At 53.7% G+C, this 57,671-nt stretch carries 54 protein-coding genes and 5 tRNA genes (1 of these 59 running past the window's edge); 12 read left to right on the forward strand and 47 right to left on the reverse strand.

The annotated features are described in order from the left end of the window. Positions 1 to 69 precede the first annotated feature (69 nt). Together OEZ10_12565 and OEZ10_12570 are read right to left on the reverse strand one after the other, a co-directional pair. Positions 70 to 157 (reverse strand) — tRNA-Ser (locus tag OEZ10_12565). Positions 158 to 243: 86 nt separating this feature from the next. After that, entirely contained in the window at positions 244 to 1,305 is a 1,062-nt protein-coding gene (locus OEZ10_12570; GenBank protein MDH5633813.1) for a cyclic nucleotide-binding domain-containing protein, read from the reverse strand. A gap of 172 nt (positions 1,306 to 1,477) precedes the next feature. Here OEZ10_12570 and mltF point away from each other — a divergent pair, with 172 nt between their 5' ends. Continuing rightward, positions 1,478 to 2,872 carry a membrane-bound lytic murein transglycosylase MltF gene (gene mltF / locus OEZ10_12575; protein MDH5633814.1) on the forward strand — a complete coding sequence of 465 codons (1,395 nt, stop codon included), beginning with the start codon at positions 1,478 to 1,480 and terminating at the stop codon, positions 2,870 to 2,872. A gap of 21 nt (positions 2,873 to 2,893) precedes the next feature. On the opposite strand, the gene tadA is transcribed toward mltF, so the two are convergent. The 3 genes from tadA to guaB all read right to left on the reverse strand — a co-directional run bounded on the left by tadA (position 2,894) and on the right by guaB (position 6,530). After that, a complete protein-coding gene (gene tadA / locus OEZ10_12580) occupies positions 2,894 to 3,355 on the reverse strand; it encodes a tRNA adenosine(34) deaminase TadA (GenBank protein ID MDH5633815.1) in 462 nt (153 codons plus the stop codon). 12 nt (positions 3,356 to 3,367) lie between these two features. Further along, positions 3,368 to 4,942, reverse strand: coding sequence for a glutamine-hydrolyzing GMP synthase (guaA, locus tag OEZ10_12585; protein MDH5633816.1), 1,575 nt, complete (start codon positions 4,940 to 4,942; stop codon positions 3,368 to 3,370). Positions 4,943 to 5,072: 130 nt separating this feature from the next. After that, positions 5,073 to 6,530: an IMP dehydrogenase gene (guaB, locus tag OEZ10_12590; protein MDH5633817.1), complete on the reverse strand. Its 1,458-nt coding sequence runs from the start codon at positions 6,528 to 6,530 to the stop codon at positions 5,073 to 5,075. 193 nt (positions 6,531 to 6,723) lie between these two features. On the opposite strand from guaB, the gene OEZ10_12595 reads away from it, so the two are divergent. From OEZ10_12595 to OEZ10_12605, 3 genes are all read left to right on the forward strand, one after another. Then, complete coding sequence (locus tag OEZ10_12595) at positions 6,724 to 7,011, forward strand: SoxXA-binding protein (GenBank protein ID MDH5633818.1); 288 nt, start codon at positions 6,724 to 6,726, stop codon at positions 7,009 to 7,011. Positions 7,012 to 7,133: 122 nt separating this feature from the next. Continuing rightward, entirely contained in the window at positions 7,134 to 8,516 is a 1,383-nt protein-coding gene (xseA, locus tag OEZ10_12600) for an exodeoxyribonuclease VII large subunit (GenBank protein ID MDH5633819.1), read from the forward strand. Then, positions 8,513 to 9,346, forward strand: coding sequence for a peptidoglycan DD-metalloendopeptidase family protein (locus OEZ10_12605; protein MDH5633820.1), 834 nt, complete (start codon positions 8,513 to 8,515; stop codon positions 9,344 to 9,346). The genes xseA and OEZ10_12605 overlap by 4 nt, the downstream gene beginning before the upstream one ends. A 29-nt stretch (positions 9,347 to 9,375) precedes the next feature. Here OEZ10_12605 and OEZ10_12610 read toward each other — a convergent pair whose 3' ends face one another. The 19 genes from OEZ10_12610 to OEZ10_12700 form a co-directional block, all read right to left on the reverse strand. Then, positions 9,376 to 10,608 carry a serine/threonine protein kinase gene (locus OEZ10_12610; GenBank protein MDH5633821.1) on the reverse strand — a complete coding sequence of 411 codons (1,233 nt, stop codon included), beginning with the start codon at positions 10,606 to 10,608 and terminating at the stop codon, positions 9,376 to 9,378. 138 nt (positions 10,609 to 10,746) lie between these two features. After that, positions 10,747 to 12,171, reverse strand: coding sequence for a ribosome biogenesis GTPase Der (der, locus tag OEZ10_12615; GenBank protein MDH5633822.1), 1,425 nt, complete (start codon positions 12,169 to 12,171; stop codon positions 10,747 to 10,749). Positions 12,172 to 12,200: 29 nt separating this feature from the next. After that, positions 12,201 to 13,349 (reverse strand): outer membrane protein assembly factor BamB, encoded by a 1,149-nt coding sequence (bamB, locus tag OEZ10_12620; GenBank protein MDH5633823.1) that lies wholly within the window; start codon positions 13,347 to 13,349, stop codon positions 12,201 to 12,203. A 1-nt stretch (position 13,350) separates the two neighbouring features. Then, positions 13,351 to 13,992, reverse strand: coding sequence for a tetratricopeptide repeat protein (locus OEZ10_12625; protein ID MDH5633824.1), 642 nt, complete (start codon positions 13,990 to 13,992; stop codon positions 13,351 to 13,353). A gap of 15 nt (positions 13,993 to 14,007) precedes the next feature. Beyond that, positions 14,008 to 15,288 carry a histidine--tRNA ligase gene (hisS, locus tag OEZ10_12630; protein ID MDH5633825.1) on the reverse strand — a complete coding sequence of 427 codons (1,281 nt, stop codon included), beginning with the start codon at positions 15,286 to 15,288 and terminating at the stop codon, positions 14,008 to 14,010. 10 nt (positions 15,289 to 15,298) lie between these two features. After that, the gene (gene ispG / locus OEZ10_12635; GenBank protein ID MDH5633826.1) at positions 15,299 to 16,420 is read right to left on the reverse strand and encodes a flavodoxin-dependent (E)-4-hydroxy-3-methylbut-2-enyl-diphosphate synthase; all 1,122 of its coding nucleotides are present in this window, start codon (positions 16,418 to 16,420) and stop codon (positions 15,299 to 15,301) included. A 14-nt stretch (positions 16,421 to 16,434) separates the two neighbouring features. After that, a complete protein-coding gene (locus OEZ10_12640; GenBank protein MDH5633827.1) occupies positions 16,435 to 17,397 on the reverse strand; it encodes a DUF4115 domain-containing protein in 963 nt (320 codons plus the stop codon). Positions 17,398 to 17,465: 68 nt separating this feature from the next. Then, on the reverse strand, positions 17,466 to 18,200 hold the full coding sequence (gene pilW / locus OEZ10_12645; protein ID MDH5633828.1) for a type IV pilus biogenesis/stability protein PilW: 735 nt from the start codon (positions 18,198 to 18,200) through the stop codon (positions 17,466 to 17,468). Between the two features lie 17 nt (positions 18,201 to 18,217). Continuing rightward, positions 18,218 to 19,339 carry a 23S rRNA (adenine(2503)-C(2))-methyltransferase RlmN gene (rlmN, locus tag OEZ10_12650; GenBank protein MDH5633829.1) on the reverse strand — a complete coding sequence of 374 codons (1,122 nt, stop codon included), beginning with the start codon at positions 19,337 to 19,339 and terminating at the stop codon, positions 18,218 to 18,220. Between the two features lie 231 nt (positions 19,340 to 19,570). Next, entirely contained in the window at positions 19,571 to 19,774 is a 204-nt protein-coding gene (gene iscX / locus OEZ10_12655; protein ID MDH5633830.1) for a Fe-S cluster assembly protein IscX, read from the reverse strand. A gap of 42 nt (positions 19,775 to 19,816) precedes the next feature. Beyond that, positions 19,817 to 20,155 carry an ISC system 2Fe-2S type ferredoxin gene (gene fdx, locus OEZ10_12660; protein MDH5633831.1) on the reverse strand — a complete coding sequence of 113 codons (339 nt, stop codon included), beginning with the start codon at positions 20,153 to 20,155 and terminating at the stop codon, positions 19,817 to 19,819. Positions 20,156 to 20,157: 2 nt separating this feature from the next. Next, the gene (gene hscA / locus OEZ10_12665; GenBank protein MDH5633832.1) at positions 20,158 to 22,053 is read right to left on the reverse strand and encodes a Fe-S protein assembly chaperone HscA; all 1,896 of its coding nucleotides are present in this window, start codon (positions 22,051 to 22,053) and stop codon (positions 20,158 to 20,160) included. Positions 22,054 to 22,073: 20 nt separating this feature from the next. Further along, positions 22,074 to 22,610 carry a co-chaperone HscB gene (gene hscB / locus OEZ10_12670; GenBank protein MDH5633833.1) on the reverse strand — a complete coding sequence of 179 codons (537 nt, stop codon included), beginning with the start codon at positions 22,608 to 22,610 and terminating at the stop codon, positions 22,074 to 22,076. A 27-nt stretch (positions 22,611 to 22,637) separates the two neighbouring features. Beyond that, positions 22,638 to 22,961: an iron-sulfur cluster assembly protein IscA gene (gene iscA, locus OEZ10_12675; protein ID MDH5633834.1), complete on the reverse strand. Its 324-nt coding sequence runs from the start codon at positions 22,959 to 22,961 to the stop codon at positions 22,638 to 22,640. A 35-nt stretch (positions 22,962 to 22,996) separates the two neighbouring features. Continuing rightward, positions 22,997 to 23,383, reverse strand: a complete 387-nt coding sequence (gene iscU / locus OEZ10_12680; protein ID MDH5633835.1) for a Fe-S cluster assembly scaffold IscU — start codon at positions 23,381 to 23,383, stop codon at positions 22,997 to 22,999. Between the two features lie 49 nt (positions 23,384 to 23,432). Next, on the reverse strand, positions 23,433 to 24,647 hold the full coding sequence (locus OEZ10_12685) for an IscS subfamily cysteine desulfurase (GenBank protein MDH5633836.1): 1,215 nt from the start codon (positions 24,645 to 24,647) through the stop codon (positions 23,433 to 23,435). Between the two features lie 155 nt (positions 24,648 to 24,802). Further along, the gene (locus OEZ10_12690) at positions 24,803 to 25,267 is read right to left on the reverse strand and encodes a Fe-S cluster assembly transcription factor (protein MDH5633837.1); all 465 of its coding nucleotides are present in this window, start codon (positions 25,265 to 25,267) and stop codon (positions 24,803 to 24,805) included. Between the two features lie 112 nt (positions 25,268 to 25,379). After that, the gene (cysE, locus tag OEZ10_12695; protein ID MDH5633838.1) at positions 25,380 to 26,132 is read right to left on the reverse strand and encodes a serine O-acetyltransferase; all 753 of its coding nucleotides are present in this window, start codon (positions 26,130 to 26,132) and stop codon (positions 25,380 to 25,382) included. Positions 26,133 to 26,177: 45 nt separating this feature from the next. Then, positions 26,178 to 26,906, reverse strand: a complete 729-nt coding sequence (locus OEZ10_12700; protein MDH5633839.1) for an RNA methyltransferase — start codon at positions 26,904 to 26,906, stop codon at positions 26,178 to 26,180. Between the two features lie 125 nt (positions 26,907 to 27,031). On the opposite strand from OEZ10_12700, the gene OEZ10_12705 reads away from it, so the two are divergent. Beyond that, positions 27,032 to 27,817 carry an inositol monophosphatase gene (locus OEZ10_12705; protein ID MDH5633840.1) on the forward strand — a complete coding sequence of 262 codons (786 nt, stop codon included), beginning with the start codon at positions 27,032 to 27,034 and terminating at the stop codon, positions 27,815 to 27,817. Positions 27,818 to 27,848: 31 nt separating this feature from the next. Here the strand turns inward: OEZ10_12705 and OEZ10_12710 are convergent, their stop codons facing one another. Next, entirely contained in the window at positions 27,849 to 29,576 is a 1,728-nt protein-coding gene (locus OEZ10_12710; protein MDH5633841.1) for a hypothetical protein, read from the reverse strand. A 208-nt stretch (positions 29,577 to 29,784) separates the two neighbouring features. On the opposite strand from OEZ10_12710, the gene OEZ10_12715 reads away from it, so the two are divergent. Next, a complete protein-coding gene (locus OEZ10_12715) occupies positions 29,785 to 30,108 on the forward strand; it encodes a ferredoxin family protein (protein MDH5633842.1) in 324 nt (107 codons plus the stop codon). On the opposite strand, the gene OEZ10_12720 is transcribed toward OEZ10_12715, so the two are convergent. From OEZ10_12720 to OEZ10_12750, 7 genes are all read right to left on the reverse strand, one after another. Next, positions 30,105 to 32,042, reverse strand: coding sequence for an ATP-dependent DNA helicase (locus OEZ10_12720; protein ID MDH5633843.1), 1,938 nt, complete (start codon positions 32,040 to 32,042; stop codon positions 30,105 to 30,107). The genes OEZ10_12715 and OEZ10_12720 overlap by 4 nt on opposite strands. A gap of 80 nt (positions 32,043 to 32,122) precedes the next feature. After that, positions 32,123 to 32,527: a response regulator gene (locus tag OEZ10_12725; protein MDH5633844.1), complete on the reverse strand. Its 405-nt coding sequence runs from the start codon at positions 32,525 to 32,527 to the stop codon at positions 32,123 to 32,125. Positions 32,528 to 32,905: 378 nt separating this feature from the next. Beyond that, a complete protein-coding gene (locus tag OEZ10_12730) occupies positions 32,906 to 34,903 on the reverse strand; it encodes a dynamin family protein (GenBank protein ID MDH5633845.1) in 1,998 nt (665 codons plus the stop codon). A 280-nt stretch (positions 34,904 to 35,183) separates the two neighbouring features. Then, positions 35,184 to 35,259 (reverse strand) — tRNA-Glu (locus OEZ10_12735). Between the two features lie 39 nt (positions 35,260 to 35,298). After that, a tRNA-Ala gene (locus tag OEZ10_12740) sits at positions 35,299 to 35,374 on the reverse strand. 176 nt (positions 35,375 to 35,550) lie between these two features. Then, entirely contained in the window at positions 35,551 to 36,966 is a 1,416-nt protein-coding gene (gene gltX / locus OEZ10_12745) for a glutamate--tRNA ligase (GenBank protein MDH5633846.1), read from the reverse strand. A 154-nt stretch (positions 36,967 to 37,120) separates the two neighbouring features. After that, on the reverse strand, positions 37,121 to 37,351 hold the full coding sequence (locus OEZ10_12750; GenBank protein ID MDH5633847.1) for a hypothetical protein: 231 nt from the start codon (positions 37,349 to 37,351) through the stop codon (positions 37,121 to 37,123). Positions 37,352 to 37,474: 123 nt separating this feature from the next. Between OEZ10_12750 and OEZ10_12755 the strand changes: the two genes are divergently transcribed. Further along, the gene (locus OEZ10_12755; GenBank protein MDH5633848.1) at positions 37,475 to 38,374 is read left to right on the forward strand and encodes a hypothetical protein; all 900 of its coding nucleotides are present in this window, start codon (positions 37,475 to 37,477) and stop codon (positions 38,372 to 38,374) included. Positions 38,375 to 38,410: 36 nt separating this feature from the next. Here OEZ10_12755 and OEZ10_12760 read toward each other — a convergent pair whose 3' ends face one another. The 6 genes from OEZ10_12760 to OEZ10_12785 form a co-directional block, all read right to left on the reverse strand. Then, entirely contained in the window at positions 38,411 to 38,827 is a 417-nt protein-coding gene (locus OEZ10_12760; protein ID MDH5633849.1) for a YeeE/YedE family protein, read from the reverse strand. Between the two features lie 10 nt (positions 38,828 to 38,837). Then, entirely contained in the window at positions 38,838 to 40,016 is a 1,179-nt protein-coding gene (locus OEZ10_12765; protein MDH5633850.1) for a YeeE/YedE thiosulfate transporter family protein, read from the reverse strand. A 111-nt stretch (positions 40,017 to 40,127) separates the two neighbouring features. After that, positions 40,128 to 40,913 carry an ACT domain-containing protein gene (locus tag OEZ10_12770; GenBank protein MDH5633851.1) on the reverse strand — a complete coding sequence of 262 codons (786 nt, stop codon included), beginning with the start codon at positions 40,911 to 40,913 and terminating at the stop codon, positions 40,128 to 40,130. A 177-nt stretch (positions 40,914 to 41,090) separates the two neighbouring features. Beyond that, positions 41,091 to 41,822 carry a DNA polymerase III subunit epsilon gene (gene dnaQ, locus OEZ10_12775; protein MDH5633852.1) on the reverse strand — a complete coding sequence of 244 codons (732 nt, stop codon included), beginning with the start codon at positions 41,820 to 41,822 and terminating at the stop codon, positions 41,091 to 41,093. Between the two features lie 78 nt (positions 41,823 to 41,900). Then, positions 41,901 to 42,332, reverse strand: a complete 432-nt coding sequence (gene rnhA / locus OEZ10_12780) for a ribonuclease HI (GenBank protein ID MDH5633853.1) — start codon at positions 42,330 to 42,332, stop codon at positions 41,901 to 41,903. Next, positions 42,329 to 43,183, reverse strand: a complete 855-nt coding sequence (locus OEZ10_12785) for a class I SAM-dependent methyltransferase (protein MDH5633854.1) — start codon at positions 43,181 to 43,183, stop codon at positions 42,329 to 42,331. Before OEZ10_12785 ends, rnhA begins: the two co-directional genes overlap by 4 nt. A gap of 17 nt (positions 43,184 to 43,200) precedes the next feature. On the opposite strand from OEZ10_12785, the gene gloB reads away from it, so the two are divergent. From gloB to OEZ10_12805, 4 genes are all read left to right on the forward strand, one after another. Further along, entirely contained in the window at positions 43,201 to 43,989 is a 789-nt protein-coding gene (gloB, locus tag OEZ10_12790; GenBank protein ID MDH5633855.1) for a hydroxyacylglutathione hydrolase, read from the forward strand. An 88-nt stretch (positions 43,990 to 44,077) separates the two neighbouring features. Further along, on the forward strand, positions 44,078 to 45,481 hold the full coding sequence (locus OEZ10_12795) for a LysM peptidoglycan-binding domain-containing protein (GenBank protein MDH5633856.1): 1,404 nt from the start codon (positions 44,078 to 44,080) through the stop codon (positions 45,479 to 45,481). Between the two features lie 133 nt (positions 45,482 to 45,614). Then, positions 45,615 to 45,875 (forward strand): hypothetical protein, encoded by a 261-nt coding sequence (locus tag OEZ10_12800; protein MDH5633857.1) that lies wholly within the window; start codon positions 45,615 to 45,617, stop codon positions 45,873 to 45,875. A gap of 74 nt (positions 45,876 to 45,949) precedes the next feature. After that, on the forward strand, positions 45,950 to 46,378 hold the full coding sequence (locus OEZ10_12805) for a CBS domain-containing protein (protein ID MDH5633858.1): 429 nt from the start codon (positions 45,950 to 45,952) through the stop codon (positions 46,376 to 46,378). A gap of 24 nt (positions 46,379 to 46,402) precedes the next feature. Here OEZ10_12805 and OEZ10_12810 read toward each other — a convergent pair whose 3' ends face one another. Genes OEZ10_12810 through OEZ10_12830 form a run of 5 tightly spaced genes read right to left on the reverse strand, consistent with a single transcriptional unit; the run spans position 46,403 to position 53,689 of the window. Further along, positions 46,403 to 47,128 carry a pirin family protein gene (locus OEZ10_12810; protein ID MDH5633859.1) on the reverse strand — a complete coding sequence of 242 codons (726 nt, stop codon included), beginning with the start codon at positions 47,126 to 47,128 and terminating at the stop codon, positions 46,403 to 46,405. 41 nt (positions 47,129 to 47,169) lie between these two features. Further along, the gene (locus OEZ10_12815) at positions 47,170 to 49,167 is read right to left on the reverse strand and encodes an ABC transporter ATP-binding protein (GenBank protein ID MDH5633860.1); all 1,998 of its coding nucleotides are present in this window, start codon (positions 49,165 to 49,167) and stop codon (positions 47,170 to 47,172) included. 6 nt (positions 49,168 to 49,173) lie between these two features. Next, positions 49,174 to 50,586, reverse strand: a complete 1,413-nt coding sequence (locus tag OEZ10_12820; GenBank protein ID MDH5633861.1) for an ABC transporter permease — start codon at positions 50,584 to 50,586, stop codon at positions 49,174 to 49,176. Continuing rightward, the gene (locus OEZ10_12825) at positions 50,586 to 51,563 is read right to left on the reverse strand and encodes an ABC transporter permease (GenBank protein ID MDH5633862.1); all 978 of its coding nucleotides are present in this window, start codon (positions 51,561 to 51,563) and stop codon (positions 50,586 to 50,588) included. Before OEZ10_12825 ends, OEZ10_12820 begins: the two co-directional genes overlap by 1 nt. Further along, positions 51,560 to 53,689, reverse strand: coding sequence for an ABC transporter substrate-binding protein (locus OEZ10_12830; GenBank protein MDH5633863.1), 2,130 nt, complete (start codon positions 53,687 to 53,689; stop codon positions 51,560 to 51,562). The genes OEZ10_12825 and OEZ10_12830 overlap by 4 nt, the downstream gene beginning before the upstream one ends. 251 nt (positions 53,690 to 53,940) lie before the next feature. On the opposite strand from OEZ10_12830, the gene OEZ10_12835 reads away from it, so the two are divergent. After that, positions 53,941 to 54,720 (forward strand): enoyl-ACP reductase, encoded by a 780-nt coding sequence (locus OEZ10_12835; protein MDH5633864.1) that lies wholly within the window; start codon positions 53,941 to 53,943, stop codon positions 54,718 to 54,720. A gap of 81 nt (positions 54,721 to 54,801) precedes the next feature. On the opposite strand, the gene OEZ10_12840 is transcribed toward OEZ10_12835, so the two are convergent. The 4 genes from OEZ10_12840 to lon form a co-directional block, all read right to left on the reverse strand. Beyond that, positions 54,802 to 56,676 carry a SurA N-terminal domain-containing protein gene (locus OEZ10_12840; protein ID MDH5633865.1) on the reverse strand — a complete coding sequence of 625 codons (1,875 nt, stop codon included), beginning with the start codon at positions 56,674 to 56,676 and terminating at the stop codon, positions 54,802 to 54,804. A 252-nt stretch (positions 56,677 to 56,928) separates the two neighbouring features. After that, positions 56,929 to 57,005: transfer RNA gene (locus OEZ10_12845), tRNA-Asp, on the reverse strand. A 38-nt stretch (positions 57,006 to 57,043) separates the two neighbouring features. Next, a tRNA-Val gene (locus tag OEZ10_12850) sits at positions 57,044 to 57,119 on the reverse strand. Positions 57,120 to 57,387: 268 nt separating this feature from the next. After that, on the reverse strand, positions 57,388 to 57,671 hold the 3' portion of the coding sequence (gene lon / locus OEZ10_12855; protein MDH5633866.1) for an endopeptidase La. It continues 2,152 nt past the right edge of the window; only the last 284 of its 2,436 coding nucleotides appear in the window; its start codon lies beyond the right edge, outside the window; it ends in the stop codon at positions 57,388 to 57,390.

A 57,671-nucleotide genomic window follows, 5' to 3' on the forward strand; every position in this document is an offset into this window, starting at 1 on the left:
GTTCGAATACCTGCACACATCACCAATCAAATAAAAAAGACCCCGCAAGGGGGTCTTTTTTATTTGGTCTGGCGGAGAGAGAGGGATTCGAACCCTCGATACGTTTCCGTATACACGCGTTCCAGGCGTGCGCCTTCAACCGCTCGGCCATCTCTCCGGGTTCCCGCCCTGTCAACGGGGCGCGCTAGGGTAAACCAACCGCCGAGGCAATATCAAGCCAAAAGCGAAGCCGGGATCGGGGAATCAACTACCGGCAGCTTTTCTCAGGCTTTGCAACCCACCCTGAAGGACATATACCTCGTAGCCCCGCTGGCTCATGAGAAAGGCAGCTACGCTGCTTCTGAGGCCAGTCTGGCAGCACAAAACATACTTTCGCCCAGGATCCAGTCCCGACAGGACTCGTCGCAAACGATACAGCGGGATATTTTTGGCCACCTTCAAGGCTCCTTGGGCGAATTCGTCCTCGGTCCGCACGTCAATCAGGCCGGCGCCTTTTTTCAACAACTGCTCGGATTCAGCGTGGCTCGCCATCTTGGTCAGCGACGGCTTCAGCAGTTCATCGAAATCCGACTTGGCCAAACGCATTACGCGACAGTTCTCCATGGCGATCACACTGGCATTTCGCGGGGCATTGGATATCAACGCCTCTTCGCCGAACACGTCTCCCGGTACCAACTTGGCCAATACATGAATTTTCCCGTCGGCACTCTTCCGGGAGACACTAAAGCTGCCTTCGCGGATAATGTAGTAATAATCACCCGGCTCACCTTGCCGGATGACCGCCTCGCCGGAATCAACCTCGCATTCCTCGAAACGGCTGAAAACCTCGGTAAAATGTTCGGCGGGAAGCTGCTGAAACGTATCACGACGCATCAACTCAATCATCCATTCGGAGTCAAAATCGCCGCTGACTTCCGATACCTCGATACCGTCACCCGAATACGCTTCGCTGTCGCTCATCTGGTTCATTGCCAGTATCCGGTCGAGAGCCAGGCTGTCGACGGAGGCAATTTTTACCGTACTGAGGGCCTTACCTGTAAATTGCCGAGGCTTGAGCTGGGCGATGGCATACCGGGCAGTTTCAGAACCGGATTCAATGGTTCGCACCGCCTTGTTTGCCCGTGACGTGAGCTCTACCACCCCTTCCAGCAGAAAAATTGATGCCGAATCAGCATCGCCTTCCTTGAACAGCAGGTCGTTTTTCCCCAGTTCCAGGATTGCAACTTCCTCGAGCAAGACCTGAAAGTTTGCCTCTCCGAGGCTGCATATCGGTACACACTGGCGAAACCATTCGCTTTCTGACACGTATGACCTTTCTGTATGGCTGGTAGACAGGTATGCGCGGAAGTCTAGCACAGGAAACCTTTTGCCCAAGACAGCTGCGTTTATTCATAATCTGTTTGAAGCGGTTATACTGGAAACGGGAGGGGTTGATAATGCAGGGATACAGACAATTATTGCCAGGAACTGTGCCGGCATGACGCAGCGCGCCCTCCTGCTCTTGACGGTACTCCTGGGTTCCTGCACCCCGCAGGAACCTCCGACCCTGCTCAAACAAATTCAGGCCAGCGGCGAAATTGTCGTCGTCACACGCAACAGCGCCACTACCTACTACGAGGCTGCCGAAGGCGCGGCCGGGCTTGAACATGATCTTGTCCAGGCCTTTGCCAGGGAGTTGGGGATCAACGCCAGATTCGTGATCGCAGAAAATGAATCTGAGGTCATAGACAGCCTGGTAACCGGAAATGCCAACATGGCTGCCGCCGGGCTTGCCAGGAGCAAGGAACTCGAACAACTGGTCCAGTTTGCCCCGTCATATCAAACCGTCAAACAAAAACTGATTTACCGTATCGGCACCCAGCAGCCTACATCCGTTGATCTGCTGAATGGCAAGCATATTGAGGTTCCGGCAAACTCCCGCTACGCACGCAGTCTGCAACATTTGAAATCCAGATATTCCAAATTGAGCTGGACCGAAAGCCCGGACAAGGATACTGAAGAATTGATCAGCCTGGTTTCCGATGGCCTGCTGGAATATACCATTACTGATTCACACATCTACCGGCTCAATCGCCGCCACTACCCCGATCTCCGCTCGGCAATGGATATCAGCACCGCCGAGAGGCTGGCGTGGGCATTTCAGCTTCACACTGATGGCAGCCTGGTTGAGGCGGCGACAAATTTCATCAACGCTTACAGCAAGAGTGGCGATCTCGCTCGCTTGCTTGAACGCTACTATGGAGCAGCGTTGCGATCAAACCCGGTCAACATGACCGTATTTCATCTTCGCATTGAAAATCGCCTGCCAAACTACCAGGATCTTTTTGAAAAAGCCGGCGCCAGGCATAACCTGGACTGGCGCCTGCTGGCTTCCATCAGTTACCAGGAATCATTCTGGAGTCCGCAATCGGTTTCGTATACCGGCGTACGCGGGATCATGATGCTGACCCGGGACACGGCGCGCGAAGTTGGCGTAGCCAACCGGCTCGACCCTGAGCAGGCCATTGAGGGCGGCGCGCGATACATACGCAAGCTGATTGACCGCATTCCGACCCATATTCCCGAACCGGATCGCGTATGGCTTGCACTGGCTGCCTACAATGTCGGATTCGGTCACGTGGAAGATGCGCGCGTACTCACCGAGCGCCTGGGCGGCAATCCGGACAAATGGAGCGATGTCCAGCAACGGTTGCCACTACTGTCACACCAGAAGTACCACAAGACCACCACCCACGGTTACGCTCGAGGTGTTGAGCCGGTTCAGTTTGTCAATCGTATTCGAAACTATTACGAAGCACTGGTAAAGATAGACGAAGAACAGCAGAACAGCGATCAAAACAAGGCGATACAACTGCGGGCACCGGCAATCTGACAGAACGCAGTCGGCCCAGGACTAGCGACGGAGGCGAAAGAATTCCTGTAACAATACGGCAGACTCATTGGCGAGCACGCCGGACGAAATTGTAATGCGATGGTTCAATTGCTGGTGATCAAGCAGATTCATGATACTGCCACCGGCGCCGGCGCGCGGATCCTTGGCGCCAAATACAACCCTGTCCACACGCGCATGCACCAGCGCACCGGCACACATGGGGCATGGCTCCAGCGTGACATACAGCGTGGTACCGGCAAGGCGATAGTTATCCAGCGACCTGGCCGCCTCTCGCAGAGCAATAATTTCAGCGTGTGCGGTTGGGTCGCGTAACCTGATCGGCTGGTTCCAGCCTTCGGCGACCAATTGATTGTCCATTACCAGCACGGCGCCTACCGGTACCTCTTCCTGGTCCCGAGCATGTTGTGCAAGTCCCAGCGCATGACGCATCCATGCTTCGTCGTCAATCGTTGCTACGGACATGGGCGACCCGGATCACTCCCATTCTATGGTTGCCGGAGGCTTGCCGGAGATATCATAAACCACGCGACTGATACCGCGAACCTCGTTGATTATTCGATTGGAAATTGTGCTGAGCACAGCATAGGGAATGTGGGCCCAGTTTGCAGTCATGAAATCAATCGTTTCGACCGCACGTATGGCAACAACGTATTCGTATGCTCGCGCATCGCCGACGACTCCGACCGACTTTACAGGCAAGAACACGGTGAATGCCTGGCTGGTCTTGTCATAGAGGTCATGACGATACAGTTCTTCCATATAGATGGCATCAGCCTGGCGAAGAATATCGGCGTATTCCTTTTTGACTTCACCGAGGATACGCACACCGAGACCCGGCCCGGGAAACGGATGGCGATAAACCATTTTATGAGGCAAACCCAGTGCATCACCAAGCCTGCGCACTTCATCCTTGAATAGCTCACGCAAGGGTTCAAGCAGCTTGAGTTTCATGTGTTCAGGCAGGCCACCGACATTATGGTGCGATTTGATTACGTGAGCCTTGCCATTCTTGATCTGTGCAGACTCGATAACATCCGGGTAGATTGTACCCTGCGCAAGCCACTGGCCATTACTGATCTTCGCTGCCTCTTCCTCGAAGATGTCGATGAAAAGGTTGCCTATAATCTTGCGCTTTGCCTCAGGATCAGCAACTCCCTTTAGCTTGTCGAGGAATCGATCCTCGGCATCCACACGAATCACCTTGACGCCCATATGCTCGGCAAAGGTTTCCATTACCTGGTCACCCTCATGGAGACGCAGCAGGCCGTTATCAACAAAAATACAGGTAAGCTGGTCGCCAATAGCCTTGTGCAGAAGTGCCGCCACTACTGACGAATCAACGCCGCCGGACAGGCCGAGTATGATTTCTTCATCGCCAACATCCCGGCGAACAGTTTCAACAATATCGTCAATAATGTTGCCCGGCGTCCACAGGCTGTCGCACCCACATATCTCGTGAACAAAACGTTCGATAATTTCCTTGCCCTGGAGGGTGTGCGTGACTTCGGGATGAAACTGCAATCCGTAAAACTTGCGCCCTTCATCGGCAATAGCCGCAAGCGGAGCATTACCGGTTCCGGCAATAGCAACAAACCCGTTCGGCATTTCGTCGACACGATCACCATGACTCATCCAGACATCAAGCATCGGCCTGTCATCCTTGCCATAGCTGTCAACGATTCCTTGCAGCAGTGCAGACGGCTCAAGCAAGGAAACCTGTGCGTAACCGTATTCCTTCTTTTCCGAACCACTGACCTTGCCACCCAGTTGTGCCGCCATGGTCTGCATGCCATAACAAATACCCAGAACCGGCAGCCCCATTTCAAATACCATGGCTGGTGCACGCGGCGTTTGCTCCAGAGTGACCGACTCCGGCCCACCTGAAAGCACGATACCCCTGGGCTTGAATGCAGTAATGGCGTCATCAGCCATATCGTAAGGATGTATTTCACAATAGACACCGGCTTCACGCACACGACGCGCGATCAGCTGTGTGTATTGCGAACCAAAATCAAGAATCAGTACACGCTGTTCATGTGGATTGGTCATAGCTGTATTCCGGAATACCTGTTCAAGTTTTTATGATCTGATTTTGTCGTATCACTAAACAAAACACCCGTACACAGTCGACCTGTGTACGGGTGCCTCGCATACCAACAATGTCCGAATTACCCGGCAACTAACGCTGATAGTTTGGCGCTTCCTTGGTAATGGTGACGTCGTGCACATGGCTTTCCGCCATGCCCGCACCGGTGATACGCACAAACTCGGCCTTGTTACGCATGGTTTCGAGATCCGGACAACCTGTATAGCCCATGCTGGAACGCAAACCTCCCATCATCTGGTGAATAATATTGGACATCGGACCCTTGTAGGGCACGCGTCCTTCAACACCTTCTGGTACCAGCTTGTCCGGGCTCTTGGTGCCATCCTGAAAATAGCGATCACTGGATCCTTCGGACATGGCGCCCAATGATCCCATGCCGCGGTAGCTTTTGTATGAGCGACCCTGGAAAAGCTCGACTTCACCAGGCGCTTCTTCTGTGCCCGCCATCAAGCTGCCGACCATGATGGAGTACGCTCCCGCCGCAATCGCCTTGGCCATATCGCCCGAATAACGAATACCACCGTCTGCGATCAGCGGGATACCGGTACCCGCCAGGGCCTGTGCCACGTTTGCGACAGCGCTAATCTGTGGGACACCGACACCGGCAACGATACGCGTGGTACAAATAGATCCGGGACCGATACCGACCTTGACTGCATCCGCGCCGGCTTCGGCCAGCGCCTTGGCTGCTGCGGCAGTAGCAATATTGCCGCCAATCACCTGTACGCCAGGATAATTCTTTTTCACCCAGGCAACGCGGTCCAACACGCCCTGGGAATGGCCATGAGCCGTATCTACCACGATGACATCGACATTGGCTTCTACCAGTGCTTGCACGCGTTCTTCGGTGCCGGCACCCACGCCTACCGCTGCGCCCACCAGCAACCGGCCTTGACTATCCTTTGCCGCGCTGGGGAATTCGCTGGATTTCTGGATGTCTTTGACCGTAATCATGCCTTTCAGGCCAAAATTGCCATCTACCACCAGAACTTTTTCTATACGGTGCTGGTGCAGCAGACCAAGAACCTCCTGGCGGGAAGCGCCTTCGCGCACCGTCACCAGGCGATCTTTCGGAGTCATGATATTGGCCACCGGTTCATCAAACCGGTTGGCAAAGCGCAGGTCGCGATGAGTCACAATACCGACCAGGTTATCGCCGTCGGTTACTGGTACTCCCGAAATATTATTGGCCTGGGTCAACTCCAACACATCCCGAATTGTCGCATCAGGGCGAGTCGTAATCGGGTTGCTGATGACGCCGGCCTCATATTTCTTGACTCGCCGAACCTGGTCAGCCTGCTGCTCGGCAGTCATGTTTTTGTGAATAATTCCCATACCGCCTTCCTGGGCCATACAGATGGCTGCACGCGCCTCGGTAACCGTATCCATGGCCGCAGAAACCAATGGGATATTCAGGGAAATATCACGGGTAAGTTGGGTTTTAAGGGACACATCTCGGGGAAGGACGTCGGAATGTGCCGGTACTAGTAGGACGTCGTCAAACGTCAGGGCTTCTTGTATTACTCGCATAGCCTATTATACAGAGGTACCCGGGGGGCCGTAAATACCCTGCCCAAAATTCTGTCAAACGGCGTCCCGAGCGGCAACAATGGAATAATCCACCGGTTGACTGCGTCCTCTGAGTAATTTAGTGTCTTTTCACTAGATCGATACTATTCAAACTAAAACTAGCCGTGACACCATCTTAGGAGGATTACACCCAATGAAAAAGTCATTGATTCTCGCCGCTGCCATGCTTGCCTTGGGAGGTTGTGCAACCTCCCCTGACCCGAGTACTGTCATTGCAGAAGCAGAAAACGAAATCAAGGTAGCCAAGAAAATGAACTACCTGTGGCGTGATACCGAGAAACACCTCGAAGGCGCCAAGAAGGCACAAGCCGACGGCGACAACGAAAAAGCCAACAAGCTGGCCAAAAAAGCGTTGAGCGAGGCCAAGCTGGCGCAACAGCAGGCAAAGGACAACGCCGGCGCAGGACCCAACTTTAACTAGTACTGAATTTGGATTCTGGTTAATGCTGTAGCGCAGCACCGAAAAGCCGGGCCAATGCCCGGCTTTTTTATGGGCACCTGCAGGATATACTCGTTAGCCGCGATAATCTGGCAGTAAATCGAATGTCACATACCAATCTCGATCAATTGCTGGGCCAAGGCGGCCCGGAGATCTACAGTGTAAGCCGTCTCACCCGGGAGGCTCGCGCCCTGCTGGAAGCCAGTTTCCCGGCGATCTGGGTGGAGGGCGAAATATCCAACCTGGTCCAGCCAGCGTCCGGACACCTTTACTTCACTCTCAAAGACGACGGTTCCCAGGTCCGTTGCGCCCTGTTCCGCGGTCGCGCACGAAACCAGCGAGTAGTAATGCGCAACGGTGGCCAGGTCAGGCTGCGCGCCAGGGTCAGCCTTTACGAGGGTCGCGGCGAATTCCAACTCATTGTCGACATGGTTGAGGCAGCGGGTGAAGGCCAGCTTCAACAGGCCTTCAACAAACTCGTGGCCACGCTCAAGGCCGAAGGCTTGTTTGAACCGGCGAGAAAACGCCCCCTGCCGACAATGCCCGAACGAATTGGCGTCATTACCTCTCCTACAGGGGCCGTCATTCACGACATTATTACCACGCTCGGTCGACGGTTTCCGGCCATCCCGATCAGGTTGTTCCCGGTTGCCGTTCAGGGCGACGAGTCTGTGCCACAATTACTGGCGGCCATACGTGCGGCGACATTACGCCGGGATTGCGATGTTTTGATTATCGGTCGTGGTGGCGGATCACTCGAGGACTTGTGGTCATTTAATGACGAAGCCGTTGTTCGGGCACTGGCCGAATGCCCCATCCCCATTGTCAGCGCTATTGGCCACGAAACGGATGTCACCATTGCCGATTTTGTCGCCGACGTTCGGGCACCCACGCCTACAGCTGCTGCCGAAATGTTGAGCCCCAGTCGACTTGACCTGACCCGGGGTCTGGACAGGCAGATGATGCGACTGACCCGACAGATGGAATACAGGCTGGGACACCTGCAACAAACGCTGGATCATCTCGCGCACCGGCTGATTCACCCGGAAACCAGGCTCGAACAACTTCGGCAAAAACTCCAGCAACACCACGAAAAAATCATGTCATCCATGCGTTCCACACTTCAACAGAGAAACCTGCAACTAAGTCGGTTGCAGGGCCGTTTCGGTAGCCAATCCCCGGCATCACGTTTGCCACAGCTGCGCGTTCGTGGTCAGGCCGTCACATCAAAACTGGTTTCGGCAGTTCGGCATCACCTCGAGCGCGCCGAAAATCGTCTTGCCAGCCGGGCCAGGCTGCTCCACGGCATCAGTCCTCTGGCAACCCTTGAACGCGGCTACAGCCTCGCCGTGGCGCCCGAAACCGGTGCAATCATTCGTCGACCGGAACAAGTGCAAACCGGCGATATTATCGAAAACCGCCTTGCCGGTGGCCGCATTACCAGTTCCGTTATTTCAACAGACAGCACCAAGCCTGATCCGTCATGATGTTACATCTCTGCCGATTTATTGCTCCTGTTCTGTTACTTGTGCCATTGGTCTCGATGGCACAGGGCAATACCGTTCTTCCCGGTAATCATCCGTTCCCCGGTGGCTTGGTATCAATCAAACTCGATGGCTCCGGGGATTCGCGCCCAAAGGCATTTTTTGGTAACAAGCCTCTGCTGGTTATCAAGGAGAACAATGCCTGGTATGCCGTGGTCGGCATAGGACTGAAGACCGAACCGGGCGAGCACCGTATATCGGCGATAACAACTGGTGATCAAAAACTGGATTACGCGTTTACCGTTACACCAAAGAAATACCCTGCGCAATATCTCAAGGTCAAACAGAAGCGTTACGTTGAACCAGACAAGAATGACATCAAGCGCATTCTCAAGGAAAAGCAGGAAATTACAGAAACGTTGTCAGCGTTCAGTGAACTGCAACCATCAACATTGAAAATGAAGCGCCCGGCCAATGGTCGACTGAGCAGCCGCTTCGGGTTAAGGCGGTTTTTCAATGGTCAGGAACGAAGTCCGCATACCGGGCTGGATATTGCAGCAGGCAACAAGGCCGTCATTCGGGCGCCCCTGGATGGCAAGGTAATTCGTGTGGCCAACTATTTTTTCAGCGGCAACATAGTCTTTATAGATCACGGCCAGGGCCTGATATCAACCTATGCCCATTTGCATCGCGCCCTGGTCCGGGAGGGGCAAAACATCAAAACCGGCGAGAGAGTCGGAGAAGTGGGTGCCACCGGCAGAGTGACCGGGCCACACCTCCATTGGAGCGTATACCTGAACCAGGAGAAAATAGATCCGGCATTGCTGTTATGACAATAGCTCGACAGCAATGAATTTATCTGTCAGAACCGGTTCAGCAGTGCGCCGAGATCGGAAATCATCTTCTTCAGCTTGTGCAGCCACTCGCGAAAATCCGGTCGCGGAATATCAATATCATACAACCCGGCCTTGTACAGCCACTGCTCGACGATACGAAGCTCAGGCCACTGTTGAACAAGCTGCGGCCAGAAGTAATATACAGCGTACGCTGCGGCAACCAGGAACAGCACAAAATACAACAGCTTTCTGGACGAGCTTGCGCCGGAACCTTTTCGCGATGAAATCTTGATTTGCCTTGTCTTTTCCTTGAACTCTTCCTTGCTTTGCACCTGCAAAGCCGGGTTCGCAATCGGCCTTCCCCTGCCAAGCATGGCATCCTGTAGCGCTCGCGCGGACTTCGGGCGATCGGTAGGATACGCCCGCATCGCCCAGTCGATACATTCTAGTATGCGCTTCTGGTAACGACCCTCTCCAAACTTGACCGCCGGCGTCAGCGGGTCCACCTGTAACTTTAATATGGTCTGGTAACGCTCGAGACCGCTGGCCGGTCGCTTTCCGCGTATACATCGATACATGCTCGCGCCCAACGCGTAAATATCGGTCCACGGACCCTGTTCACCCTGTCCGGGATATTGTTCCGCGGGAGCATAACCTGGGGTCAGCACCACTTTCTCCAATCCATGTGAGCTCATTGACTGCCTGGCCGAACCAAAATCTATCAGCATCGGCGAGCCATCCTGGCGCAGGTAGATATTGTCCGGCTTGATATCGAGATGCAGCAACCCCGCCTGGTGTACCGCATCCAGTCCATTAAGTATCGGCAGGTAGATACGTATCAGATCATTTTCATCCAGGCGATTGTTGTGCTGCTTGAGATAATCACCAAGACTCTGGCCTTTTTCGTACTCCATGACCATGTACGCGGTGCCATTGGCTTCCATGAATCGCAATACCCGGACAATATTGGGATGCTTGAACCTGGCAAGCGCCTGGGCTTCGGCAAGAAAGCGTTTCAGGCCCCACTGATAATCCTTTACTGCTTCACGTGAGTCCAGGTTGGGGACAATCTGGGTTTTACCCGACGCACGAGCAGCCAGTTGATGAGGAAGATACTCCTTGATGGCCACCAATGAACCAAGCGATGTATCCCGGGCAAGGTAGGTCATGCCAAAGCCGCCCTGGCCGAGATTGCTTTCAATCTCGTATTCCGCCAGGTGATGACCACGCGGCAAGGCGCTTGGGTGATATCCGCTCATGTATTTATTATCGTTTTGTCCGGCTGTGGGTGTGTTACATGTCTCGACTAACGTCGCTTTGTCTTCATTCTATATAGTGTATACCAGCGCTAGTGTATACCATATTCGATGGATTTTTTATTGTTTATAATCATCGTTTTATCGAATCCTTCGTTTTTGGCTGCGCCGTTTTTTTGCGCGCTTTTCCTGTTCGGCCTTGCTCGGCTTTCTGCCTTCAAACGGATTCTTTCCTTGCCTTAATTCAATTCTCAGCGGCGTACCCAGCAGTTTGAATGCCTCCCTGAATGTATTGACGAGGTACCGTCGATAGTGCTCCGGCAGGGCGTCCACCTGGTTTCCGTGAATGACAAAAGTTGGTGGATTCTTTCCTCCCTGGTGCCCGAATTTGAGCTTGATTCTCCGACCCCTGACCATCGGTGGCGGAGTTTTTTCCACCGCCCTGGACAATACAGTATTTATAGCTGAAGTGCCTATGCTCTGCATTGCGGCCGTATAGGCCTGGTTTATGGATTTGAACAGTGGCCCAAGCCCCTGCTTCTTCAATGCCGATACATAATGTGACTTGGCAAATGACATAAACGGCATTCGCCGAAGCATTTCATCCTTGATATCCTGGCGATCCTCGGATTTCACCTTGTCCCATTTATTAACAATAACGACAACTGCTCGACCGCGCTCCAGTATGTAGCCGGCCAGCGACGCGTCCTGCTCGGTAACCCCTTCACTGCCATCTATTACAAGCACAACTATATTGGCTGTATCAATCGCTTTCAGTGTCTTGATTACCGAAAATTTTTCGAGCACATCGTCGATTTTTCCACGACGACGAACCCCGGCTGTATCCACCAAGGTATACGGTTCATCGTTGTGCCTGAATGGTATAAAAATGCTGTCCCGCGTCGTGCCGGGCTGATCAAAAACAACAACGCGCTCCTCACCGAGCAAGGCGTTCACAAGTGTGGATTTGCCGACATTGGGCCTGCCGACGACTGCTATACAAGGCCCTTCGATCTCACTCTCATCTTCCTGTGTTTCGAACAGGGACTGGTCGATCACTTCTTCCAGGGCATACTCGACGAGCTGACGTACACGATGTCCATGGGAAGCAGAAATGGTGACCGCCTCACCAAAACCCAGCTCAAAGAAATCCGCCGCAACTTCAGCTGGATTTAGTCCTTCAGTCTTGTTGGCAACCAGCACTACCGGCACGTTGCGCGTTCGCAACACCTGCGCAATTTCCTTGTCGAGTGGACTCTGGCCTTCACGCCCGTCGACAATAAAGAAAACCACGTCAGCCTCTTCGATTGCCTGCAAAGCCTGGCCCGAGACGATATCGGCGATTGCTCCCTGGTGCTCCGAAAGCGATGTCACTTCAGGATCAACAATTCCGCCCGTATCAACAACAATAAATTCATGCCCCGCCTGCTGACCGGTGCCATATTGCCGGTCGCGCGTAAGACCTGGAGCATCCGCGACCAGGGCGTCGCGCGCACGTGTCAGCCGGTTGAACAGGGTCGATTTCCCGACATTGGGCCGACCCAAAAGAACTATAACGGGTTTCATTCTGGTGTTGCGACAACAGCTGGCTATACTCAATGCCAGCGAATAGCCGCAAGGTCTCCATCAGTGTTGCTGACAAACAACAGGTCATTCGATGTTATCGGCTGATTGACAATAGCGCTGACACCGACGCGATGTCGCGCGACCAGGCTGCCATCACGACTGTCCAGCCAATGCGTGTATCCATCATAGTCCCCGGCAACTATATAATTGCCGGCTACAGCGGGACCGGTCAGGCGCCGTCCCCGCAGTTTTTCCTGTACCCAGACTACAGCACCTGACTCCTGGTCATACGCACGGACAACGCCGTGTTCATCAGATACGTATACATTTATCTTGTCAGCCGACATGGCTTGCACACTTGATACGGATTTGGACCAGCTTTCTCGTCCATTACGCATATTCAGCGCTACCAGCTTACCCTGGTAATTCACGGCAAACATCCTGATACCGGCAACCAGTGGTGGCGCATCAACATCAGCAAGGCGCTGTACCTGGTTACGACCCTTGGGATAGGAAACCGGGCGCTCCCACAGCAATCTTCCGCTATCAAGCTTTACCGCTACCAGCATACCGCCGCCAAAGCCGGTCACAACAACGCCCTGAAAAACAATCGGAGTACTGGTGCCACGCACACTCAGAGCCGGTTCACTGCGCTGGTAAATCCAGTTCCGCGCACCCGTTTTTTCACTAAGCGCAATCAACTTACCATCGACTGTCTGAACAATAACCTGCCCGGATTCGACAACCGGTGCCGCCAGAACCTCGCTGTTAACAGCCTGCTTCCAGACAATGCTGCCATCTTGCCTGGATAGCGCAATCACCTCGCCATCAGATGTTACAGCAAACATCAGGGACTCGCCCAGGCCAAGGCCGGCAGTAATTCCCATGCCGATATCTCTGGCCCATATTCTGTCGCCGCGGGATCTTTCGTACGCAGCCAGGTCACCGTCCGCATCAACAGTAAACACAGCGCTGTCGGTTATAGCCGGCTGGATGCTGGTAGACCGGTCAACATCAACACTGAAAAATCTGCGCCACGTCTCACTTATGCGAACTGATGCATCAAGGTTAACCAGTTCTGAGGGATCTTCCATATTGCTGGTGCTGAACGAACAGGCGACTTGTGACAACAGTAACGCGATCACTCCAATGAAACCGTACTTGCGACCGAAGGACATCTTAGTTCGCTCCCAGGTTTGCAAGCTTCATCTTCACGATGCGCATGTATTCAGGATTTGACGATGCATGTTTCACTGCCTCTGTGTATGCGGCACGCGCCGCTCCCCGGTCACCCCTGGACAACATCAGGTCTCCCCGCAACTCGGCATAATCGGCTTCAAACCCGCTAATCCCGGTTGCATCTGCAATGACAGCAAGCGCCTTATCGGTATCACCACCGGCTTCCAGAACCCTTGCCAGGCGAAGTCGTGCTGCATTCTTGACACCATTGTCATACGTAGAATTCATGGCCGCCTCCAGATGCCCTGCTGCCTTGTCCTTTTCGCCGGCATCAAAGGCAATTCGGGCAAGTAACAGGTTGGCGAGATCACTGTAGGCACTGCCGGAATGTTTCGAAACCAGATCTGCAGCAAGATCGCGTGCCCGGTTTATATCTCTTGATTCATAAGCCCTGAGTACCTGGGCATAGACCGCAGAACCGGATTCGGCTTGTTCCAGCTTGTGAGATTGCCACCACTTGTTGCCGGCAATCAGGGAGCCGCCCAGCACAACACCCACCACGATCGATGGTCCATAATTCTTCCACCAGCGTTTTAACGCTTCGACCTGCTCTTCTTCTGTATGATCTATGTTCAATGACATGGTTCCTGCCCTGCCTCAATTTTCCAGTAATGGTTTTATTCGTTTTTCAAGCTCATCGGTGATTGCGTCAACTGCAATTACCTCCTGTTCGCCGTTGATTCGAAGGTCTTTCAGTGCAACCACGCCACGATTCACCTCTTCCTCCCCGAGAATCATGGCAAATCGTGCTTCGCTTCGATCAGCCTTTTTCATCTGTCCTTTCAAACCACCGCCGCCACAGTTTAACTGTGTCCTGAATCCGGCATCGCGCAATAATTCTGCCAGTTTCATGCCTTCTTTTTCAGCCAGTTCACCAAGCATGGCAATGTACACATGAGGCTTGATGTCTGCCCTGGGTGTGTCGGCAAGCTTGAGCAACTCCACTAGTCTCTCAATACCCATGGCAAACCCGATTCCCGGCGTTGCCTTGCCGCCCAGGTGCTCGACCAGACCATCATAGCGGCCACCGGCACACACGGCGCTCTGCGCGCCCAGCTTATCCGTTGTCCACTCAAAAACCGTTCGCGAATAATAATCTAGGCCTCGTACCAGCCGCGGATTTACTGCGTAGCCGATACCCGCATCATCAAGGTAACGCGTCAGTCGTGTAAAATGTTCACGTGATTCATCATCCAGATGATCCGAGAGCAACGGTGCATCAGCCACAATCGCCCGTGTCTGCGCATCCTTGCTGTCCAGGATGCGCAGCGGATTCTTGTCAAGCCGGCGCAAGCTGTCTTCATCAAGGGCATCCCTGTGGCACTCGAAGTATTCCACCAGCTTTTGGCGATAGACTTTGCGCGCTTCCGGTGTACCAAGCGAGTTGATTTCCAGCGTCAGGCCATCAAGCCCGAGTACCCGGAAAAACCGCGCCAGCAGCATAATCAACTCGGCATCCACGTCGGGGCCGGGCATACCGAATGCTTCGACACCAATCTGGTAAAATTGCCGGTAACGGCCTTTTTGCGGACGCTCATGCCGGAACATGGGGCCGATATACCAGAACCGCTGTACCTGGTTATAAAGCAGGCCGTGCTCGATACCGGCCCGAACAACACTGGCCGTACCTTCGGGACGCAGACTCAGGCTGTCACCACTACGATCCTCGAAAGTATACATCTCCTTCTCGACAATATCGGTGGCGTCACCGATGGATCGACTGAACAATTCGGTTTTTTCGGCGATGGGAAAACGTATTTCGCGATAACCGTAGGCATGCACGGTATCGCGTGCCACCTGTTCTACAAACTGCCAGATTGCCGCCTCTTCCGGCAACAGGTCATTCATGCCACGAATGGCCTGGACTGATTTGCTCACGATATCTCTCTCAACCCGCTTGCTTGATTGTGGACACGGGAATGGTATTGACCCTGTTCTTTATGTAATGGCGAATCTCGCGCTCAAGCTCATCAATCAACATCTCGTCCGTTACTTTCTTGTCGGCAACGCCATTTATATACAAAAGATTCGGTGTACCGCCGGTAATACCGATCTGCGCCTTTTTTGCTTCTCCCGGCCCGTTTACTACACAGCCAATTACGGCAACATCAATGGAATCCTGGATATCTTCCAGCCGCTCTTCCAGCGCATTGACAGTCCCGATTACATCAAACCGTTTTCTTGAGCAGGTTGGGCAGGCTATAAAATTGATCCCGCGCTTACGCAGGTGCAGGCTCTTCAGAATATCAAACCCGACCTTTACCTCCTGAACCGGGTCCGCTGCAAGCGATACGCGCAATGTATCGCCAATACCCTCAGCCAGCAGCATACCCAGACCAATGGCCGACTTGACAGTACCAGAGCGAAATCCACCGGCCTCGGTAATACCCAAATGAAACGGCTGGTCGATCTGGCCGGCCAGCTTGCGATAGGTTTCCACCGTCATGAACACATCAGACGCCTTGACGCTGATCTTGAAATTCTGAAAATCAAGCTTGTCGAGAATATCCACGTGGCGCATGGCAGACTCGACCAATGCATCCGGGGTTGGCTCACCGTATTTTTCCTGCAAATCCTTTTCAAGCGAACCGGCATTCACGCCAATCCTGATTGGTATTCCCTTGTCCTTTGCGCAATCAACAACCGCACGTATACGCTCTTCCTTGCCAATATTGCCCGGATTGATGCGCAGGCAATCCACGCCGAGCTCGGCCACTCTAAGTGCGATCCGGTAATCAAAATGGATATCAGCGACCAGCGCCGTATCAACCTGCTCGCGAATGCGGCCAAATGCCTCGGCCGCATCCATGCTGGGCACGGACACACGCACAATGTCTGCACCGGCAGCTGCCAGTGCCTGGATCTGCGCCACCGTGGCCGCAATATCCTCAGTGTCGGTATTGGTCATACTCTGCACACTTATTGGTGCATCACCACCAACCGCAATCTTGCCCACAAGTATCTGGCGGGTCTTGCGTCGTTTTACTGGCTCAGGGGTATAGGCCGACACGTACAAAACTCCCGTTAGTTAAGCGTAAACCGGGCAATCATGCCCCGGCGATGCGGTGCAATATCAAAGTCCTTGCCGTTATAGACAAGCCTGACTGCCACCGCGTTTCCAATAAATACATTGAACGGCGCTTCACCATTCAATGAAATCACTCGCCCACCGGAGACTGTTTCATAAACGAGACGTTTGCCGCTGTTATCGCGCACATCAAGCCATGAATCAGCGTCCAGAGAGAACACCAATTGCGCTGAACCGGGTACTGCACTCTGCGCCTGGGACGCAGCGGTTTCAGCTTTTTGCTGGAGCGTCGGCGTAACTTGCTGAGCGTTCGGAGCAACCTGCGCCATTGGCTCTGCCGGTTTCGGCTGTGGCACTACCGGGGCGGTTTGCGGAACAATAGCCGGGTCAAGAGGTAATACCGGATTTGCATCTGCCTGGTCAGTGACTGCACCGGTATCAACAACGCTGCCGTCTGCGTCCGATAAAGGTGATTGGCCTGGCTCAACAGTATCCGTATTTCCCAGGCGCTCTGAAATTGTTGGCGCCACTACCGGCTGTGCCGGCCTTCTTTCATCAGAACCATTAAACAGGAAAATCACCAGCACAATAGCAATAACCGCAACAACAGCACCAATCGTCATCATCTGTTGCTGACTGGTGGCCACGGCGCCGGCCTTCACTGCCGCCTGAACCGGTTCAGCCTGCTTTTTTTCTTTAGCCTGCTGCGCCTTGAATGCATCAACCAATGGCCTGTCATCAATTCCAACCAGCAGCGCATAATTGCGGATGTAGCCACGCACATAGGGTGCTTCGGGCAAACCCTTCCAATCATTGATCTCCAGGGCCTCGATCTGCTTCGTTGACAAGTGCAAGCGATCTGCAACCTGCTCACGGCTCATCCCGGCCTTCTCCCTGCCCGCCGCCAGGCTTGCTCCCGGCTCTGTGGTGTCAACCTGATAATCGTTATGTTGTTCCATTTCTCATCAATACCAAGTGTGTTTTCAATAGTTTCAGACCGCTGACATTATACAGCCACTTGTTCCAGTCACCGGATTTCCTGCGCTTCCCTGGAATCAGGGAACTTGCCCTTCAGTCTCAACTCATAAGATGCCTGCTGATCCTTGGCTCCCAGCGCCCTTTCAACTTTCACCGCCAGCAACAGTGCTTCCGGCGTGTCCTTGGCGGCTGCAAAATACCGTTGCAAGAAACCACGCGCAGACAGCATGCGGCCCCTGGTATAACTGACCTTGGCCAGACCCAGTAATGCCTTGCCAGAACGCGGCTGGTAGTTCAGCGCCTTGCGAAAATAGGTTTCAGCCCGCGATGCCCTGTGTGCCTTCATCAGGCACAGGCCTGCATTCTCGGCAGCTGCCTCGGGTGTCTTGTAGAGCGGATTCAGCAGGGCTGCATCAAAGTGCTTTATCGCATCCAGGTAGCGGCCACGGCCGCACACGAATACACCAAAATTATTCTCAGCCTCGGAGTTTTTCGGATCCAGTTTTACAGCCCGCTCGAAATAACTTTCGGCCTTATCCATATCCTTGAGGCGTATCCACAGCAGTGCGGCGATATGGTTTGCATTGGAATTATCCCGATCAAGCGCCAGTGCGCGTTCCACGTTTTCCTTGGCATACTCAAGTTGTCCACGCTGCATATACTCAACAGCCAGTTGCACATTGGTATTGACCAGCTTGAGTGTCCTGACTTCCGCTTCATCTTCCGCTGTGGAAGCGCAGGCAGAAACGACCAGGGCAATAACAAGAATTCCGACTATGTTCATACCATCCCCGCCATTTATTACTGGTTTGCTACCGCCGGGTCTGCGCCAGCCTGTTTCATTCTTGCCGATCTTCTTGTGCGGTCCTGGATACGACCAGCCAACTGACCGCAGGCCGCATCAATATCATCGCCACGCGTCTTGCGCAGAGTGGTCATCAGGCCTGATGCCATCAGCCGATCCTGAAACCTGAGAATGACTTCATCCGGTGATCGACGATACCGGGTCTGGGGAAATGGGTTAAAGGGAATCAGGTTGACCTTTGACGGCAGCCCCTGAAGACAGTTAATCAATGCCCTGGCATCTTTCACTGAATCATTAACGCCGTCGAGCATAACGTACTCCACGGTCACCCTCTGGCGCGGCTGATTCCTGAGATATTCCTTGCACGCGTCGACCAGTTGTCGGATCGGATACTTTTTGTTAATCGGCACCAGTTCGTCGCGCAATGTATCATGCGGCGCATGCAGGGAAATTGCCAGCGCCACAGGCGCTTCACGCTTGAGACGCTCCAGCTCCGGAACCACGCCTGACGTGCTTACGGTTACACGTCGACGGGACAAGCCATAACCCCAGTCGTCCAGCATGATCTGCAAGGCCGGTATAACGTTATCCAGGTTCAACAGCGGTTCGCCCATACCCATCATGACAACATTGGTTACTGGCCAGCGCTCGGCTGTGCCCTTGCCGAGCATGTGATTGGCCAGCCACACCTGGGCAACAATTTCTGCTGTTGTCAGATTACGATTAAATCCCTGCTTGGCGGTGGAACAAAAACTGCAGTTAAGCGCACAACCTGCTTGCGAAGACACACACAGGGTTCCGCGCTGTTTCTCAGGAATAAACACGGTTTCAATGGCATTGCCGTCGGCCAGCCGTAACAACCATTTGCGCGTACCATCACCGGCAGTGTGGTCGGCAATAATCTCGGGCAAACCAATCTCGGCCTCGTCCGCCAGGCGCGACTGCAACACCTTGCCAATATTGCTCATGGCCTGGAAATTGCCGACACCGTGCTGATGAATCCACTGAAACACCTGGTCACCACGAAACTGCTTGTCGCCCATGGCAACAAAAAAATCACGCATGCCCTGGCGATTCAATCCAAGCAAATTTGTCTTTGGTGCCGTGTCGTTGCTCATACAGTCTGTCATGCGTTGTTCCGCGCCAGCCCATCCCGGAAGGGAGCTAACTGATTGAAAAATCGGGGCAAAAAAACCAATTTTTGCCCCTGGAAGTTGCGCGCTAGTTTAGCGTTTCAGTGGGGGGTAGACAACGAGTATCGGGCTAAATCCATGAAATTTCAGAAAAGATTGCCGATTTGGCAGCCAGGCTGCAGGGGTGCGCCTCACCTCGGCGGGCCGAGGGGGCAATCAGTCGTCGATTTCCTCGAGCCACATCATCTGGATCGCCTCGAGAATTTTTTCGCCAGTATGGTTGGGGTCATCATCAAAATCGTCGAGGGCCATTACCCAGTCCCGCAACTCGGTAAACCGGACGGTCATCGGGTTCACGTCCGGGTGCGCCTCGCATAACTCAATGGCAATTTCACGACTGTCTGTCCACTTCAAACCCATGCTCCCTCCTTTAATCCGGACGACATCACCCGGCCTGAATAGTTAATGGGATTCCGACACCTGGTTAATGGTGTACTTGGGAATTTCAATCACAAGGTCTTCCTCGCCCACGCAGGCCTGGCAACTCAGGCGCGACTCCGGCTCCAGACCCCAGGCCTTGTCGAGTAAGTCCTCCTCTTTTTCCGTGGCATCATCGAGGCTTGCGAACCCCTTGCGAACGATGACATGACAGGTCGTACAGGCACAGGCTTTCTCGCAGGCGTGCTCAATCTTGATGCCGTTTTCGAGCGCGGCATTGCAAATGGTTGTACCGGGCACAGCATCGATAACCATGCCTTCGGGGCAACTTTCGTCGTGGGGTAAAAACGTAATTTTAGGCATAACTACTCTTTTTTGGCAGCGGACGACAAGTCGCCGATTTCTTCCAGTGTATGGCCCCTCAGTGCAGCCCGGATACCGGCATCCATGCGCCGTGCAGCGAATTCTGATGATGCTTTGTCCAACTCGTCGACAGCTTGTTTTATCCAATCCAGATCTTGCCCGTCGCGGGCCCTGGAAAGATTACTCATGGCTTCGTCAATACGTACACGTTCCAATGTGTCGAGCAAGGCGTCACCATCCTGAGCCAGGGCCGCGTGCAATGCTTCCAGCAGGCGGTCGGCATCCACGCGCTGCTCCTGCAGGTTGCGCGCATCCATATCTTCCCGGGCATGTTCAATAGAATCACGTAACATGCGCTCAATCTCACCGTCGCTCAACCCGTAAGATGGCTTGACCTCGATCTCGGCGCTGACGCCGCTGATTTCTTCCCGCGCCGAAACATTGAGCAGGCCATCAGCATCCACCTGGTAGGTCACTCGAATTCGGGCTGCGCCAGCCGCCATCGGCGGGATACCACGCAACTCAAAACGGGCGAGAGAACGGCAATCCTGGACCAGTTCACGCTCACCCTGCAAGACATGAATTGCCATGGCGGTCTGGCCGTCCTTGTACGTGGTGAACTCCTGGGCCCGGGCAATGGGGATTGTCGAGTTACGCGGCACAATGCGTTCGACCATGCCGCCCATAATTTCAATGCCTAAAGACAACGGAATCACATCAAGCAACAGCATTTCACCATCGGGCTTGTTGCCGGCCAAAACATCGGCCTGGAGTGCAGCACCTATGGCTACGACCTCGTCCGGATTGATATCCGACAGGGCTTCCTGCCCGAAAAATTCCAGAACCCGTTCGCGTACGCGCGGCACCCTTGTTGACCCGCCCACCAGCACGACGCCATCTATGGTGTCCACGGTCAAACCGGCATCGCGCAAGGCCCGTCTGCAAGGCATGATCGTTTTATCAATTAAAGGATCTACCAGGTCGTTGAATTGCTGGCGCGAAAACTCTCCCTGCCAGGCCGACCCTGCTGACAACTTGATAGCGATGCTGGTTTGCTCGTTATCTGTCAAAGCTTCCTTGGCTCGCCGCGAAGCCATGACAATCTGGCGCCAGTCACCGGCTCCCGGTTTCTGCTCCAGTCCGGCCTGCCCCATGATCCAGTAGGCAATTTTCAGATCCATATCATCGCCCCCGAGGGCGGAATCACCGGCCGTGGCCATAACCTGGAATACACCGCTCTCGAGACTGAGAATGGAGATATCAAATGTACCGCCACCCAGGTCATAAATGGCGTAGGTTCCGGTAGGATTTTTGTCCAACCCGTAGGCTACGGCGGCTGCCGTCGGTTCATTCAGCAAGCGTAAAACATGAAGCCCGGCCAGTCGCGCCGCATCCTTGGTAGCCTGTCGCTGTGCATCATCGAAATACGCGGGAACCGTGATCACGGCACCGGTCAACTCCCCTCCCAGGGTAGCCTCCGCCCGGGAGCGCAATACACGAAGAATCTCGGCCGAGATTTCGACGGCGCTTTTATCGCCCTGGCAGGTCTGTATACGGGGCACGCCGCTGTTATCGCTGTTGATTATGCGGTAGTGATGGTCATCAGCGGCTATGTCGTCGGCACCGCGACCCATGAACCGCTTCACCGAGATTATGGTATTAAGCGGATCTTCGTGGGCATTTTTCAGTGCCTCGGCGCCAACAATCACTGCCTGGTCTGAATAACGTACCACGGACGGCAGAATACGGCTGCCGTCTGCGCCAGGCAGAATATCGGCTGCGCCACTGCGCACGCTGGCCACAAGAGAATGCGTGGTGCCAAGATCAATTCCTGCCGCCAGCCGATGCTCATGAGGCGCGGTAGATTCTCCCGGTTCGCTGATTTGAAGTAGTGCCATATCAAACTGCCAGCCTGTTGTCAGAACAGGCTTTCTTCAATCTCTTCAATTTGCATTTTGAGTTTGTCCAGGAATTGCAGCTCCCGGACATGAGTGCGTGCAGCCGACAGATCATCATTGTTCAGTTCTGTTCTCAGCTGATCAACACGACGGTTAAAGGCATTGTTCACGTCCTTTGACAGCGATTGCAATACCGGACCCGCGTCATCAGCAGGCCCGCTTCGAACGGCATCGAGCTGTTCACGCCATTCCATTTGCTCCATCAGGAAAGCCGGGTTCATCGCCGTATCGGTTTCATCATTCACACTGATGCCTGCCAGTTCCAGCAAATATCGCGCTCGCGCCAACGGGTTCCTGAGTACGCGCAGGCCCTCATTGATCGAGGCAGTCAGCTCCATGGCCATGCGCCTTTCCTGCTCGGAGCCGGACGCAAACCGGTCTGGATGAAACTGCTGCTGCAGGCTGCGATAACGATTGTTCAGCCCGGGCAGATCCACATCAAACCGGGCAGGCAGACCAAACAATTCAAAATAATTTTTGCCGACGCCCGGCTGCATGGTCGACAATGACAATCCGGAGCAAGGTCAGACGGTGAAGCTTTCGCCGCAACCGCACTCATCCTTGACGTTGGGATTGTTAAACTTGAAGCCTTCGTTCAGACCTTCCTTGGTGTAATCAAGCTCGGTACCATCGATATACACAAGGCTCTTGGGATCAACAAATATCCTGATGCCATGACTTTCAAACACCTGGTCCGACTGTTCCACGGTATCGACAAACTCAAGCACATAGGCCAGGCCCGAACAACCGGTGGTCTTGATACCAAGGCGAAGCCCTTCACCTTTTCCGCGCTTGGCGAAAAAGGCATTCACTCGCTCGGCAGCTACGTTTGTCATGGTAATCGCCATATCAATACCCCTGTTGAATCACGATCTGTCGGGCTTCAGCCCTTGTTTCGTTTCGCCATCAGGTCTTCGACTGCAGCCTTGATAGCATCTTCCGCCAGAACCGAGCAATGTACCTTCACTGGAGGCAGTGCAAGTTCTTCAGCAATATCGGAATTCTTGATCCTTTGCGCTTCTTCCAGGGTCTTGCCTTTTACCCACTCGGTAACAAGCGAGCTTGAAGCAATGGCGGATCCGCAACCGTAGGTCTTGAATCGGGCATCCTCGATAACACCGTTGTCGTTCACCTGTATCTGCAGACGCATCACGTCCCCACAGGCTGGTGCGCCAACCATACCGGTACCCACATTGTCAGCTCCTGTATCCAGCGTACCGACATTGCGCGGGTTTTCGTAGTGATCCATGACTTTGTCACTATAGGCCATGAGTTATCTCCTGATTACATCAAGTCAATCGGCGTCCAAACCCGGAGGCTTAATGGGCTGCCCATTGCACACTGTTTAAATCGATACCTTCCTTGTACATATCCCAAAGTGGGGACAGATCGCGTAATTTCTGGATCTTATCCTTGACCAGAGCCACAACAAAATCCACTTCTTCTTCAGTCGTAAACCGGCCCATTGTAAAACGAATGGACGAATGCGCCAGCTCATCCGGCCTGCCAATAGCACGTAATACGTATGAAGGCTCAAGACTGGCAGAGGTACACGCAGAGCCTGATGAAACGGCCACGTCTTTAAGCGCCATCATCAGGGATTCACCTTCAACAAAATTGAAACTGATGTTCAGGTTTCCGGGAATGCGCTGCCCCATGTCACCGTTGATATAGACTTCCTCAATATCCTTGATACCGTCGAGCAGACGATCACGCAAGGCGCGCAAACGCACAGCTTCACCGGCCATTTCTTCTCGGGCTATACGAAATGCCTCGCCCATGCCGACGATTTGATGGGTTGGCAACGTGCCTGAACGCATGCCGCGCTCGTGACCGCCACCATGCATCTGTGCTTCAAGGCGAACACGTGGCTTGCGTCGCACATACAGCGCGCCGATACCCTTGGGGCCGTAAATCTTGTGGGCCGACAGGGATAACAAATCAATATTCATGGCATCAACGTCGATTTCCACCTTACCGGCACTTTGGGCGGCATCGGTGTGAAACAGTATGCCTTTTCCACGACAAAGTTTGCCGATGGCGGCAACATCCTGAACCACGCCAATCTCGTTGTTCACGTGCATAATGGATACCAGGATGGTGTCATCACGCATTGCCGCTTCGAGCTTGGCCAGGTCAATCAGGCCGTTTTCTTCCGGCTCCATGTAGGTGGTTTCAAAGCCTTCACGTTCGAGCTGGCGACATGTATCAAGGATCGCCTTGTGTTCAGTCTTGCTGGTAATAATATGCTTGCCCTTCTTGCCGTAAAAATGGGCCACACCCTTTATTGCCAGGTTATCTGATTCTGTCGCGCCCGACGTCCAGACGATTTCCTTGGGATCGGCACCAATCAGGGCCGCAACATTAGCGCGCGCGTCTTCGACCGCCTTTTCAGCCGCCCAGCCATAAGCATGAGAACGTGACGCCGGGTTTCCAAATTCACCATCCGGTCTGAGATACTGGCACATTTGGTCTGCCACCCGGGGATCCACGGGGGTGGTAGCTGAATAATCCATGTACACGGGCTTTTTCATCAATTCACTGCCTCAATCTGTCACTACCATCCGCGACAACCCGACATCTCGGCGCCGGCCGCGGGTAAAATTTGATTACCTGTGGGAGCCCTTCAGGGGGCGCAAGTCTACCGCCTATAACTGAGCGATAAAAGGGGTTTTTCGGGAGAAAACCCCTAGTTACCGCCACTTGCCATAGAGCGATCCTGTGAGCCCTGGCGTATCGACACCTCTTGAACATGAGGGCGATTTACCAGATCCGCCAGCGAGATTTCGCTTAGAAAAGAATAAATTCGGTCACTGAGATCTTCCCACAAACTATGGGTCAGGCAAGGCTCGTCACCACTGCAGTTGGAATGGCCGCCGCATTTGCGGGCATCAATATTTTCATTTATTGCCACGACGATTTCGGCCACGGAGATTTGTGCCGGTTCCCGTGCCAGGTTGTAACCGCCACCGGGGCCACGAACACTGTCAACCAATCCATTCCTGCGCAGCTTGGCGAATAATTGCTCTAGATATGACAGCGAAATACCCTGTCTTTTGGCAATATCGGCGAGCGTGACCGCGCCCTGGTTATAGCGCAAACCCAGATCGAGCATAGCTGTCACTGCGTAACGGCCTTTGGTTGTCAGTTTCATGATTTATCACCCAAGGTTATTTGCTGGCGCTAGTCTACATTCCTGACAAATTTAGTCAAGTATAATGTCCAGATCAACCGTGGGGTCTAGAGGGGCCTGTCGGGGTGTCGTATCAGTCGTCTTCGAGATGCTCGACCCGGAGTTCCGGCAGATCCAGGTCCGCCATATCGAGTCCATGCAGCTTCAGCGCCTTGCAGATCTGCTCAAGTTTCTCGTCTACGTTGTGCATGTGATCAAGCATGCAATCAACCGCGTGGGCGACAGGATCGGGCATATCCGGTCGCTGGCCATAAGCATCAAAGCCAATCTTGCGCGCCATGGCTTCGCGCCTGGCACTGCCTTCCTTGCGCTCACTGGCAGCCACAACCCGGCCCGGAATGCCTACAACCGTTGCATTGTCAGGAACATCCTTTACCACCACCGAGTTGGAACCGATTCGGGCGCCGTCACCAATATGAATCGGCCCCAGCACCTTGGCCCCGGCGCCAACCACAACATTATTGCCCAACGTCGGATGGCGTTTTTCTTTTTGCCAGCTGGTACCGCCAAGGGTGACGCCGTGATACAGCGTACAATCGTCACCGATCTCGGCGGTCTCACCGATAACCACGCCCATACCGTGATCAATAAAGAACCGCCGACCGATTGTGGCGCCAGGATGGATTTCGATCCCCGTTATCCAGCGCCCGGTCTGGGACACCATTCGCGCCAACCAGTAAAGGCGCCAGCGCCATAGCCGGTGCGCGAGACGATGCAACGCCACGGCATGCACACCCGGGTAGGCAAACAGGATTTCCATTACCGAACGCGCTGCCGGATCGCGCTGCCGGATCGAAGCAATATATTTAGCAAATGAAGAAGACATAGATGCCAATGGTAAGCCAGATACTGACACGAAACCAAGTTGTCATTATTTTCCGGAAGTTGATCGCTGCACGGCGGTCAGGATGCCTCGCAGTATGTTGACCTCTTTTTCATCCGGCTGGGCACGATTAAATAATCGCTGCAGGCGTCGCATCAATAATTTTGGTTCGCCCGGATCAAGAAATCCTGTTTGTTCGAGTGTCGCCTGCAAGTGGCTGTAAAAGCCTTCCATTTGTGCGCGCGTCGCCGTCTGGGCCGGCGTTGACCCCTGCCCTGGCAACACAGCCCCGGCAGCACGGCGCAATTCGTAACAGAGAATCTGAACGGCCGAACCGAGATTCAGCGATGCGTAGTCCGGGTTGGCGGGAATCGATACCATGGCATGGCATCGATCCAGTTCCTCATTGGTCAACCCCATGCGCTCCCGACCAAAGACCACAGCCACTTTTCCTCCTGGCGCAGCTTCAATCATTTTTTTGGCGCACTCGTTGGCGCTCCACAATGGCCAGTCGATATGACGACTACGGGCACTGGTACCCACCACCAGGTGACAGTCAGCGATAGCCGCATCCAGGCTGCTGAAAATTTGTGCACTCTCCAGCAGGTCAGCGGCACCTGATGCGCGAGCCGTGGCGTGCTCGCTGGGAAAATCCCTGGGCTCAACAAGCCGGAGCGCGGTGACCCCCATGGTTTTCATGGCGCGCGCAGCAGCGCCTATATTTCCCGGGTGCGTGGGATTCACCAGAACTATGCACACCGATGACAGGCGACCCATATCACCGACATCAGTGAATTCCGAGGTAATTTTTTTGCTCAAAACCGAATTTCCCCTTTGAATAACCCTCGCACATCATTAAAATTCGCGCCTCTTTCTGAGCCAGCTACGCAGGAGCCTCGCCGATGCAACCCGTCCTGAAAATCGCCATCAAGGCAGCACGTCGAGCCGGAAGCATCATTCTGCGTCACGCCAATCGCCTGGATACCCTGAATATCGAGAACAAGGGTCGGAATGATTTTGTCTCTGAAGTCGATCATATGGCCGAGCAGGACATTATCAATACCATTCGCCAGGCATACCCGGATCATGCCATTTTAGCCGAGGAAAGCGGCAGCCATCAGGGAAATAATTTTGAGTGGGTCATTGATCCGCTGGATGGCACTACCAACTTTCTCCACGGTTACCCGAATTATGCCGTGTCCATTGCCATGAAACACAGGGGCAAGCTTGAGGCAGCAGTGGTATTCGATCCGCTTCGTGATGAACTGTTCACAGCCTACCGTGGCGAGGGCGCCCAGCTCAATGATCGGCGCATCAGGGTGAGCGGCGTAAAACGCATGGAAAATGCCTTGCTGGGCACCGGTTTCCCGTTCAGGAACAAGGACAACCTCGAACCCTGGATCGCCATCTTCCGCGAATTCGTCGGCAACACCAGTGGTGTGCGTCGTGCCGGATCAGCAGCACTGGACCTGGCGCATGTCGCCAGCGGTCGCCTGGACGGGTTTTGGGAATTCGGGCTCAATACTTGGGACATCGCTGCTGGCTGTTTGCTCATCCAGGAGGCTGGCGGCATGGTCAGCGGCTTTGGCGGGAGCAATGATTTCCTGGAGACCGGGAATGTTCTTGCCGGAAGCCCGGAAATCTATGACCAAATGCTACCGATCATCAAAAATATTCATACCGGATGAAATCAACATTAAACTGGCGGCGTTGAGCGGCTCAGGCCTGGGAGCTGTCAGCAAACACGAAGTGCTCGAATGCATTGCTGTGATCGGCTAACTTGAGAGCGGTAATACGACGCACCTCGCCGGTTTCTCCGTCAACCAGCTGATAGCTGGCCTTCTCTTCAAACATGCCTGCAGTCGTGACCAGCGTCGCCGGGCGCTTCAGTATCGGTACCGACGGCAACAACAACGCCTGGCAGTAATCACTGCTACCGGAATCTTTCTTTATCGCCACCGGCCGCGCCGGGCCGCCCAGCATCTCGATACCAATATCCACGTTCCTGGGCTCGGGTGTTTTTATCCAGCGCACGACACCTAGACGCCAACTGACCTGGTTAACGCCATCAGCAACTCCGAGAATATCGCCGACGCGAACCTGCTGCCGATCAACCTGTTTCTGGTTCAATTGCAAGCCTGACGGGCTTTCATCATAGATTTGCCAGGTTTCAACACGATACACGTGACTGGAATGCAGCAGCGACTCCGCCATCATTCTGGGTTTTTTATCGGCAACCGTGGGAACCGTATCGTCGAAATCCAGATAATCGGAATTTATGGGCTCACCAATGTCCATATCCAGGCCCTCGGGCAAGCTGGCAGGCTCATCGTGTGTCGGCGCCATTTCGGACAATTCCAGGTGACTATCGGCGAACAAGGGTTTGACGAAGGCGCGCTGGCCACTGGCAAAAAAGTGAATCGCGTTAATGCTGTTGGCCACAAAACATTGACCGCTCTTGCGTATACGATCACCACGCCTGCCCGTGGCCAGCCCCCAGGAGCGGCGCATGCGACGTAGCATGTCCAGACAGGCGCCGTGCAGGCAATCTACACCGAGTTTGTTCAGAACACCTGGCTCGCCTTTTTTAAACCGGCGGACAAAGTCCTGGACGGTGGCGGTCAAGGGCAATGCATTCAGCACCCTCAGGCTGTCTGTACCAGTGACACTCACCCCCCTTGGGTACGCAACTGGCGGACGATCCGAATCCAGGTCTACGAGAAACTGCCCGGCAACACTGGATACCTTGACGTTACCGTGAATCACGGCGACGTCACCCCACAGGCTGATGAACTGGGCAATCTTGCGCCACTCGCCCTCAGGCAACTGGTAGGGATTACACAACCCGAGCAGCATGGCGTCGCGATAACGTTGTTCAATAACCAGCCCCTGTTCCGGAGTCTGGCCAAAAAAATCGTTTTGTTCGGCAATGCGATAAAGTGTATGCAGTTCTTTCCAGATACCAACGGGAATCGGCACATAAACCTGGTAGCAGGACTGCAAGACTTCGGCGAGATAGCGAATCGCCTGCTGGGCCGCGGTGGCCAGGATTTTCTGCTTTCCCATCAGCAGTCGGGCATTAAGGGCATCGATCAGAATAATCTTGTAGCCAACTGCCATTTCTTGGCGCACTTGCCGGATAAAATCAGCAAGACGACGCTTTTTATCGTTGAGCGCCATACCCCCGGAGCGCAACCCGGCTGCCAGGTTTTCGGCGGTTCGGGAAACAGGCTCATCGAACAGCGCCATCAATTTCAGCCTGACGGAAACCGGCAGCTTTTGACGATTCAGTGTATACAGCGACTGGTAGATTTCACGCGCGGCTTCCGGCGCGTTGGCAAGCGGCAACGATGACAGCCACGTGGCCGCGTCCTTGGGATCGGTCTCGGCCACCCAGGCCGACACCTTCAGTTCGGGTACATAGAGCCCGTGATTATTTTCCGCCATCGCCTGCAGTCCGTTGAGCCAATAGATATAACACGATTCTGGACAATTTATTGAAATAACTCAATAGCTTGGAAAATTTTTTTAAACTTCTACTCAGGAAATCGATATGGTGAAGCCTTGTATCGCCAACTCGCCCGCAGGAGTTTCTCCAACGCTGCTGACGGTGTATCATTCGCCGCCCGAAACAAGGGGAAACTGGAGTTCTTGCATGGCCTACGTCGTTACCGAAAACTGTATTAATTGCAAACATACTGATTGTGTCGATGTTTGCCCCGTAGATTGTTTTCATGAAGGCCCGAATTTTCTGGTCATTGATCCGGACGAATGCATAGACTGCACCCTTTGCGTACCAGAATGTCCCGTCAACGCTATTTTTGCCGAAGATGAAGTCCCGGCCGACCAGGCGGAATTTATTGAGCTAAATGCAGAGCTGTGTAAGTCCTGGCCGGTGTTAACCGAAAAAAGGCCGGCACTGCCCGACGCCGACGAGTGGGATGGCAAACCCGGCAAGCGCGATCTTCTGCAGCGTTAATCGGCGAGCGGCTGCAACGAGAAAAATTTCCTGACATCCATCAGCTTCGCGGTTTGCGGCATCGCCGGTAAGCTGCGAAGAAACACGCGGCCGTATCCCTTGCTGACCAGGCGTCGATCGGTAATCATCAGTACGCCACGATCGGTTTCCGAACGAATCAGCCTGCCGGCGCCCTGCTTCAGGCTGACCACCGCACTGGGAACATGAAACTCCATAAAGGCATTCCGCCCGCTTTCGGTGAGTGCTTTTGAGCGCGCCTGGATAACCGGATCATCAGGCGCAGCAAAAGGAAGCTTGTCAATAATCACGCAGGAAAGCGCTTCTCCCTGCACGTCTACACCCTCCCAAAAGCTGCCGGTTCCCAGCAGTACGGCATTGGCAGTTTCACGAAATTCCTGCAACAGTCTTGCCCGCGGCGCCTGGCCCTGAACCAGCAACGGGAAACCAATACAATCGCCCAGCTGTTGTGCCAGTGCATTGAGCATGCGATAACTGGTGACGAGAACAAAGGCCCTGCCAGCGCTTGCCTCCAGCACCGGAATAACGGCATCCAGAAACGCCGATAAAAACTCCGGGGCATTGGGTTCCGGTATGTTTTCGGGCAAATACAAAAGCGAGTTAGTTTGGTAGTTGAACGGACTGTCCCACTTGCGTGTGATAGCATTGCTCAGTCCGAGCTGCCGGCAAAAATAATCCAGGTTATTGTCGATCGCGAGCGTTGCCGAAGTGAATACCCAGGCCCGCTGCACCTGTTCCATGTTCGCACTGAACTGTTGTGAAATATCGACCGGCGTCTTGCGAAGCACGAAACCGCGCTTGCTGGTTTCGTACCAACTGATGAATTCTGACTCCGTTTCCTGCCCGGTAAAGGATTTCAGGCATATTCCCAGCTCCACCGCGCGCCTGTGACAATTGGCAAGGCCGGTTCCCTTGGCCGATGCCTTGTTCAGCAACAGCTGCAAATCATTCAGTCGCACAACAAGCCCGGACAACGCTTCCTTGACTGCGGGCCTGGAGCGTATATTGCGCCACGCCGAACGCGAGACCTGCTCACCGAATGCCAGCCGGAAATCCGCGCACGCCTTCTGCAGCATGTCGGCGGCAGAATTCAGTTCCTTGATTTGGCTGCGTTCACGCAACTCTTCGACAACTGTATCGCGCGCCAGTGCGTTTATCTGGTTAGCACTGATGCTGACACCGAAAAAATTGCTGGCAACATCAGCTAGCTGATGCGCTTCATCGAAAATTGCCACCTCGACCCCTGGCAGCAGCTCACCGAAACCCTCCTCCTTCACTGCCATATCGGCGAAAAACAGGTGATGATTTACAACAACGATATCCGCCTCCAGCGCCCGCTGCCGGGCTCGCACAACGTGACAATCATCATAATGACCGCACTTGCTGCCAAGACAGTTATCCGTAGTTGACGTCACCCAGTACCAGACCGGGCTGTCCTCGGGCACGCCAGCCAATTCACTGATATCGCCCGATAGCGTCGACTCGGACCACTGCTTGATCTGGAGAAAATGGAAGGATTGCTTGCGATCCCCAAACCGGGCTTCCAGTTCGGCCTGCTCCATCCTGTATATACACAGATAGTTGGCTCGACCCTTGAGCAGGGCAGCTGCAACGTTTACTCCCAGTGTATGCATGACTCTTGGCAGATCGCGACGGTAGAGCTGATCCTGGAGATGTCGTGTTCCGGTCGAAATCAGTACGCGCTTTCCCGACAGCAGTGCCGGAACTAGGTAGGCGTAGGTTTTACCGGTACCAGTACCGGATTCGGCCACAAGAATGCCGTCGTCACGTATGACGGACTCAATCTCGGTTGCCATTTGTTGCTGGGAAGGACGCGGGTAAAAATCCGGCAGTTCCTGGGCAAAAGGCCCGTTTTCGGCCAGCGCATCCGCGCTCGACAAGGTACTGATACTCAAATGAGGCTCTCTTGTTCAGAAGAATTCGGCATGTTACCGCATCTGAACCCCGCGCTCATTACCCGGAAACAGTATCTGTCTCAGTTGTTGTTTCTGGCTTCCCCGAATGCCGTCCATACTGAGCGAATCGTTTCAGCCAGCGTAACCGGTGAAAACGGTTTTTTGATGACATCTGCCGCGCCGAGATTGTGATACCGCTCAATTTCACCTGCCTGCACTTTTGCAGTCATGAACAGGATCGGCGTCTGGTCAAACCCGGGTCGCTTGCGAATCTCCTTGTACAATTCAATCCCCGACATTCTTGGCATCATGACGTCCAGAATGATCAACTGCGGCTGGAATTCATCGAGAATAGCCAGCGCCTGTTCTCCATCGGCACACATACGCAGATCGAACGATGAAGTTGCCTTGAGGGCGATTTGCGTAACCGCCCTGATATCGTCTTCATCTTCTACCAGTAACAGGCGTTGCAGATCGACTGGCATATAATAATGGATCCATCCAAGGGTAATTGTTTGGTCAACCAAAAAAACCGGGTGATAATACATTAAATCATCAATATATAGAACTACCTGCCCGGCCCGGCAATGCATCACGAATCTTGATTGCCTAAACGACCTGACAGTATTGAGCATAGCTCAAGCCAATACCCGACACCAATAATACATCACGATATTTACCGGGCAGATACTGCCCACATTGACTGAATGGCCATCCTTGCCACTTTCCAGATCCGGATTTTTCCCTTGTGAAGCTGACCTCGGCGGTCACAGTTGCCACAAACATTGCTGTGGTTATTACTGAAGACTGGTTTCGATTGCCGGCAGCCGGACCGGCGCACCCCTCCAGGCAGACAGCCGTGCCTATACCGACTTGTGCAGCCTGGCGTGCAACCTATTGATGTTTTGCAATTGTTCGGAAACCCCGGCGCGCTCCGCTTCAAGTCGCGCCACATGATCCGCGATCTTGTCCATATCGGCATGGCTCTTTTTGATAGTCTCAAAACCGACATCAAGTGATTTTTTGTGCAGTTTCACCTGGTTGTGAATCTGGTTAATAACATTATTAAACCAGCTCTGGGTGTAGCCATTACACTCCTTGTAAATGTTGCGAACTTCGCTTACCAGCGTGATAAAAAACTTGCTGATCACTCCGCCCTGCTCCGTAATAACAAGCTCCACACTGTTACGAAACACCTCTGCTTTTTGTTCCAGGCTTTTGATTGCCATGATATAGGGCAGCAACGCCAGTCGCGGTGGTACGATTTTTTCAAGATCGTACTGATAGTGGAGTCGCTCACAAATCTTGTCGATCTCGGACTTGATGGCATCAGCCTGTGTTTTCAGCTGGTCCATTGGCCGGGCGACGGCTTCGAAGAAGTCCTTGATTTCCGATTTAAGGCCCCGTGTTGTCCAGCTGTCGTGCATGGACTTCCTGGCACCTTTTATATGTTTGTCCAGTTCATCAAGATCCATATTGGAAAACAGCGCACCAGCCTTGTCCGCCAATTGCCGTCGGGTAATATCAAAAATCTTCACTTCACGATCATAACGCTCTTTGTCCTTGCGCATGGTATCGATCAGTTTCTGTATATCTGACTTGTTCTTGCTGCCCAAGGCCCGCAACTGGGTCAGCTGCCTGTCCAACTCGGCAAGATTGGCCCGAACCAGGGCCTGGCTGCTTTCCACCCTGGAGCTGATTTCGTAGGTAATCTTCCGTTTTATCAGCTCATGCTTGGCCGGAATAATCTGGAAGGCAAGTTGTTTTTCCAGGCGAGCAATACCGCTACGACCAACAAGATCGTTATCACTCTTGATTTTTCCGATCAGCCCCATCTTGGCTGATACAGGCAGAACCACGTCTTTTCTGAGCTTGAGAATACGGGCGGTATCCATCACCTGGTTGCGGATTGTATGACTGATTTCGGCATCGCTTCGCAGCGCATCCCACAACACGTCCACCTTGTTCAGTACAACCAGGCGCTCACGCAGCCGGTCTTTCTTGGCCGACACCACGTGATCACTCCAGATGGTCATATCACTCGCGGTAACGCCGGTATCAGCGGCAAGCAGGAAAATAACCGCGTGCGCATCAGGCAACACACTCAGGGTCAGCTCGGGTTCGGCGCCCAGCGCATTCAGGCCTGGTGTATCAATAACCACCACGCCCTGTTCCAGGTATGGATGGCGATAGTTAACAATGGCATAGCGCCACATGGGGATATCCACCATACCGCCTTCCTGCTCCGCAACTGCCTGGCCACCCGCGTCCCGATACAAGCCCAGGGCCCGGGCCTCGCTGATATGGACTTTCTTGGTTCGGGTAATGGATTTGAAGGTTTCAATATCGTCTTCGTTAAAGCCTGTTTTTTCCCTGCTAAACCGCAGCGTCGTCCAGTGAATCGGGCTTTGCAGGTATTCGGCAATACTGATCCCGGTTTTGCGGGTCTCAATAGGCAGTAACTTGATTCCCGGATCCTCGTTGGCCTTGTAACGCAACTCGGTGGGACACATAGTGGTTCGACCCGCTGAAGACGGCATTAACCGCTGGCCGCGGTCAGAAAAGAAGATGGCATTCAGAAGCTCGGTTTTTCCCCGGGAGAACTCGCCAACAAAGGCAATTTTCAGCTCATCCTTGTCGAGACTCTCGATGAGCTGATAAATCCGTAAATCACGCACTCCATCCACTGGCTCGTGTTTTTCAACCCAATCCTGATAATCGGCGATTGCTTTTTTGAAACTCTCACGCCAGCTTCGAAAACGCTCAAGATCCCGGGCGAGCGACGCGGCTGCCGGCGCTACAGGCTTGCCTGAAGGCTGCCCGGACGCACCCGCCTCATCCTGAACCTTTATCTCGCTCATGGCACCAAATCCGTCAATAAACAGCCTGAGCTGTTCCTGAAAAAGATGAATAATACATCAGCCTATCGGCAAGTTCCGGACTTCCGGAAAATATATTTCAGAACGACAATACACTACGCACACGCTGCCGCGACGTTTCTCGCGCCAATGGTCCCTGGTAATCGACGGCCAAGACCTTTTAACCAGCGCATACGAATGTGACTGCCTCCCGCTCCAGGTTGCAGATCAGCCCGATTTGTTATCATAAAAAAAGGGGCTCATTACTGAGCCCCTTGATATGTGGCGTCCCCAAGGGGAGTCGAACCCCTGTTACCGCCGTGAAAGGGCGGTGTCCTAGGCCTCTAGACGATGGGGACCTGATCGGTCTTACTCGTAACGAGTATAAATTAATAATATGGTGGAGCTAGGCGGGATCGAACCGCCGACCTCTTGCATGCCATGCAAGCGCTCTCCCAGCTGAGCTATAGCCCCAAAATCTGTTTTTTAAACCCGCCCGGTCGAATATCCCGAGCGACTCCAAAATTCAGCTTTGACGCCAGATCATGTACTGATCACATTCCGCGTTTCCGGCCTGCGTCAAAGGTCGCGTACTTTACGGTCGGACGCCCTGCAGGTCAAGACGAAATTTATCCAATCTGCGACCTTTTTTAGCGCCCCTCTTGATGCAACTCCAACCATTCAAGCATGCGATCGAGCCGTGACAAAACCTGATCCCGACCCAGTAAATACAGCGTAACATCAATAGACGGCGACAGTGCCTTGCCAACCATGGCTACACGCACCGGCTGCGCCACCTGCCCCATTTTCAGCTGGAAATGTTCAGCCGTAAACTTGACGACTTCGTGAATCGCTTCAGGATACCAGTCTTCCAGCCGGGCGACGCTGTCCCGAATCGCGTTCATCGCCGGCAGCACCTCGGGCTTCAGATGCTTGGCAGCATCCTTCTCGTCATATGACTCTGGCGCCACATAGAAAAACGCGCAATTATCTGCCATTTCCACCAGTGTTTTGGCGCGGTCCATCTGTGTCTTGACCACCTCCTGGAGCTCCGGACCGCTTGCCGGATCGATACCCTTTTCACCCAGGTACCAGCCGAGGTGATGCGCCAGGTGTTCCGGATCACTGCTCTTGATGTACTGCTGGTTTACCCACAGTAGCTTGTCTTCATTAAAACTGGATGCCGCCTTGTTCACCCGTTCGACGTCAAATAATTGCGTCATCTCGTCAATACTGAAGATTTCCTGATCACCATGAGACCAGCCGAGCCTGACCAGGTAGTTCAGCAATGCCTCCGGCAACAATCCTTTTTCCCGGTACTGCATAACGCTGACAGCGCCGTGACGCTTGGACAGCCGTTGGCCGTCCGGCCCAAGGATCATGGCCACATGGGCATAACGCGGCACCGGTGCACCAAGAGCCTCAAGAATATTGATCTGCCTGGGTGTATTGTTCAGGTGGTCGTCGCCCCGAATGACGTGGGTAATATTCATATCCCAGTCATCAACTACAACTGTAAGATTATAAGTGGGCGTACCATCCTGGCGTGCAATGACCAGATCATCCAGTTCGGAATTCTGGATCGCCACCTTGCCCTTGACCATATCATCAATCAGCACGACGCCGTCCACCGGGTTTTTGAACCGGATTACAGGCTCAATACCTTCCGGTGGCGGACCTTTACGGTGCCGACAACGGCCATCGTATCGCGGCTTGAGCTTTTTGGCGCGCTGCTCTTCGCGCATGGCTTCCACTTCTTCCTTGGAGCAATAGCAGTGATATGCCTTGTCCTCGTCCAGCAATTGCTGGATGACTTCCTTGTAGCGATCGAATCGCCTGGTCTGGTAAAACGGGCCTTCGTCATACTCAAGACCCAGCCAGGTCATCCCCTCGAGTATGGCGTTCACCGACTCCGCCGTTGATCGCTCAAGGTCGGTGTCTTCAATCCTGAGCACAAACGTGCCGCCATGACGACGCGCATACAGCCAGGAATACAGTGCGGTACGCGCACCACCTATATGCAAATAACCGGTTGGACTGGGCGCGAATCGCGTGCGTATGGTCATGAAAATCCCCGTAGACACCATCAAAATATGGCGGCGAGTGTATACGATCAATGGGCGAAAATCAGCCTTCCGACCGAGGTGTCAGCGCCGCTAACGTTGCTGCTGCCAATCCATCCAGCCGATCAGAAAGTGCCCGGCGATAGACCAGGAGAAATCAGCCTTCCCATTCCTCGAGCGGCGATGATGGCTTGTGCGATTCTTTCAGCAGAACCTCGGCTTCACGTCGATCCTGGGCAAAAATCACGCGCACAGTCACGGCGTCACCCGGCTCTTGCGCCTTCCTGAGATCGCGCGCCTGGTTTTTGGCATCACGAAACCTCTCGTGCGCATCAATCAAGTCAAGTGTTTTACGGTCCGGGGAAATACGGTAAACGAAATATGGCATGGATAACCCTGTAAATCTGCTGGCGAAACCGGTTCGAAGTCTAGCAAGCCAAAGCACCGGATTCCAGAATGCACTTGGTGATAAACTACCGGAGTTCATACAGGATATACCCGACAACCTGCCATGCCTGCACGCCAGCCAGTCTATCTCATTGATGCCAGTATATTTATCTTTCGCGGATGGTTCGGAATACCAGACAGCCTTCGCAACGGCAATGGCATGCCGGTGAATGCACTCACCGGCTTCGGCCATTTTATTGCTGATTTTCTTGCTGCGACACAGGCCCGGCGACTGGCGGCTTTTTTTGATGAAAGCCTGGGGAGCTCGTTCCGGCATGAACTGTATCCAAATTACAAGTCCAACCGGGAATACCCGCCAGTGGAACTGGAGCGACAGTTCCAGCTATGCAAACAGCTTCTGAAACTGTTGGGCATCCGCTGTTTCGCCAGCCGCCGTTATGAAGCTGATGACCTGATCGCCAGCGCTGCCTACCGGCTACGATCGCGTGGCTGGCCGGTTACCATCGTCAGTGCTGACAAGGACCTGGCGCAGTGCCTGGAATCATCACGCGATCGCTTCTGGAACTTCGGAAAATCCGATCCGCAAGATGCCTCCGCAATTGCACGAAAACTCGGGGTGGCGCCACCACAAATTGCCGACTACCTGGCCTTGGCCGGAGACAGTGTTGATTGTATTCCCGGAATAAAAGGCGTAGGCCGACAAACTGCCAGTCGACTGCTGAAACACTATTCATCGCTCGATAACCTGCTAAACCACGCCGGGCCGCAACCGGATCTCGGCATTCGCGGACAAGCGGCTATCCTGAAGCGGATAAAACAATGTCGTGGAGAACTGGCAGTCTATCGAAAGCTCACCGGACTGAAACGCTGCTGCCTGACCAGGCAACAGGCGAATGAACAATTATTATCAAGAAGAAAAATGAAACGCAGTCAATTAGCCGGGTTCCTGGAGTCCGAACTTCGTCCGGCCTCGAGGCTGACTACAAGGTTGCTGTCACTTTGAATTTCACAAACTATAAAGCGCTGCGCAAAACAAAGATCAACTGTCACAGGCACCCGTATCCCAGTTAAACCAGCGACGATGCACAATGCGATACAGCCAGGAGCCAAGCAGGATGCCCAGCACGGTGATCACTGCTGGCATATACCCGTAGCCCAGCTGGATTACGGCAATACTTGGGCAGGCCCCGGTGACTGCCCAACCGGTTCCGAACATCACGCCACCAATAATAGTTCCCTTGTGCAACGGCTTCTTCTGCAATTTTTTACCATGCGCAAACACGATGAAACCGACCATGGCAACCAGCACGGCTGCGATAAAGGTAATCAACATGCGGTAATCGGTCAGCGTAAACAACCGGTGAACCTCGCTGTAATCGGCGAAGCCTATGCGGGCAACGATATAGCCCATCAGCAGGCCAAAAACGATGAACTTGATATAATGCCCTATTGCCATGATTGCATCCTCAACCAAACATTGAATCAAGCAGCAGTGAAACCAGGATAGCCATACCAAAGAAAGACGCCGTCGCCACAAGACTGCCAACCTGGAGTCGACTGCAGCCACTCAGCGCATGACCGGAGGTACAGCCACCGCCCATCCGTGTGCCAAAGCCAATCAGAAAACCGCCGACAAGTAACACAACCCAGCTTCCCGGGCCATCGCCAAAGAACCTGATAAAGTCCTTGCCCATATCCATACGAATTTCGAGATCCCCGACTGTGTAGGCGGCGATAGTGCCGCCAATAGCCATGCACAACAGGAACATGACATGAGCACCATAGGGTGCCCGCTGCTCCCGTGACTGCCTTGGAGTTGCCCGGGTCTGCTGCTGGCTTATTCTTGCCGCCTGCTCACGAAATTCTTCCGGCAGGTCATCGCCAAATTCTGCCAGCGTCGCTTCCATCATCGCACGCTCAATATCGGCATCTGATGCCGATGCCAGCATTTTGCTGGCTGCCTGCAGCTTTCTGTCTTCACGATAGCTGACAATTCGGTCCCATGATGAGGACACGCCGAGAGTATTGCCGGTTACCACCCAGAATCCGACAGTGAACAAGCCGAGACTCAAGCCACCGAGCCACCAGACCCAGAAATGGCTGTCTGCCGGCTGCATCACTGCATTCAGCAACACGGTCACCAGGTCATCGCTGGCCGCCTGGCTTGTCGTGGTATCGCTCTTGCGGTTCAGTTTGCTTGTTGGTGCCGGAACAGGTTCTGGCACCGGGGCAATTTCCTGTGGCGACTCAGCCGAAGCGGTCGCTGAAACTTGAGGAGTTATCGACGGGTCGTCCACGAACACATGAGGATAGGGCATATCGCCATCAAGCACTTCACGGGCCCGGGCATTACCCTGATCCGCCGAACGACCCAGCCAGCGCCGGGCGGATACGCGGTTCTGGCTGATACCAACACCACTCAAGTAGGCGATGGCCACCACATACTTGGCCGTGGCATCACCGCGCTCGGCAATCATGACAAGTTTTTCGAATACTGCGCGATCCGAATTCTTTGCCTCGAGCATTGAAGCAATACCGTGCTGCTCAAGGTACAGTGTCGGCCTGGGCTGACCACTGTCACGAACCGCGGCAGCCCACCAGCGCTTGCTGGCAGCCAGGGAGTCGCCGACAAAAACCAGCGACACTGCCAACAATAATACCAAGTGAAGCCCGGTCCGGCCTGGCAAACTCATACAATTACGAGGACGCTCTCTTGTCTCGTTATCCATAGATCCTTCCTGCGGCAGCGATCACCATTACCCGAACAGCTCTGCGCCAAGATACTCGAGGGGAAGCGAGACCACCTTGCCATTGATCACATCCAGCACGGCAAGATCGGCCATCGCTGCTGCAAATACATCGGGTTTCACCTGGCCGGTGACAATAATCAGTACCGTGTCAGGCTGGCTTGGCGATACTTTCTTTTGCGCCATGGCATCCACGGAAATACGATGCTTGCCAAGCGCCTGAATTACCTTTGCCATTACACCGGATTCATCCCTGGCACGCAGTCGCAGGTAATAAGATGAGGTTTCACCCTTGGTAACGGCAGGATTCACCACCGTCGAAGATGAACCCGATCCGGCAGAGGCCGGGCTGCCGAGCACAGACCCGGAAACTTTATCATTAAGATGATCCATATCGAGATCCAGGTCCAATTCCTGGCTCTTCGTGGCAACGGGTGCAGCTGGCACCGGCCTGGATTCAGAACGTCCTGAAGGCGATTTGGACGACATGGCATCCATGGCTTCCTGCAGCTGGGCCAACGCCGAACCGGAGGACGAGGAACTCAAGTCCTCCTTGGCTGCTGACGCCATGGCCAGGGTCTGGGCATCAGAGTCCTTGTCAGATGAACTCTGGAACTCAAGTTTCTTGCCGTTGGGCAAAAGGTTGGCTGGAACCGCCTCACCTCTGCTGGAAGCCTGGAATCGCGCGCACTTGCTGAAATCCCCTTCGCAGTAGAATACCTGCCAGACTTTCAGTGCACTGCTTAACGAGATTTGTGGATACAAGGCACATCCACTGGCATGAGAACACGACATCTGAAACCTCTCTTTGATTCTTTTCCCTGATGGCTTTGGGTCCTTAATGTTTCCAGGATTGCACCCTGATCCTGCTGGACCTGCTATCGAATAGTTATAGTAAAAAAACAGTCAATTACGAGGCAATTAACCAAATCACCGGAATTTCTACAATAATTCCTGATATTTATAATGTTTTTAATCCAGGCCCAGCTCTCTCCATAAACTGGCGCCACCTGCCGCCTGATCCAGCTTTTCCAGCCATTGGTGGTGAGCCCCCAGCTCGTCCGCAGACGCGTTCAGCACCGGCAACGGCTTCCGATCAGGCGATAACCTTATGATTTTGCTAATATTTTCATCGGTTTTACTCTGCCCCAGCCGATCTTCAAACAAGCCAGTCTGACCACCAGTCATGCCCAGGTACACATCAGCAAGAATTTCCGAGTCGAGTAGAGCCCCGTGCAAGGTGCGCTGACTATTGTCAATTTCATAACGTCGACACAGTGCATCGAGGTTGTTTTTTTGCCCCGGGTGCAGCGTACGCGCCATTACCAGCGTGTCGGTAACCCGGCAAAGCTCCTGCAATGTCGGCAAATCCTGCTTCCCGGCACGACGCAGCAGATTGAATTCATGGTTAATAAATCCAACGTCAAACGGAGCATTGTGGATTATCAGTTCGGCATCACGAACAAACTCGATGAAGTCGTCAACAATATCCTCAAATCTCGGTTTGTCGGCAAGAAACTCCGAAGTGATGCCATGCACTTCCAGCGCCGCTTCGTCGCTTTCCCGGTCAGGCTGAATGTATTGATGGTAGTTATTACCGGTTAACCGACGGTTAACCAGTTCAACACAGCCGATTTCAATGACTCGATGACCTGCTTCGGGTTCAAGACCGGTAGTTTCCGTATCCAGCACCAGTTGTCGCATTGATTTCTCTTTGTTTGTTTTGAGATTCTGTAATTCTAACAGCCAGGGCAATCATTATTGTACCAGTTACTCGCCGGGCTATAGCTCATCTATTCCGCGATTGGCCAGTGCATCGGCCCGCTCGTTCTCGGCATGGCCGCTGTGCCCCTTGATCCAGTGCCAGCGCACCCGGTGTTTTGCCGCCGCCTGGTCAAGTTGTTGCCACAGGTCCACATTTTTCACCGGTTTCCGCCCCGAGGTTTGCCAGCCATTGGTTTTCCATTTGGCGACCCACTCGGTAATGCCCTGGCGCACATAATTGGAATCCGTGGTCAGATCCACTTCGCACTGCCGCGTCAGGCTCTCCAGACCCCGAATCGCCGCCATCAGCTCCATTCGATTATTCGTAGTCTCGACTTCTCCGCCGTAGAGTTCTTTCTCATGGGTGCCATAACGCAGAATTACGCCCCAGCCTCCCGGCCCCGGGTTACCCCGACAGGCGCCGTCGGTATAGATCTCCACCTTGCTCATTTACTGCGATGCAATCGCCATTGTGGCACGCTCGGGTAAATCACCTTGGCAGCCGGCTCCGCCATGCCATTGCCAACCCGTAATTTTCGGCTCCACTCAGGTTGTATCGGTGTCATGCCAGCGACACGCTTCTTCGCCACCACCATATAGGCCGCCGCTCCCATAGGCCACCAGCGATCGCCGGCTTTTTCCATGAAAAACATTCGATCACGCATTTTTTCGTTTTGCAGGGGTGGCCGATAATAAATCATCCTGCCCTGGGTAGTTTCAAATTCCAGCAAGGCCAGCCAGTCCTTGATCCGGGACAAACCAAAAAAGTTGCCCTGCCAAGGCATCTCGCGCTTGCGATTGACCAGCCGCTTCAGCCCCCACAAGCTGAGCGGGTTGAAATTTAGCAACACTACATGTCCTTCAGGGCGCAAAATCCGGTGCACTTCACGCAACACCTGGTGAGGTTGTTCGGAAAAATCCAGCGTATGCGGTAACAACGCCACATCAACACTTTTGCCATCAAGCGGGATTTCATGGGCCCTGGACAACAGGTCGCAGCGATCGGTAGGTGCCCAGCTATCCAGCACCCAGCGCTTGGCGGCCGGCGTGCCTTCGAGCATGTCCAGTTGCCCGAGCCGGCCCAGTTGAATAGCCGTGGAACCGTACAACTGGTCGAGCGTTGCACGCAGATAGCTGGCCTCAACGGCCTGCAGAGAACGTCCAAGCGGCGTATCAAACCAGCGGAGCAATTGCTGCCTTTGTTCCATATTTCGATTCACTGCAAACCTGTCACCGAGCGCGTGGTGCGCGTAAATGGATTTCTTGACCGACCAATCAAATACCCACGTCTTTGTCGTCATTGACTCCGACTAAGGACATGGCCAAACTTCTGAATATGCTGCAAGTTTTACATGTCCCGACCCTGGCAGACAACTATGTCTGGCTGATTCATCGACCCGGGCAGGCCGAAACCCTGATTGTTGACCCCGGCGAGTCATACCCGGTGGAAACATCACTGGCTGACCACGAGCTGAGGGCTGCAGGCATATTGCTCACCCATCACCATCACGACCATATTGGCGGCGTCGAAGAATTGGTCCGAAACATGCCCTGCCCGGTGTACGGCCCGGCACGCATACCGCAGGTCGACCAGCCAGTCACGCCAGGAGAATCCCTCCATATCACGGCGCTGAACCTGGATATCCAGGTACTGGATGTCGGTGGCCATACACACGATCACGTTGCCTACCTGGCCGAAGAACATTTGTTTTGTGGCGATGCCCTGTTTTCTGCCGGCTGTGGCCGTATATTTGATGGCACCGCCAATCAAATGGCAGGCTCCATGGCACGACTCAGATTACTGCCTGACACCACTCAAATCCATTGTGCACACGAATATACCGCCAGCAACCTCCGCTTTGCCCTGACCGTTGAACCGACAAATCTCAATATTCACGAATATATTCAGATAGTTACAAATCTTCGAGCACAGGGGCTGCCGTCCTTGCCCAGCTCGATGAAAACCGAGAAACTGGTCAATCCGTTTCTGAGAACCGACCAAGGAACCGTGATTGCCAGCACCCTCGAACATTTTGGCCTCGAGGACGGACTCAACGAGACAGACATATTCACCCACTTGCGTCGATGGAAGGATGGCTTTCAATGATGATTCACGTTGACCTTGGGGGTCAGGTTTTCTAGTATTCACATCAACACGACAAAAATCATCAGGAAACAACCAGTTGCATACCCATTTGAAAGTAACTGCCGCACTACTGGCCTGGCTGGTCACAGGCTGCAGCACGGTTCCCTCCGAAACACCGGAATCCACGACACCCTCCACTGAAGCACCCACGTCCGCGACAAACCCGGAGTTATCCCGAATCCAGGCTGGCCGCGAAAGTGACAATCTTTGGGATCGAATTCGTGTCGGCTACAAATTGGCACCATTGGATAACCCCTACATAGCGCGACATGAGCGCTGGTTTGCCAGCAATCCGGATTACATTAAGCGCATGGTGGAACGTGCGTCGTTGTACCTGTACCACATTGTCGAAGAAGTCGAGAAACGTGACATGCCCATGGAGATTGCCTTGCTCCCGGCCATCGAGAGTGCGTACAAGGCTCATGCTTACTCCCGGGCCCGGGCATCCGGTCTGTGGCAATTTATCCCGTCCACTGGCCGACTCTACGGTCTTGATCAGAACTGGTGGTATGACGGCCGTCGCGATGTCATGGCCGCAACCGACGCGGCTCTGAATTACCTGCAAAAGCTGGAAAAGGATTTTAACGGTGACTGGCACCTGGCGCTGGCAGCCTACAACGCCGGCGAAGGCAAAGTCATGTGGGCTCAGCGCCAAAATACCAAGCGCGGCCTGCCGGTGGATTTTTCATCACTGAAGAAACTGAAGCCGGAGACGCGCAACTACGTGCCAAAACTCGTTGCCATTGCCAATATCGTTGCCGATCCGGCCAAGTACGGAATTACCCTGCCGCCTGTTCCCAATGAACCGTATTTCACCCAGGTGGATATTGGTGGTCAGATCGATTTGTCGATTCTCGCCAAAAAGGCCGATATTCCAATTGGTGACCTGTATGACATCAACCCGGGGTTTTCACGCTGGGCCACTTCACCGCATGGCCCCTACCACCTGCTCGTGCCGACCGATCACGTAGACAAGGTACTGACAGCACTGGCTGAGTTACCGGCGGAGCAGCGCATTCAATACACGCGCCACAAGATTCGTCACGGCCAGACCTTGAGCGAAATCTCTCGCAGCTATCGAGTTGGTGTGGCTGCCATCAAGCAGGCTAACAACATTCGCGGAAACCGGATTCGAGCCGGCCACAGCCTGCTGATTCCGTTGTCCAGCCGGGCGATTAGTGCTGCGACTGCCGGCAACCTGAGCAAGCCCGTTTTGCGCCGCCCAGCCACCCCGCCTGCCGGGCATGTTGAAGTGGTGCACAAGGTTCAGGCCGGCGATACCTTATGGAGCATTGCCACCCGGTATGGGGTATATATTGGCCAGATTGCCAGCTGGAACGCCATTAGCCGTCGCTCAATTCTGCGCCTTGGGCAGACTCTGAAGATCTGGGTCAAACCGGAAAAATCCCCGGGCACCGCGGCCATCAATTTATCTCACCCAAACAACGCTTAACCATAACCTGGATAGTGTTTCTCTTTGGCCGGATCGTTTCCGACCAAGGCAATATCGTGCTCTGACCCATATCAAAGTCGACCTGCCCGATAAGTGCTTTACTGATAAAGGAACCATTGGGGAGGATTCTGCCATGCTTCAGCAAAACAAGATCCAGGACACTGTTGAAAAACTCAAAACCCAGCGCGACGAACTGATAGTTCAGATCAACCTGGCAAAAGCCGAAACCCGCGATGAGTGGGAAAAGATGGAAAAGCGCTGGCACGAAATTGACCAGAAAATCAAAACCGTCGGCAAAGAAGCCAGGGAAGCATCAGAAGACGTTGTTTCTGCCCTGGGCCTGCTTGCCGACGAAGTCGCTGATGCGTACAAGCGCATCAAGTCACAACTGTAGCGTCGGCGCTCATTAATCGACTTTTAAAATCAGGACAGGCAGAGGGAGGTCGATCGCAAACCAGGAGCACGAGCATGTCAAGCCAGACCAGAATTGCCGACGTCATGACGCCGCATCCGTATTTTATTGATATTGATGCACACCTTAACAGCGCCAAGGTAATGCTTACCCAATATCGCTTGCGTCATATGCCGGTCAAGCAGGACGAGAATATCGTAGCAGTAATCAGTATTCGCGATATTGAGCGCGCGGAAAGTCATGGCGTTGATACCTCTATTGGCACGGATACACGGGTTCGCGATGTGTGTACTGTTGCCGGTGAGGCTATTGTCCCGCCAGATGAACCGTTGAGCAGTGTACTGAAACGAATGGCCGACAATCATCTTTCCTGTGTTGTCATTGCCAAAAACAACCACCTTGAAGGTATCTTTACCCAGACCGATGTCTGTAAGCAGTTCGGGAGATTGCTGGAGAAGCTTGAGAATCCTGAGCCACGGAACTGATATCCGCACCAGTGGTGCCTGCAATCAGTCAACGAACGGGCCATGCTGATAAATCGACTCACCGTGAATATGTCCGGACAAGGCGATCAGCCTTGCCTTGCCGTCGGCATGTACCTGGACCGGCACTGTTTTCGGATTCAGGGCGGCCTGTCCTGCCTCGAGCCTGACTCCTTCCATCTCAACCTGGCCCGAAGCCACGTAAATCAGCAACTGCCGTGACGCAGCAGGCAGGTCAATCGTGTAACTGTCAGCATCAGTGAAGCTGATATCCAGATACACTACCGGCGTTTTCAGTTTGAGTGGGGATCCCTTACCAACGATAGTCCGGATAAAAACATTTCCCTTCGTCACTTCCGGGAACGCATCCGCGTTCACTTGCTGATATTCAGGCGCGATTTTCTTTTTGGCCTTGGCCAGGTTTATCCAGAGCTGGATGCCATGGCTGACAGTGCTGCCTCCAGGTGTCTCCGAATGCACAAGACCGCGGCCCGCGGTAAAACGTTGGGCACCACCCCGGCTGACAGTGCTGCGATTGCCGAGATTGTCTTCATGACGAAAACTGCCATCAAACATGTAGGTAATGGCTTCAAATCCACGATGAGGATGCGGCGGAAAGCCGGCGGGCGGTGTTACCCGGAATTCGTCGAACAAAACAAACGGGTCGGCATTTCGACAGCCAGCAACAGGAAACAGGCGACGCACCCTGGCGCCATCACCCTCTTCCATTTCATTGGCTCTCAGTATCTTCATCGCGCAGTATCACGAACCCGGCGATACCGGGCTCTCATCTGTTAAACCAGGTGACAACTGACAACATGCCCGTTATCCAGGGATTTTGAATCCGGGTAGGCCTGACGACAGTGTTCAGACGCCTTCGGGCATCGGGGGTGAAAATGGCAACCATTGGGCGGATTGCTTGGAGAAGGTATATCAAATCCTGTCTGCTGCGAACCCGGTCGTAGGGCGTGTTCATCGTCTGAATCCAGTCGCGGAATTGCCGACAACAATGTCTGCGTATACGGATGCTGCGGATTATCCAGTATGGCCGCTGCCGGGCCGGATTCAACAATACGGCCCAGGTACATCACGGCAATATCATGAGCAAGGTATTCGACCACGGACAAGTCGTGCGTAATGAACAGGTATGCCAGGCCAAGATCGTCCTGCAAATCCTTGAGCAAGTTCAGCACCTGCGCCTGGACCGAAACATCCAGCGCACTGGTGGGCTCATCACAAACAATCAATTTGGGTTCAACCGCCAGCGCCCTGGCGACACTGATACGCTGCCTTTGACCACCGGAGAACTCATGCGGGTAGCGCGACGCGGCACTTGCCGGGAGACCAACGCGGTCGAGCAGTTCGCTCACGCGAGCAGCTCTCCCGGCAGAATCATTTATTACACCAAGAGCTTTCATGCCTTCCTGAATAATATCGCCCACCAGCATGCGAGGATTCAGTGATGCATAAGGATCCTGGAAGATGATCTGCAGATCACGGCGTACGGCTCGCAAACCATCCTTGTCCAGCGCAGCGAGATCTGTTCCCTGGTATCGCGCAACGCCGCCTGTTGGATTAATCAGACGCAATAGCGATTTCCCAACTGTCGTCTTGCCGCAGCCGGATTCACCCACCAGCGCCAGTGTCCTGCCGGCTGCCAGGCTGAACGATACGCCGTCTACCGCCTTCACATGTCCGACAGTGTGTTTAAACAATCCTTTCTGAATAGGGAAGTGAACCTGCAATCCGTTCACCTCAAGAATGGATTGCGATGTAGCCGTGCTGTCCGATGCAGCTGTTGTCTGTGTGGTCGCGGGCGCTATGAGTTGTTCTGAAAAGTGACAACGCACACCATTGTGTTTGTCACCCTGCCACTCAGGCAATTGTTCACGGCACTGGTCCTTGGCCAACTGACAACGCTCAACAAATCGACAGCCGGAAAACTCCGTGGTCAACGGCGGCACCATACCAGGTATCACCGCCAAGGGCTCGCCGCGCTTGCCACGACCGGGAAGCGCACGAAACAGCATTTGCGCATAAGGATGCCTTGGTTGCCGGAAAAATGTGTCGGTAACCTGGGCTTCCACCAGTTGCCCTGCATACATCACCAGTACACGATGGGCCATCTGCCGAACGACTCCAAGATCATGAGTAATCAGCAGAATAGCCATGCCGGTGTTTTGCTGAATGGTTTTCAGCAAATCGAGAATCTGCTTCTGGATAGTTACGTCCAGCGCCGTAGTAGGCTCGTCAGCCACAAGCACATCAGGCTGGCACGCCAGCGCCATGGCAATCATTACACGTTGCTTCATTCCGCCAGAAAGCTGATGCGGGTACTCGTCAATACGACGCTCCGGGTCAGCTATACCCACCGATCGAAACAGTTCGACCACCCGGTCACGCGCACCCTGCTTGTCCAGGCTGGCACGATCCGGCAATACTTCCATGACTTGTCGACCCACGGTCATAACCGGGTTCAGTGACGATTGCGGCTCCTGGAATATCATTGCTATGCGTCTGCCACGAATGTCACGCATGGACATTTCCGGGATACCCAGCAGGTTCAGACCTTCAAGCTCAATGGAGCCGCCGGCAATTCTGCCGGCAGGCTCCGGCACCAGTTGCAGTACCGACAACGCGGACATGGACTTGCCGCATCCAGACTCGCCGAGAATGGCGACTGTTTCACCGCGATTGATGTCGAACGTTACGTTGTCCACAGCCCGCAGCTCACCGGCCTGGGTATCAAAATAGGTACGTAGCTCCTTGACCTGCAGCAAATTCTCACTCATGTGTCATCACCGTTTACGCAGACGCGGGTCGAATGCATCGCGCACCGCGTCAGAAAAAATATTGGCCGCCAGCACCAGGCCAAACATGAAAATAAATGCCGCCGTCAGGCTCCACCAGACCATGGGCTCTCGAGCCATTTCCAGTCGGGCACCATTGATCATGTTGCCCCATGAATCCATGCTGGGATCAACACCGACACCTACATAGGAAAGCACCGCTTCCGCCAGGACCAGCCCGCTGAAATCAAGCACAATGGTAATCAGGACTATATGCATCAGGTTTGGAAAGATATGACGGGTCATGATTCGCCCCGCGCGCACACCCAGCGCCTGGGCCGCCTGAACATAATCAGCTTCGCGAAGTTTCATGGTTTCCGCCCGCACCAGTCGGCACAAACCGGTCCAGCTCATAATGCCCAGTATCATGCACAGGAAAAGCAGTCGCGTGTCCGCACGCGATGCCAGGGTGTTGAATCCTTCCGGGTTGTTGGCCATGTAGACGTCGAGACTCAGAATCGCAGCAGCAATCAGCAGAACACCGGGTATTGAGCTCAAGGTCGTGTACAGGTACTGAATAACGTCATCAGCCCAGCCCCTGAAGTAGCCTGCCGTAATCCCGAGCATCACTGCAAACGGCAGCATGATCAGCGTGGTCAACGTACCAATCATCAAGCCGGTACGAATACTCTTCAGCGATTTATACAACACATCATTACCGACCTGATCCGTGCCAAAAATATGATACAACGGTCCCAGCTCGGCTATAAAAAACACAACGAAAAGCAGAACAAAAAGGCTGGAGAGTATGGCTCGCCAGGGGGTATCGGCCTCACCTCTTGCCAGCAATCGCAGTGCATTTTGGAAAGACAGTTCGCTGGTCATCTGTATGCGCCAGCTTACCAATGCCGCCACTGCCACCACGGTCATGAATGCCAACACCAGGACCTTTAGAGTGCGCGAGGCAATATCATCAGAAACCGTTGCCGGATCCTCCAGGTGCCTGCCACCCCAGGTCAGCCTGGAAAAACTGCGGGCACGCTTGCCCGGTTCCTGTTCGACAGTTTCCTTGGTGAAACCATACACCGCGAATGGCGATGAGTAGGTTTTCTCCTTCTGGACTCGCAACGGCTCAATGACAAGGTCCAGCAGGCTGAGCGAATCCGGGTGATACACGGCCTCACTTTTCTCGGCACTAAGCTGTTTGTCAACCAGCTGAAAATGCACTGAATCCAGTGCACCAACCGTGACATATGCCAGCAACAATACCAGCGCTGCCATGGCCATGGGCCGTCTTCGAACCTGCCTCCAGGGAGTGCGCAAATGTTCGTGCCGTGAAGCGTAAAAAGCGAATCCGGCGATACTTAGAAACAGGATGTACAGCAACACATCGGTCGCGAGAATGTCCATGCGAAAACCCATTACTGCAACCTCACTCTCGGATCAACCAGCGTGTAACTGATATCGGTCAAAATCAAACCGATGATGTAGAGCACCGAACCCAGGAACACCATGGCGCGAACTATCGCAAAATCCTGACTGTTAATGGCATCGATCGTATAACTGCCAAGGCCGGGGATACCGAAGAATGATTCGGTTACCAGACTGCCAATGAACAATAACGGAATCACCACAACCACCCCTGTAAGAATGGGGATCATGGCATTTTTCAGTACATGCCCGAACAGTACACGCAGTTCCGACAAGCCCTTGGCTCTTGCCGTTCGAACATAATCCTTGTTGATCTCTTCGAGAAACAGGATTCGATAAAGACGGGAGCTGGCCCCTATTCCCGCGACGACACCGATCAAGACCGGCAATACCAGGAACTTGATGGCATTGACACCGCCGTCATAACCGGAGATTGGAACAAGATGCAGCAACTTGCTGAGCAGGTACTGGCCACCAATAATATAAAACAGGCTGGATATGGACATTAGCGCCACACACAGCACAACACCCCATGTATCAACATAGGTTCCACGGAAAAATGCCAGCAACATGGCAAAGGTGATATTCACCAGCAAGCCAACAAGAAATGTCGGCAATGCAATCGCCAGGCTGGGCCACATGCGCTGACTGATATCATAAACAATGTCACGACCGGAGTCGGAACGGCCAAATTCAAACACGAACAATTTGACCGTATGCTCGTAAAAGATGGTATTGGTTATCGCCCCGCTGCCGGCTGCCTCGTTATTGATAAACAGCGGCTTGTTATAGCCGTGGTCCGATTTCCATCGATCAATAGCTTCGACAGTAACGCGCTTCTCACCCAGATGCATGCGTGCCATGTCATCTGGACTGTTGACCAGGAAAAACAGGCTGAATGTTATGATATTGACGCCAACCAGGATTGGCACCGCGTACAGAATACGACGAAGAATATAGGCGATCATGCGCGCACCTGCCTTTCCTTGCGGCGATACAGGACAATTGCCGGCACAATTCCCGCCAGAACCGCCAGCAGGGTCAGTACAACCGGCCACCATACCGGTTTGTTCCAATCATGACGACGCTGTTCCCGTAGCTCGGCATCAACCCGCATATACTTGAACGTGTTATGTGACATCAGGTGCAACTTGTGATTCCTGACCCAGTCATGCTGCAGCACGAATTTCTTGGGATGATAGCCCCAGGCCCATGGCGCATCACGACGAAGAACTTCCTGGATTCTGTCCATTATCTTCTGCCGCGCCGGTCCATTGTCCATATCTTTCACCTGCTCAAACAGGCGATTAAATTCCGGGCTGTCATAGTTTGCCGCGTTCTCGCCATGGAACTTGACCTTGCCGTTAGGTCCATACAACAGGAACAGGAAGTTTTCTGGATCCGGGTAGTCTGCGTTCCAGCCCCAGGAAAATATCTGTGAACTGCCGTCACGCATCTTGTCCTGGAAACGGTTATAGTCTGTTGCGCGCACGACCAGTTGAATATTGAGCTTTTCAAACTGCTTGCGCATCCAGTCAAAACGGGCTTTCTGTTCAGGACCGGCAGCGCGCTCATCCAGGTACAACAACAGGCGCTGACCGGTCTTGGGATCAACGCCGTTCTCGTAACCAGCCTGCTTCAGAATTCGCCTGGCCTCATCGATTGATTTGCGTTTTGGCTTGCCATCCACCCAGTCATAGACATAGGGATTAATGCCGGCTTCGCCTTCCTGGTAACCGAATATGCCGGGCGGTAACAGGCTTTGTGCAGCAATACCGCGACCGTTCCGGAAAATCGACACTTCTTCTTCATAATCAATGGCAATGGAAATCGCCTGGCGCAACTTGCGCGCCCTGTCGCTATAGCCACCAATTACGGGATCAAGCATGTTGAATCCCAGGTACGATGTTGTCGACCGGACGACGGCAAGCAGTTCAATGCCCTTGTCTCTCATCTCGGGAGTAACATCCGTATCGCCGGTAGCATTGAACTGAACCGCCTGGTCGAAACTCTCGGCGCTGACACCTGACTGGTCATAGTAACCCTGGAGGAACTTGTTCCAGTAGGGTATACCCTCTTTCTCCAGGCTGAAGATAATCTTGTCGATAAATGGCATCTTCCCGCCGGCATCATTCAGCAGGCCACCCGTCTTGTCGGCTTCTTCTCCTTCCGATGGGTACAGTTCGCCGCGGAAATTGGGATTGCGCTCCAGCACCATTTGCCTGTTGGGATCATTCACTGTCAACATGTAGGCACCGGTACCGATTGAATACCAGTCCAGCGTCAGGTTGCGCTCATCCATGCCGGGTTGTGAAAAAAACAAATCGGCTTCCCACGGCATGGGCGCGAAAAACTGCATGGCCATCCAGTAGATGAACTGGGGATACTTGCCCTTGATGGTGATTTCGTAGGTATGGTCATCGACAAGTTTTACGCCCTTGATGTCATGCTTGCGCAAATCAAGAAATGGCTTGTCCTTTATATCCTTGTATTGCTGATCAGCCTTGGTCAATTCCTCCATCAATTCCCGTAAACCGACAATATATTCGGCCATCAGGCTGTAGATCGGTGAATGCAGGCGTGGACTGGCCAGCCGCTTGATCTGATAAACATAGTCTGCTGCAGTCAGTTCACGGGTACCCTGATGCTCAAACTGTCGGAGTTGAAAAATACCCTCGAGCTTGTCTCGATCAAGATTGTGATAGCGATACTGGCCGGCGTCGTCGCGTGCCAGGGCCGGGTGTGGCTGAAACAGAATACCCTTCTTGATCTCAATTCTATAAACGCTGTAGGCAATACGGTCCGGCGAAACAGGGTCCGCCAATCGACGCTGCTTGCTGTCGTAATAGACCGGCTTTGGTATGGCAGTTGCCGTGGAAGGCATTAACTCGTAGGGGCGCTTCAGGTAATGATACTCGAAAGGCGGTTCGTAAATATTGCCGATCACATCGTATTCGTTTTCGCTGTAGGAGCGCGCCGGGTCCATACGCTTTGGCTTTACGGAAAACGAGGTATAAAGCGTATTGCTGCCGGATTCACGATCCGGATACGGATTATTCCAGGATGCCTGTACGCTGATTCCGAAGCAGAACATGAATAATGCCGAGAAACCTGTCGCCAGGACCCGGTTCAAACCGGGATTCTTGTTTCTTGTTGTCACTTGATCTCCACTGGCGCCTATTTGCTGCCTGATGGCAGGCAGGCGCCCTCCCCAGTAATGCTGAGCATAGTATTATTTTCATGTTTGTCGCAAACCCGGAAATCCGGGTACAATCCGTAAAGACCCGCAGGCCCCGGTCGTTCGCGGCTGGCGCCTATCGTAACAAAAACTGAGGGAGAATAAACATGGGTTTTCTGGCAGGAAAACGGGCGCTGATTGTTGGCGCGGCCAGCGAACGATCTATCGCCTGGGGCATTGCCAAGGCAATGCATCGTGAGGGCGCGGAACTGGCGTACACCTACCAAACCGAAAAGCTGAAGGCCCGGGTAGACAAAATGGCAACCCAGACCGAATCGGACATTGTGTTGCCCCTGGACGTCAGCAGCGATGAACAGATTGACCATGTCTTTTCCGAACTCGACAATTACTGGGACGGGCTGGACATCATCATTCATTCCGTTGCCTTTGCGCCGCGCGACCAGCTGGAAGGCAATTACGTGGACGCGGTGACCCGCGAAGGCTTCAATATCGCCCACGAAATCAGCTCCTACAGCTTCGCAGCACTGGCCAAGTCAGGACGCCAAATGATGCAGGGTCGTAATGGCTCAATGCTGACCTTGAGCTATATTGGCGCCGAACGGGCCATCTCCAACTATAATGTTATGGGGCTCGCCAAGGCATCACTCGAAGCCAATGTGCGCTACATGGCGGCGGCATTGGGTCCGGAAGGCATTCGCGTAAATGGCATCTCCGCCGGCCCCATCAAGACCCTGGCTGCTGCCGGTATAGGTGATTTCCGGAAGATATTCGACTTTTACGAAAAGAACGCGCCGCTGCGCCGGGGCGTGACCATCGAAGAAGTTGGCAACTGTGCCGCGTTCCTGTGTTCCGATTTGGCATCCGGCATCACCGGTGAGGTGACCTACGTTGACGGTGGCTTCAGCAAGGTGGCCGTCAACACCTGACAGATAACCGGTTCACTGAAAACAAAAGCCTGCTTGAATCAAGCAGGCTTTTTTTGGTCCATATGTCTGCAGGCAGGCCTGCTACAGATTCTCCGGGAATATCTTGACATCCGCCTGTTCACGCAGGCCGGCCTGGAAGTTGGCAAAGTAACCGTCGCCCTGTCGTCCGGAAAGGGTCTCCTGCATTCGTTTACGATCCGCCGCAGAGGCAGCATCTGCCTTACCTTCGACAATGCGAACCAGGGCAAATACAGCAGCACCCTTGACACCAAGGTCCACATCACCCAGCACCTGCCTGCCTTCGACTGGATGATCAGCGGCAAATGCAGCCGATACCAGCGCGTTATCCACACCGGTATTCTGCTCCTGATTCAGGGTTTTGGCGCTAACCAGTCGGAAACCCAGGCTGGCTGCCGCTTTACCCAATCCCTGCTTGTCGGCTGCCTGACGAAGCTGGTTACGCTGCTCAACAACCATGGAGGCAGCTTTCTGGTTTCGCAGAATATTTTCGATGTCATTCCGAACCTGCTCATACGGCTTCGCCTTGCTCGGCCGATGCCCCGAGACACGCAATGCCACCAGTGTGGTGTCGCCCACTTCCAGGGATTCGCTATTACGGCCCTGGTCAAGCACTTCCGGATTGAATGCCGCCTCGACCACCGGGCGCTTGGATGTAATTCCGGCCTTGCCACCGCTTCTGCCAAACCAGTCTGAGGTTTGCAGCTTCAGGCCCAGCTCTTTCGCTGCCGGTTCGAGGCTGTCCGGATTTTCAAAAACAAGGTTATAGAACGTTTCGTTCAAACCGTAAAACTGCTCTTCGCCTTTTCGCTGACGATAGGTTTTGATCAACTCGGCGCGCATCGATGCATAGGGTTTACGGACAGCTGGCTGAAGCTCGGTAAGCTTGATCAGGTGATAACCAAACTGGGTTTTGACCGGGCCAACAAGCTCTCCTTTTTTGCCAAGGCTCATGGCCGCCTGCTCGAATTCCTTGACCATCACTCCCGGCTGCAGGTAACCGAGGTCACCACCTTTGCCAGCAGAACCCGGGTCATCGGAGTGTTTCCTCGCCAGCGCGGCAAAATCCTTGCCCGCACCCAGTTGATTCGCCAGATCATTGGCTTCGTCCAGAGCCTTCTGGTCATCGCCCTCGATCAATATATGACTGATCCTGCGCTTCTCTTTTTTCAGAAACGCTCCAGATGAGGTCTGGTTATAAAACTCCTTCAACTCTTCCTCGCTGGGTACATACCCGGCAGCAAGTGCTGCCGCAGACAACTCAATATATGATACCTGCACCTGCTCCTCAGTCTGAAAGCGGGAAGTATTGGCTTCGTAGTACGCCCGCATCTCGTTATCGGTGATCTTCAGCCCGGAACGGAAACGTGAAGGCTCGATCAATACGTAATCAATAACGCGCTGCTGCTGCGCCAGCGCAAGGGCCTGATCAACAGCCTTGTCAGTGACAATGGCGGATTGACGATAGGTATCCAGTAGTTGCTGCAGCGCCAGGCTTTCACGTGACTGGCTTTCATATTCGCGCACACTGGTACTTGCCGAACGCAACGCGGTTTGATACATCGCCGGATCGAACTGGCCATTGGTCTGAAAATATGTTTGCGAACGGATATAATCACTCAGCTGAACGTCGCTGGCCCTGTAACCAAGTGACCGGATCTCAGCCATCAGCAGCGACTCGTTAATCAGAGACTCTACTACCTGCTGCTTGATGAACGGGTTATCCCACATGGATGGCGGAACATTGGATTTGTAACGGTCGAGCGCACGCAGATAAACCTGCTTGGGCACTTCAACACCCTTGCCCTTTGCCACCAACAGGTTCGAGCCACCCTCAAAGTAGGAATTGATTCCCCACAATGAGAAGACAGCAATAATAATGCCTACGATAAGTGCGGCGGCGACGCCACGTGTTTTTTCTCTAATAGCAATCAGCATGGGAACTTACTCTGCGGCTTGACCAAACTGGTATCGGTTCAACAATCCATTGGTTGTCTTGTTTATAGGTATCTGTGGAATGCGGTTCGCCGGCCGTACCGGTAAAACCTGTCCGGGCGCAAGTTTACTATGTAAAAGCCGGTGAAAATAGAGGGGCGGGACCGATGCTGCGGCCCAGGCCGGATCTGATGAATTTCGGATTCTCGGGCAATGACATCCCGGGAAGGATGCCGCCGAGTAAACTAAGGAAAGTGGCGGAGCGGACGGGGCTCGAACCCGCGACCCCCGGCGTGACAGGCCGGTATTCTAACCAACTGAACTACCGCTCCGCAGAGACTGCGCAAATCCCGCCGGCAAGGGCGAGAAATGGTGGGTGCTGAGGGAGTCGAACCCCCGACATTCGCCTTGTAAGGGCGACGCTCTACCAGCTGAGCTAAGCACCCGCGCTATCTGGCATTTTCTTTTCCCTGTCAGGACAGTTATCCACTTCAGGGCTTCCCTGGGGTGTCACCTGGCAAACCCTGCCAGCCCCGAAGGCGCGCTAGTGTACGGCATCAGCGCATGCTTTGCCAGCACCAATTCCATCAAATTTTGCCTGTCAGAAACCATTGCATCAGGCAAAAAAAGAGGCCCGGATCAAGTCCGGGCCCGCTTTTTACAAGCCTGCGGCGTCACTGTCAAGAACGCCGTTGCAACGCATGAAGCCCCGTATCAATGAGTCGTCAATGACGATTTCACTTCACCACCCTCACCGGTTGCAGCCACCGGCTTTTCCGGCGTTTCTTCTCTCGGTTCAGGCATGCGCTCCAGCGCGGTTTCCAGCACTTCGTCAATCCAGCGTACCGGTTTTACGGTGAGATCCTTGAGCACGTTTTCCGGAATCTCGGTCAGATCTTTTTCGTTGCCATGCGGAATCAGTACCGTCTTGATACCACCACGATGGGCCGCCAGCAGCTTTTCCTTAAGGCCACCAATGGGTAGCACTTCACCGCGCA

The sequence above is a fragment of the Gammaproteobacteria bacterium genome (assembly GCA_029880545.1).
Classification (GTDB): Bacteria; Pseudomonadota; Gammaproteobacteria; order Acidiferrobacterales; family SZUA-150; genus JAOUOD01.

What these genes read in the sequence shown, in the direction of transcription:
- bamB (MDH5633823.1), bottom strand. Translation starts at nt 13,349, where the DNA reads ATGTCCTTCGGTCGCAAGTACGGTTTCATTGGAGTGATCGCGTTACTG.
- OEZ10_12625 (MDH5633824.1), bottom strand. Translation starts at nt 13,992, where the DNA reads ATGTCATTGAACATAGATCATACAGAAGAAGAGCAGGTCGAAGCGTTA.
- OEZ10_12820 (MDH5633861.1), bottom strand. Translation starts at nt 50,586, where the DNA reads ATGGGTTTTCGCATGGACATTCTCGCGACCGATGTGTTGCTGTACATC.
- OEZ10_12840 (MDH5633865.1), bottom strand. Translation starts at nt 56,676, where the DNA reads ATGCTGATTGCTATTAGAGAAAAAACACGTGGCGTCGCCGCCGCACTT.
- iscA (MDH5633834.1), bottom strand. Translation starts at nt 22,961, where the DNA reads ATGGCGATTACCATGACAAACGTAGCTGCCGAGCGAGTGAATGCCTTT.
- mltF (MDH5633814.1), top strand. Translation starts at nt 1,478, where the DNA reads ATGACGCAGCGCGCCCTCCTGCTCTTGACGGTACTCCTGGGTTCCTGC.
- gloB (MDH5633855.1), top strand. Translation starts at nt 43,201, where the DNA reads ATGGCCAAACTTCTGAATATGCTGCAAGTTTTACATGTCCCGACCCTG.
- hscB (MDH5633833.1), bottom strand. Translation starts at nt 22,610, where the DNA reads ATGCAGCCGGGCGTCGGCAAAAATTATTTTGAATTGTTTGGTCTGCCT.
- OEZ10_12800 (MDH5633857.1), top strand. Translation starts at nt 45,615, where the DNA reads ATGCTTCAGCAAAACAAGATCCAGGACACTGTTGAAAAACTCAAAACC.
- OEZ10_12605 (MDH5633820.1), top strand. Translation starts at nt 8,513, where the DNA reads ATGATGTTACATCTCTGCCGATTTATTGCTCCTGTTCTGTTACTTGTG.
- tadA (MDH5633815.1), bottom strand. Translation starts at nt 3,355, where the DNA reads ATGTCCGTAGCAACGATTGACGACGAAGCATGGATGCGTCATGCGCTG.
- OEZ10_12710 (MDH5633841.1), bottom strand. Translation starts at nt 29,576, where the DNA reads ATGGCGGAAAATAATCACGGGCTCTATGTACCCGAACTGAAGGTGTCG.
- OEZ10_12700 (MDH5633839.1), bottom strand. Translation starts at nt 26,906, where the DNA reads ATGGGTCGCCTGTCATCGGTGTGCATAGTTCTGGTGAATCCCACGCAC.
- OEZ10_12825 (MDH5633862.1), bottom strand. Translation starts at nt 51,563, where the DNA reads ATGATCGCCTATATTCTTCGTCGTATTCTGTACGCGGTGCCAATCCTG.
- OEZ10_12610 (MDH5633821.1), bottom strand. Translation starts at nt 10,608, where the DNA reads ATGAGCGGATATCACCCAAGCGCCTTGCCGCGTGGTCATCACCTGGCG.
- rlmN (MDH5633829.1), bottom strand. Translation starts at nt 19,339, where the DNA reads ATGAGCAACGACACGGCACCAAAGACAAATTTGCTTGGATTGAATCGC.
- OEZ10_12830 (MDH5633863.1), bottom strand. Translation starts at nt 53,689, where the DNA reads ATGTTCTGCTTCGGAATCAGCGTACAGGCATCCTGGAATAATCCGTAT.
- OEZ10_12730 (MDH5633845.1), bottom strand. Translation starts at nt 34,903, where the DNA reads ATGAGCGAGATAAAGGTTCAGGATGAGGCGGGTGCGTCCGGGCAGCCT.
- guaA (MDH5633816.1), bottom strand. Translation starts at nt 4,942, where the DNA reads ATGACCAATCCACATGAACAGCGTGTACTGATTCTTGATTTTGGTTCG.
- gltX (MDH5633846.1), bottom strand. Translation starts at nt 36,966, where the DNA reads ATGACCATACGCACGCGATTCGCGCCCAGTCCAACCGGTTATTTGCAT.
- OEZ10_12725 (MDH5633844.1), bottom strand. Translation starts at nt 32,527, where the DNA reads ATGCCAGTCGATCTGCAACGCCTGTTACTGGTAGAAGATGAAGACGAT.
- OEZ10_12815 (MDH5633860.1), bottom strand. Translation starts at nt 49,167, where the DNA reads ATGAGTGAGAATTTGCTGCAGGTCAAGGAGCTACGTACCTATTTTGAT.
- der (MDH5633822.1), bottom strand. Translation starts at nt 12,171, where the DNA reads ATGAAACCCGTTATAGTTCTTTTGGGTCGGCCCAATGTCGGGAAATCG.
- OEZ10_12715 (MDH5633842.1), top strand. Translation starts at nt 29,785, where the DNA reads ATGGCCTACGTCGTTACCGAAAACTGTATTAATTGCAAACATACTGAT.
- OEZ10_12595 (MDH5633818.1), top strand. Translation starts at nt 6,724, where the DNA reads ATGAAAAAGTCATTGATTCTCGCCGCTGCCATGCTTGCCTTGGGAGGT.
- hscA (MDH5633832.1), bottom strand. Translation starts at nt 22,053, where the DNA reads ATGGCACTACTTCAAATCAGCGAACCGGGAGAATCTACCGCGCCTCAT.
- pilW (MDH5633828.1), bottom strand. Translation starts at nt 18,200, where the DNA reads ATGAACATAGTCGGAATTCTTGTTATTGCCCTGGTCGTTTCTGCCTGC.
- OEZ10_12810 (MDH5633859.1), bottom strand. Translation starts at nt 47,128, where the DNA reads ATGAAGATACTGAGAGCCAATGAAATGGAAGAGGGTGATGGCGCCAGG.
- OEZ10_12785 (MDH5633854.1), bottom strand. Translation starts at nt 43,183, where the DNA reads ATGACGACAAAGACGTGGGTATTTGATTGGTCGGTCAAGAAATCCATT.
- OEZ10_12755 (MDH5633848.1), top strand. Translation starts at nt 37,475, where the DNA reads ATGCCTGCACGCCAGCCAGTCTATCTCATTGATGCCAGTATATTTATC.
- iscX (MDH5633830.1), bottom strand. Translation starts at nt 19,774, where the DNA reads ATGGGTTTGAAGTGGACAGACAGTCGTGAAATTGCCATTGAGTTATGC.
- cysE (MDH5633838.1), bottom strand. Translation starts at nt 26,132, where the DNA reads ATGTCTTCTTCATTTGCTAAATATATTGCTTCGATCCGGCAGCGCGAT.
- OEZ10_12685 (MDH5633836.1), bottom strand. Translation starts at nt 24,647, where the DNA reads ATGAAAAAGCCCGTGTACATGGATTATTCAGCTACCACCCCCGTGGAT.
- rnhA (MDH5633853.1), bottom strand. Translation starts at nt 42,332, where the DNA reads ATGAGCAAGGTGGAGATCTATACCGACGGCGCCTGTCGGGGTAACCCG.
- iscU (MDH5633835.1), bottom strand. Translation starts at nt 23,383, where the DNA reads ATGGCCTATAGTGACAAAGTCATGGATCACTACGAAAACCCGCGCAAT.
- OEZ10_12770 (MDH5633851.1), bottom strand. Translation starts at nt 40,913, where the DNA reads ATGTCGTGTTCTCATGCCAGTGGATGTGCCTTGTATCCACAAATCTCG.
- OEZ10_12760 (MDH5633849.1), bottom strand. Translation starts at nt 38,827, where the DNA reads ATGGCAATAGGGCATTATATCAAGTTCATCGTTTTTGGCCTGCTGATG.
- fdx (MDH5633831.1), bottom strand. Translation starts at nt 20,155, where the DNA reads ATGCCTAAAATTACGTTTTTACCCCACGACGAAAGTTGCCCCGAAGGC.
- OEZ10_12705 (MDH5633840.1), top strand. Translation starts at nt 27,032, where the DNA reads ATGCAACCCGTCCTGAAAATCGCCATCAAGGCAGCACGTCGAGCCGGA.
- dnaQ (MDH5633852.1), bottom strand. Translation starts at nt 41,822, where the DNA reads ATGCGACAACTGGTGCTGGATACGGAAACTACCGGTCTTGAACCCGAA.
- OEZ10_12640 (MDH5633827.1), bottom strand. Translation starts at nt 17,397, where the DNA reads ATGGAACAACATAACGATTATCAGGTTGACACCACAGAGCCGGGAGCA.
- xseA (MDH5633819.1), top strand. Translation starts at nt 7,134, where the DNA reads ATGTCACATACCAATCTCGATCAATTGCTGGGCCAAGGCGGCCCGGAG.
- OEZ10_12690 (MDH5633837.1), bottom strand. Translation starts at nt 25,267, where the DNA reads ATGAAACTGACAACCAAAGGCCGTTACGCAGTGACAGCTATGCTCGAT.
- OEZ10_12750 (MDH5633847.1), bottom strand. Translation starts at nt 37,351, where the DNA reads ATGCCATATTTCGTTTACCGTATTTCCCCGGACCGTAAAACACTTGAC.
- OEZ10_12805 (MDH5633858.1), top strand. Translation starts at nt 45,950, where the DNA reads ATGTCAAGCCAGACCAGAATTGCCGACGTCATGACGCCGCATCCGTAT.
- guaB (MDH5633817.1), bottom strand. Translation starts at nt 6,530, where the DNA reads ATGCGAGTAATACAAGAAGCCCTGACGTTTGACGACGTCCTACTAGTA.
- OEZ10_12835 (MDH5633864.1), top strand. Translation starts at nt 53,941, where the DNA reads ATGGGTTTTCTGGCAGGAAAACGGGCGCTGATTGTTGGCGCGGCCAGC.